The sequence below is a fragment of the Martelella sp. HB161492 genome, from assembly GCF_013184775.1.
Taxonomy (GTDB): Bacteria; Pseudomonadota; Alphaproteobacteria; order Rhizobiales; family Rhizobiaceae; genus Martelella.
The window spans coordinates 114,159-171,829 of record NZ_JAATVV010000011.1 but is presented as its reverse complement, the minus strand read 5'-3'; the positions used below and the strand labels follow the sequence as shown (position 1 = coordinate 171,829).

41 protein-coding genes, 1 tRNA gene, 1 pseudogene and 1 riboswitch (2 of these 44 cut by a window edge) are annotated in these 57,671 nt (G+C 60.8%); of the genes and pseudogenes, 27 read left to right on the top strand and 16 right to left on the bottom strand.

Features of this window, described 5'->3' with window-relative positions:
- The 4 genes in view from HCK86_RS18225 to HCK86_RS18210 are tightly spaced (at most 21 nt apart) and all read left to right on the top strand, a layout consistent with a single transcriptional unit that may run on beyond the window.
- A protein-coding gene (locus tag HCK86_RS18225) for an ABC transporter permease (RefSeq protein ID WP_141147234.1) crosses the window boundary here: on the top strand, window positions 1-836 show its 3' portion. 178 nt of this gene lie to the left of the window's left edge; only the last 836 of its 1,014 coding nucleotides appear in the window; its start codon lies beyond the left edge, outside the window; it ends in the stop codon at window positions 834-836.
- Entirely contained in the window at window positions 833-1,960 is a 1,128-nt protein-coding gene (locus HCK86_RS18220) for an ABC transporter permease (protein ID WP_176085912.1), read from the top strand. The genes HCK86_RS18225 and HCK86_RS18220 overlap by 4 nt, the downstream gene beginning before the upstream one ends.
- A 13-nt stretch (window positions 1,961-1,973) precedes the next feature.
- The gene (locus HCK86_RS18215) at window positions 1,974-3,644 is read left to right on the top strand and encodes an ABC transporter ATP-binding protein (protein WP_176085945.1); all 1,671 of its coding nucleotides are present in this window, start codon (window positions 1,974-1,976) and stop codon (window positions 3,642-3,644) included.
- A 21-nt stretch (window positions 3,645-3,665) separates the two neighbouring features.
- A complete protein-coding gene (locus HCK86_RS18210) occupies window positions 3,666-5,039 on the top strand; it encodes an alpha-glucosidase/alpha-galactosidase (RefSeq protein WP_176085911.1) in 1,374 nt (457 codons plus the stop codon).
- A gap of 64 nt (window positions 5,040-5,103) precedes the next feature.
- On the opposite strand, the gene HCK86_RS18205 is transcribed toward HCK86_RS18210, so the two are convergent.
- Window positions 5,104-5,811 carry a carbonic anhydrase gene (locus HCK86_RS18205; RefSeq protein ID WP_176085910.1) on the bottom strand — a complete coding sequence of 236 codons (708 nt, stop codon included), beginning with the start codon at window positions 5,809-5,811 and terminating at the stop codon, window positions 5,104-5,106.
- Window positions 5,812-6,040: 229 nt separating this feature from the next.
- Entirely contained in the window at window positions 6,041-7,258 is a 1,218-nt protein-coding gene (locus HCK86_RS18200) for an MFS transporter (protein WP_176085909.1), read from the bottom strand.
- Between the two features lie 277 nt (window positions 7,259-7,535).
- On the opposite strand from HCK86_RS18200, the gene HCK86_RS18195 reads away from it, so the two are divergent.
- The 4 genes from HCK86_RS18195 to HCK86_RS18180 all read left to right on the top strand — a co-directional run bounded on the left by HCK86_RS18195 (window position 7,536) and on the right by HCK86_RS18180 (window position 25,233).
- Complete coding sequence (locus HCK86_RS18195) at window positions 7,536-8,441, top strand: LysR family transcriptional regulator (RefSeq protein WP_176085908.1); 906 nt, start codon at window positions 7,536-7,538, stop codon at window positions 8,439-8,441.
- Window positions 8,442-8,505: 64 nt separating this feature from the next.
- Window positions 8,506-8,711, top strand: a riboswitch (cobalamin riboswitch).
- A gap of 192 nt (window positions 8,712-8,903) precedes the next feature.
- Window positions 8,904-10,043, top strand: a complete 1,140-nt coding sequence (locus HCK86_RS18190; RefSeq protein WP_176085907.1) for a cobalamin-independent methionine synthase II family protein — start codon at window positions 8,904-8,906, stop codon at window positions 10,041-10,043.
- A 263-nt stretch (window positions 10,044-10,306) separates the two neighbouring features.
- Window positions 10,307-10,654, top strand: a complete 348-nt coding sequence (locus tag HCK86_RS18185; RefSeq protein ID WP_176085906.1) for a tetratricopeptide repeat protein — start codon at window positions 10,307-10,309, stop codon at window positions 10,652-10,654.
- A 581-nt stretch (window positions 10,655-11,235) separates the two neighbouring features.
- Complete coding sequence (locus HCK86_RS18180; RefSeq protein WP_176085905.1) at window positions 11,236-25,233, top strand: autotransporter outer membrane beta-barrel domain-containing protein; 13,998 nt, start codon at window positions 11,236-11,238, stop codon at window positions 25,231-25,233.
- A gap of 81 nt (window positions 25,234-25,314) precedes the next feature.
- Here the strand turns inward: HCK86_RS18180 and HCK86_RS18175 are convergent, their stop codons facing one another.
- Complete coding sequence (locus HCK86_RS18175; RefSeq protein ID WP_176085904.1) at window positions 25,315-26,196, bottom strand: EamA family transporter; 882 nt, start codon at window positions 26,194-26,196, stop codon at window positions 25,315-25,317.
- 103 nt (window positions 26,197-26,299) lie between these two features.
- On the opposite strand from HCK86_RS18175, the gene HCK86_RS18170 reads away from it, so the two are divergent.
- Entirely contained in the window at window positions 26,300-27,148 is an 849-nt protein-coding gene (locus HCK86_RS18170; RefSeq protein ID WP_176085903.1) for a LysR substrate-binding domain-containing protein, read from the top strand.
- Between the two features lie 33 nt (window positions 27,149-27,181).
- Here the strand turns inward: HCK86_RS18170 and HCK86_RS18165 are convergent, their stop codons facing one another.
- Window positions 27,182-27,658: a cupin domain-containing protein gene (locus HCK86_RS18165; RefSeq protein WP_176085902.1), complete on the bottom strand. Its 477-nt coding sequence runs from the start codon at window positions 27,656-27,658 to the stop codon at window positions 27,182-27,184.
- A gap of 112 nt (window positions 27,659-27,770) precedes the next feature.
- On the opposite strand from HCK86_RS18165, the gene HCK86_RS18160 reads away from it, so the two are divergent.
- The gene (locus HCK86_RS18160) at window positions 27,771-28,640 is read left to right on the top strand and encodes a LysR family transcriptional regulator (RefSeq protein ID WP_176085901.1); all 870 of its coding nucleotides are present in this window, start codon (window positions 27,771-27,773) and stop codon (window positions 28,638-28,640) included.
- Window positions 28,641-28,859: 219 nt separating this feature from the next.
- Here the strand turns inward: HCK86_RS18160 and HCK86_RS18155 are convergent, their stop codons facing one another.
- On the bottom strand, window positions 28,860-29,363 hold the full coding sequence (locus HCK86_RS18155) for an SRPBCC family protein (protein ID WP_176085900.1): 504 nt from the start codon (window positions 29,361-29,363) through the stop codon (window positions 28,860-28,862).
- Complete coding sequence (locus HCK86_RS18150; RefSeq protein WP_176085899.1) at window positions 29,356-29,613, bottom strand: hypothetical protein; 258 nt, start codon at window positions 29,611-29,613, stop codon at window positions 29,356-29,358. The genes HCK86_RS18155 and HCK86_RS18150 overlap by 8 nt, the downstream gene beginning before the upstream one ends.
- A gap of 235 nt (window positions 29,614-29,848) precedes the next feature.
- Here HCK86_RS18150 and HCK86_RS18145 point away from each other — a divergent pair, with 235 nt between their 5' ends.
- The 3 genes from HCK86_RS18145 to HCK86_RS18135 all read left to right on the top strand — a co-directional run bounded on the left by HCK86_RS18145 (window position 29,849) and on the right by HCK86_RS18135 (window position 33,824).
- The gene (locus HCK86_RS18145; protein WP_210259953.1) at window positions 29,849-30,238 is read left to right on the top strand and encodes an MbcA/ParS/Xre antitoxin family protein; all 390 of its coding nucleotides are present in this window, start codon (window positions 29,849-29,851) and stop codon (window positions 30,236-30,238) included.
- Window positions 30,235-30,960, top strand: coding sequence for an RES family NAD+ phosphorylase (locus HCK86_RS18140; protein WP_176085897.1), 726 nt, complete (start codon window positions 30,235-30,237; stop codon window positions 30,958-30,960). Before HCK86_RS18145 ends, HCK86_RS18140 begins: the two co-directional genes overlap by 4 nt.
- Before the next feature lie 212 nt (window positions 30,961-31,172).
- A complete protein-coding gene (locus tag HCK86_RS18135) occupies window positions 31,173-33,824 on the top strand; it encodes a LuxR C-terminal-related transcriptional regulator (RefSeq protein ID WP_176085896.1) in 2,652 nt (883 codons plus the stop codon).
- Here the strand turns inward: HCK86_RS18135 and HCK86_RS18130 are convergent.
- The 8 genes from HCK86_RS18130 to HCK86_RS18095 form a co-directional block, all read right to left on the bottom strand.
- Window positions 33,785-34,870, bottom strand: coding sequence for a DUF917 domain-containing protein (locus HCK86_RS18130; RefSeq protein WP_176085895.1), 1,086 nt, complete (start codon window positions 34,868-34,870; stop codon window positions 33,785-33,787). The two genes, HCK86_RS18135 and HCK86_RS18130, sit on opposite strands and share 40 nt — an antisense overlap.
- Window positions 34,867-35,958, bottom strand: a complete 1,092-nt coding sequence (locus tag HCK86_RS18125; RefSeq protein WP_176085894.1) for a DUF917 domain-containing protein — start codon at window positions 35,956-35,958, stop codon at window positions 34,867-34,869. Before HCK86_RS18125 ends, HCK86_RS18130 begins: the two co-directional genes overlap by 4 nt.
- Window positions 35,955-37,508 (bottom strand): hydantoinase/oxoprolinase family protein, encoded by a 1,554-nt coding sequence (locus HCK86_RS18120; RefSeq protein WP_176085893.1) that lies wholly within the window; start codon window positions 37,506-37,508, stop codon window positions 35,955-35,957. The genes HCK86_RS18125 and HCK86_RS18120 overlap by 4 nt, the downstream gene beginning before the upstream one ends.
- Before the next feature lie 105 nt (window positions 37,509-37,613).
- Window positions 37,614-38,708 (bottom strand): ABC transporter ATP-binding protein, encoded by a 1,095-nt coding sequence (locus HCK86_RS18115; RefSeq protein ID WP_176085892.1) that lies wholly within the window; start codon window positions 38,706-38,708, stop codon window positions 37,614-37,616.
- Between the two features lie 72 nt (window positions 38,709-38,780).
- A complete protein-coding gene (locus tag HCK86_RS18110) occupies window positions 38,781-39,881 on the bottom strand; it encodes an ABC transporter substrate-binding protein (RefSeq protein ID WP_176085891.1) in 1,101 nt (366 codons plus the stop codon).
- Between the two features lie 27 nt (window positions 39,882-39,908).
- On the bottom strand, window positions 39,909-40,715 hold the full coding sequence (locus HCK86_RS18105) for an ABC transporter permease (protein ID WP_176085890.1): 807 nt from the start codon (window positions 40,713-40,715) through the stop codon (window positions 39,909-39,911).
- Window positions 40,715-41,614: an ABC transporter permease gene (locus HCK86_RS18100; RefSeq protein ID WP_176085889.1), complete on the bottom strand. Its 900-nt coding sequence runs from the start codon at window positions 41,612-41,614 to the stop codon at window positions 40,715-40,717. The genes HCK86_RS18105 and HCK86_RS18100 overlap by 1 nt, the downstream gene beginning before the upstream one ends.
- Window positions 41,615-41,618: 4 nt before the next feature.
- The gene (locus tag HCK86_RS18095; RefSeq protein ID WP_348641098.1) at window positions 41,619-42,383 is read right to left on the bottom strand and encodes an aspartate/glutamate racemase family protein; all 765 of its coding nucleotides are present in this window, start codon (window positions 42,381-42,383) and stop codon (window positions 41,619-41,621) included.
- A 358-nt stretch (window positions 42,384-42,741) separates the two neighbouring features.
- Between HCK86_RS18095 and HCK86_RS18090 the strand changes: the two genes are divergently transcribed.
- Entirely contained in the window at window positions 42,742-43,704 is a 963-nt protein-coding gene (locus HCK86_RS18090) for a nitroreductase family protein (RefSeq protein WP_176085887.1), read from the top strand.
- Between the two features lie 293 nt (window positions 43,705-43,997).
- Here HCK86_RS18090 and HCK86_RS18085 read toward each other — a convergent pair whose 3' ends face one another.
- Entirely contained in the window at window positions 43,998-44,669 is a 672-nt protein-coding gene (locus HCK86_RS18085) for a porin family protein (RefSeq protein ID WP_176085886.1), read from the bottom strand.
- A gap of 297 nt (window positions 44,670-44,966) precedes the next feature.
- On the opposite strand from HCK86_RS18085, the pseudogene HCK86_RS18080 reads away from it, so the two are divergent.
- Window positions 44,967-45,608 (top strand): annotated as a pseudogene (locus tag HCK86_RS18080) (TetR/AcrR family transcriptional regulator).
- Window positions 45,609-45,613: 5 nt separating this feature from the next.
- Window positions 45,614-46,159: a VOC family protein gene (locus HCK86_RS18075; RefSeq protein ID WP_176085885.1), complete on the top strand. Its 546-nt coding sequence runs from the start codon at window positions 45,614-45,616 to the stop codon at window positions 46,157-46,159.
- 1 nt (window position 46,160) lies between these two features.
- Here HCK86_RS18075 and HCK86_RS18070 read toward each other — a convergent pair.
- Window positions 46,161-46,250, bottom strand: a tRNA-Ser gene (locus tag HCK86_RS18070).
- Window positions 46,251-46,534: 284 nt separating this feature from the next.
- On the opposite strand from HCK86_RS18070, the gene HCK86_RS18065 reads away from it, so the two are divergent.
- The 11 genes from HCK86_RS18065 to HCK86_RS18015 form a co-directional block, all read left to right on the top strand.
- Window positions 46,535-47,545, top strand: coding sequence for a septal ring lytic transglycosylase RlpA family protein (locus tag HCK86_RS18065; protein WP_176085884.1), 1,011 nt, complete (start codon window positions 46,535-46,537; stop codon window positions 47,543-47,545).
- A gap of 121 nt (window positions 47,546-47,666) precedes the next feature.
- Window positions 47,667-48,311 (top strand): dTMP kinase, encoded by a 645-nt coding sequence (gene tmk, locus HCK86_RS18060; protein ID WP_176085883.1) that lies wholly within the window; start codon window positions 47,667-47,669, stop codon window positions 48,309-48,311.
- Window positions 48,304-49,329: a DNA polymerase III subunit delta' gene (locus HCK86_RS18055; RefSeq protein ID WP_176085882.1), complete on the top strand. Its 1,026-nt coding sequence runs from the start codon at window positions 48,304-48,306 to the stop codon at window positions 49,327-49,329. The genes tmk and HCK86_RS18055 overlap by 8 nt, the downstream gene beginning before the upstream one ends.
- 189 nt (window positions 49,330-49,518) lie before the next feature.
- A complete protein-coding gene (gene metG, locus HCK86_RS18050) occupies window positions 49,519-51,069 on the top strand; it encodes a methionine--tRNA ligase (RefSeq protein WP_176085881.1) in 1,551 nt (516 codons plus the stop codon).
- A gap of 1 nt (window position 51,070) precedes the next feature.
- Window positions 51,071-51,853, top strand: coding sequence for a TatD family hydrolase (locus HCK86_RS18045; protein WP_176085880.1), 783 nt, complete (start codon window positions 51,071-51,073; stop codon window positions 51,851-51,853).
- 3 nt (window positions 51,854-51,856) lie between these two features.
- Window positions 51,857-52,684 carry an MBL fold metallo-hydrolase gene (locus tag HCK86_RS18040; protein ID WP_176085879.1) on the top strand — a complete coding sequence of 276 codons (828 nt, stop codon included), beginning with the start codon at window positions 51,857-51,859 and terminating at the stop codon, window positions 52,682-52,684.
- A complete protein-coding gene (locus HCK86_RS18035) occupies window positions 52,681-53,172 on the top strand; it encodes a YbaK/EbsC family protein (RefSeq protein ID WP_176085878.1) in 492 nt (163 codons plus the stop codon). Before HCK86_RS18040 ends, HCK86_RS18035 begins: the two co-directional genes overlap by 4 nt.
- Window positions 53,173-53,700: 528 nt before the next feature.
- Complete coding sequence (locus HCK86_RS18030) at window positions 53,701-54,795, top strand: ABC transporter ATP-binding protein (RefSeq protein WP_176085877.1); 1,095 nt, start codon at window positions 53,701-53,703, stop codon at window positions 54,793-54,795.
- 76 nt (window positions 54,796-54,871) lie between these two features.
- Window positions 54,872-55,954 (top strand): extracellular solute-binding protein, encoded by a 1,083-nt coding sequence (locus tag HCK86_RS18025; protein ID WP_176085876.1) that lies wholly within the window; start codon window positions 54,872-54,874, stop codon window positions 55,952-55,954.
- Between the two features lie 147 nt (window positions 55,955-56,101).
- Entirely contained in the window at window positions 56,102-57,352 is a 1,251-nt protein-coding gene (locus HCK86_RS18020) for an ABC transporter permease (RefSeq protein ID WP_246739664.1), read from the top strand.
- Window positions 57,353-57,363: 11 nt separating this feature from the next.
- Window positions 57,364-57,671, top strand: partial view of an ABC transporter permease gene (locus HCK86_RS18015; protein ID WP_176085874.1) — the 5' end (the start) only. 544 nt of this gene lie beyond the right edge of the window; only the first 308 of its 852 coding nucleotides appear in the window; it begins with the start codon at window positions 57,364-57,366; its stop codon lies off the right edge, out of view.

Genomic DNA, 57,671 nt, shown 5'->3' with positions numbered 1-57,671 from the left:
ACCGTGTTGCCCACGGGCTGAACGACCCGCTCCCCGTTCAATATTTCAACTGGATCTCCGGCATCGTGCTTCACGGCGATTTCGGCGAGAGCTTCTATTACAACAAGCCGGTGGCGACCGTGGTCGCCGAGCGCCTGCCGCGCACGCTGGCGCTGGCGCTCACCTGTCACATTCTGGCGTCGATCCTCGGCATCGGTTTCGGCATTCTGGCGGCGACGCGGCAATATTCTTGGATCGACAATGTGCTGTCGGGCGTCGCCTTTCTCGGCATGACGGTGCCGCGCTTTCTGATGGCGCTGATCATCGTCTATGTGCTTGTGTTTCATTTCAACGTCGCCGAGGTCGGAAGTTTCTTTTCGCCGCGTTATGGCGGGGCGCCGTGGTCCTGGGATAAATTCGTCAATCTGGTTCAGCACATCTGGCCGGTGGTGGCGATCGCCACCTTTGGCGGGCTTGCCTATAATATGCGGGTGATGCGCGGCAATCTGCTCGATACGCTCAACATGCAATATGTCGAGACCGCGCGTGCCAAGGGGCTTTCGGAAGGTGCGGTGATCATGCGTCACGCCGTTCCCAACGCGCTACATCCGCTGGTCATGTATCAGGGCGTGGTGCTGCCTTACATGCTCACAGGTGAGATCGAGACGGCAATCATCTTCGCGCTTCCCACGGTTGGTCCGGCCATCGTCGGCTCCATGGGCGTCGGCGATGTCTATGTCACGGCTACCTTCATGCTGCTGCTTTCGGCGATGCTGATTGCCGGCAACATCATCGCCGATCTGCTGCTTGCAGCCCTTGATCCGCGCGTCCGGCAGGCAGGGGGGGCTGCGGCATGACCATCGATACGCTTGAAACGGCGGAAACGGACCGCGATGTCATGACCGCAAACCGCAATGAAACCTATCTGGCGCTTGTCTGGCGCCGGCTGAAACGCTCTTGGAGCGGCATGCTGGGTCTGGTTCTGGTGATCTTCCTGCTCGTGGTTGCCATCTTTGCCGATTTTCTGTCACCGGCCGATCCGCGGGTGACGGGGGAGAGCTATCAGCCGCCGCAGGTCGTCACGGTCTTTGGCGAGGACGGACAGTTCGTTTTCCCGCCGCGTGTCTATCCCTATGGTGAGACGGGGGAACTGGATCCCGTCACGTTCCAGCCGCTGGTGGGCATCGACTATGCCAACCCGCAGATTATCGGCCTCTTCGTCAAGGGCGCACCGCACAAGCTTCTCGGCTTCATTCCGATGGACCGGCATTTCATCGGTGCGACCGACGGCTCGGTGATCCATTTTCTCGGAACCGACAAGCTGGGCCGTGATGTGCTCTCGCGCATTCTCTACGGGTCGCGGATATCGCTGCTGATCGCACTCACCGTTGTCTCGGTCATCACCGTTGTCGGCACCTCCGTCGGCATGACGTCGGGCTATCTCGGCGGGCCGATTGATGCCTGGGTACAGCGGCTGGTGGAGCTGGTGCTCGCCTTTCCGCAGCTGCCTTTCTATCTGGCGCTCGCCTCGCTCATTCCGGTGACGGCGCCGACCAAGGTCTTCCTCGGCTTTGTCATCGTCGTCATGTCGGCGCTCGGCTGGGCACAGATGTCACGCGAAGTGCGCGGCAAGACCATGGGGCTGGTACGGATGGATTATGTGCGGGCGGCGATTGCCGTTGGCGCCACGGACAGGCGCATCATCTTCCGCCACATCCTGCCGAATGTGATGAGCCATGTGATTGTCGCGGTAACGCTCGCCATTCCTACCGTCGTGTTGCTCGAAGCCTTCCTCGGTTTCCTGGGCTTTGCCGTCAAGCCGCCGATGATTTCCTGGGGGCTGATGCTGCGCGATACCTCCAATTATTCGGTGATCGGTGCCTATCCCTGGCTGCTGTCGCCCGTCGGTTTCGTGCTTGTGACCGTCTTCGCCTTCAATGCATTTGGCGACGGTCTGCGCGATGCGATCGACCCCTATTGAGAAGGACGAGATGATGGCTGAAACGGAATTCACCAGAAACGCGCCGGCGGAACGGCGGGATCTCGCCGAAAAAGACGGTGCCGCGATCATTGATGCGCGCAATATCGCCGTCGATATCACGGTCGAGGATGGCGTGGTGCAGGCGGTGCGTGATGTCTCCTTCCAGCTCTGGCGCGGTGAAACGATCGCGATTGTCGGGGAAAGCGGTTCCGGCAAATCCGTGACGGCCCGCACGGTGATGGGACTGCTGCCAAAGAAGGCGACGATCGGCAGCGGTGCGCAGATCACCTTTGACGGTGCGGACATGCTGGCCTTCTCCGCCCGCCAGCGCAGGCTGATGCGGGGATCGCGGATCTCGATGATCTTTCAGGAGCCGATGAGTTCGCTGAACCCGATCTATACGATTGGCCGGCAGATCATCGAGGCGATCCAGACCCATCGGCGGATGAGCCGGAAGCAGGCGAAGCAGGAGACGATCGAATTGCTGCGGCAGGTGCGCATTCCCGAGCCCGAGGCGCGGCTGAAGCAATATCCGCATCAGCTCTCGGGCGGGCAGCGCCAGCGGGTGATGATTGCCATGGCGCTGGCCAACAATCCTGATGTGCTGATTGCCGACGAGCCGACAACGGCACTAGACGTGACGGTTCAGGCGCAGATCCTTGGCCTGATCCGCGAGCTGCAGGTCGAGCGCGGCATGGCGGTGATCCTGATCACCCATGACCTGACGGTGGTGCGGCATTTTTCCGATTATGTCTATGTCATGAGCGAAGGCGCGGTACGCGAGCACAATACGACCGAGGCACTGTTTGCCAATCCGGTGCATCCCTACACGCGCAAGCTTTTGGGGTCAGAGCCGACGGGGCGGGCCAATCCCATGCCGGAAGATGCGAAGATCCTGCTTGAGGGCAAGGATGTCCGCGTTGCCTTCACCCTGCGGCATGGCGGCTTTCTCAAGGCGAGCTACAGCGAGCTCGTCGCCTGCGATGATCTGTCTCTGACGCTGCACAAGGGAGAAACGCTGGGGCTGGTCGGCGAAAGCGGTTCGGGCAAGACCACCTTCGGCCATGCGCTGATCCGCCTTTTGCATGCCGATGGCGGCAGCGTCGCCTTTGACGGGCAGAACATCGAGACGATGAGCCGGGCGGAACTCAGACCGTTCCGTTCCCGCATCCAGATCGTGTTTCAGGATCCCTTTGCCTCGCTCAATCCGCGCATGACGGTCGGCCAGATCGTCGAAGAGGGGCTGATCGTCAACAATATCGGCAGGAATGGCCGCGAGCGCGATGAACGGGTGCGCGACGCGCTGGTGTCATCCGGTCTGACCGCCGATATCACCGCGCGGTTTCCGCATGAGTTTTCCGGTGGGCAGCGTCAGCGTATCGCCATTGCGCGAGCAATTGCACTGGAGCCGGAATTCATTCTGCTCGATGAGCCGACCTCAGCGCTTGATCTTTCCGTTCAGGCCCAGATTATCACGCTTCTGCGCAAGCTGCAGAGCGAGCGGGGCCTGAGCTATCTCTTCATATCCCATGACCTCAAGGTTGTCCGCGCACTTTGCCACCGCGTCTGCGTCATGCAGCACGGACGTATCGTCGAGGAGGGAGATGTGAATGCGGTGCTGGAGAATCCCAAGACCGATTACACGCGGCGACTGGTGCGCGCCGCTTTCGAAGTTGCAGCCTGATTCCATGAAAAGGATCATATAATGAACAGAAATCCCAAAATTACCTTCATCGGCGCCGGTTCGACTGTTTTCATGAAGAATATCATCGGCGATGTCTTGCAGCGTCCAGCGCTCAAGGATGCGACGATCGCGCTGATGGATATCGACCAGCAACGGCTTTCTGAAAGCGAGGTCGTGGCCGGCAAGCTTGCCCGCACGCTCGGATCAAAATCGGACATTCTGACCTTCACCAATCAGAAGCGGGCGCTGGAAGGCGCTGACTTTGTCGTCGTCGCGTTTCAGATCGGCGGTTATGAACCCTGCACCGTGACCGATTTCGAGGTGCCGAAGAAATACGGATTGCGGCAGACCATAGCCGACACGCTTGGCATTGGCGGGATCATGCGCGGCCTTCGCACGGTGCCGCATCTCTGGTCGATCTGCGAGGACATGCTCGCCGTCTGCCCGCAGGCAATCATGCTGCAATATGTGAACCCGATGGCGATCAATACCTGGGCGATTGCGGAGAAATATCCGACGATCCGTCAGGTCGGCCTGTGCCATTCTGTGCAGGGAACTGCGGCTGAGCTGGCGCGCGACCTTGAGATCCCGATCGAGGAGATCCGCTATCGCGCCGCCGGCATCAACCATATGGCCTTCTATCTCGCCTTCGAGCACCGCCAGCCGGATGGCTCCTATCGTGATCTCTATCCCGATCTGGTGCGCGGCTACAGGGAAGGGCGTTATCCCAAGCCTTCGGGCTGGAACCCGCGCTGCCCCAACAAGGTGCGGTACGAAATGCTGACCCGGCTCGGCTATTTCGTCACCGAAAGCTCGGAGCATTTCTCTGAATACACGCCCTATTTCATCAAGGAGGGGCGCGAGGATCTGATCGAAAAATTCGGCATTCCGCTCGATGAATATCCCAAGCGCTGTGTCGAGCAGGTCGATCGCTGGAAAGCGCAGGCCGAGGAATTCAAAAAGGCCGACGCGATTCACGTTGAGGAGAGCAAGGAATATGCCTCGGCGATCATGAATTCGGTCTGGACCGGCGAACCATCGGTGATCTACGGCAATGTCCGCAACAATGGCTGCATCAGCTCGCTGCCTGATTATTGCGCGGCGGAGGTGCCGTGCCTGGTCGATGCGTCGGGCATTCAGCCGACGCATGTCGGTGCGCTGCCGCCGCAGCTGACGGCGCTGATCCGTACCAATGTCAATGTTCAGGAACTGACGGTCGCCGCCCTTGTCAACCAGAACCGCGAGCATCTCTATCACGCCGCGATGATGGATCCGCACACGGCGGCCGAACTCGACCTTGATCAGATCTGGAGCATGGTCGACGATCTGCTGATCGCCCATGATGCCTGGATCCCGGAATGGGCACGGATTGCCAAACACGCCAAATCCGCGTGAATAGTAAAGGGCAGCGCTCTGACATCTGTCGGAAGCGCTGCCCGCGTCAATGTTCCGGAGCCTTTCAGCTGAGGATGACCTTGCCGCTGGCGATATCGAAAACGCCGGAGATCACCTTGAGCTTACCGCTTGCAACAGCTTCGGACATGATCGGAGCTGAACCGGCGCATTGTTCGGCTGTCATGCGTGCATTCTCGGTGATTGCCGCTTCGGCAAGGTCCTTCGGATGGTCCTTCATTGCTTCGTAGACTGCTGGCTCAATGGCGCCAACGAGGCCCTGGAGATGCCCGGGCAGGGCCTCGTGACCCTCGATCGATTCGATCGTGGCGGCCACTGCACCGCAGCCGGAATGGCCTAGAACGAGAATCGCCTGAATCCCGAGTTTGGCGACGCCATATTCAAGGCTCGCAAGCCCGTCCTCGGTCAAAAAGTTGCCGGCGACGCGGATGACAAACAGATCACCCGGTCCCTGATCGAAAATCATTTCCGGCACAACACGTGAATCGGCGCAGGCCAGAATGGCGGCGAAGGGTTTCTGGCCATTGGCACGCTCAGCTCTGCCGCTGATGTCATGCTTGTTCACGAGGTCGCCGGAAACACTGCGGGCATTGCCGGCCAGCAGGCGTGCAATGGCTTCATCCGGCGATGCCGGGTAGGGCTCTGCTGTCTGCGCGAATGCAACGGGCGCAAAGCCTGCGGTCGCGGCAATGGCGAAGCCACTTGCCACGAAGCTGCGCCGGTTCAGGCCTCTTCTGCTATGGTTCTGGCACATTCGGGTTTCTGCCTTTCGGTTGAACTGGCTCCGCTTTCGTCTCATGACGCATGTCGTGCGGATTTGCAGATGCAGGTACCTTCAGGTGAAATGAAGTACAAAACGGTTCTGTTTATAGTTGCGGCTGCTGTGGCGAAGCAGGCCAGGCACACCGCCAGGCGTGCCGAAAATGGCCGTCGCCGCTTTCGCCGGAACGCCTGCCGGGGCTGGCAGGGCGTTCCGGCAAGGGTCAGGCTTTGCAGGATGCCTCTTCGAGTGCGGGCTGTTCGCTGCTCCGGCCAAGCCAGACGAGACAAAGCCCGATGATCGCGAGAACGCCGCCGGCCGCAGGCAGTGCTGCATAGCCAAGGCCCGCGCCGATCACGCCGGCACCGACGGCAGCGCCGACAGCATTGCCGAGATTGAAGGCTCCGATATTGATGGACGATGCCAGGGCCGGAGCCTCTTCGGCTGCATGCATGACCCGGGTCTGAACCGGCGGCACAATGGCAAAGGCGGCAATGCCCCATAGAAGCAGGCCGATGGCCGCAGTGATCTGGTTCTGCAGCGCGAAAGGCAGAATGAACATGACGACCGCCAGCATGACGAGGAAGACCATGGTGGCCCCATCGAGCGACCAGGCGGAAAGGCGGCCACCGGCCCAGTTGCCGATGGTGAAGCCGACCCCGACCAGAACGAGGCAGAGCGTGATGAAGCCGCCGGATGCGCCGGCCAGCGTCGCCAGCGCGGCGGAAGCGTAGGTGTAGAGAGTGAACATGGCGGCAGCACCCGTCACCGTCGTCAGAAGCGCCAGAACGACATTGCTGCGGGTGAGCACGGCCAGTTCGCGGCGGATCTCCGGCCGGCTGCCAGCCTTGCTTCTGGGAAGGGCGAAAAACAATGCCGCTATGGCGACAAGGCCGAGAACGGCCGTTCCGGCGAAAGCCATGCGCCAGCCAACCTGCTGTCCGACCCAGGTTGCCGCCGGCACGCCGCCGACATTGGCGATGGTGAGCCCCATGAACATGGTGGCAACCGCGCCGGCGCGTTTCTCACGGCTGACGAGGCTTGCTGCGACGATGGAGCCGAGGCCGAAGAAAGCACCATGATTGAGACTGGTGACCAGGCGGGCCAGGAGCAGGGTGTAGTAGCCGGGCGCCATCGCCGACATGATGTTGCCGACAGTGAAAATTGTCATCAGCAGCATCAGAGCGGTGCGCTTGCCGAAACGGCCAAAGGCCAGCGTCATGACCGGAGCGCCGATCATCACACCAACGGCATAGGCGCTGACCAGCAGACCGGCCGTGGGAATCGAAACGTCGACACCGCTGGCAATCTGCGGCAGCAGTCCCATGGGCGAAAATTCGGTCGTGCCGATGCCGAAGGCGCCGACGGCAAGCGCCAGAAGGGCAAAACGCGCATGCGGCGCGGCGCTGGTCTCAGCCGTTGCGGCTGAAGCGTTGCTCATGATCTTGATCCAAGGTTGGCCACGCGGGATCGTGGCATTTGCGATGAAAAGCGATCGCGGGTGCAATGCGGAAAACGGGAGAGTGTTTTCCAAGGTTGCACCCGCGATGCCGATATGGATTTCGCGAAGACTTATAACAGCTGTTCTGAATGGGACAGGGTGGAAAACCTGTCGTTTCCATTCACGAATACGAAGATAGGATAGGTGAGGCGGCTTGATAATCAGCCAGCCGGGCACATAATCTGTGAAGATAATTCACAAACCGGGTGAGGTTGGCATGGATAATCGAGCGGGTGAGATGGAGGTGTTCCGCCGGGTGGTGGAGGCCGGAAGCTTCTCGGAAGCAGCGCGGCAAATGCTGATGACGCCATCCACGATCAGCAAGCTGATTGCGCGTACCGAGAAACGTATGGGCGTTCGTCTCATTGACCGCTCCACCCGGCGTCTGTCTCTGACTGCGGAGGGCGAGCTGTATTATGAGCGCAGCCGTGCGCTGCTGGATGAGATGGCGGCGCTGGAAACGACGCTGGCGCGCGGCGCCGCCAATACCGGCGGCACGGTGCGGGTCAATGCCTCGGTCGGGCTCGGAACGGTGGCGCTTGAACCGCTGCTGCCGGGCTTCTGGCAGGCCTATCCGAATATTGCGGTCGATCTGTCGCTTTCTGATGAGATCGTCGATCTCTATCTCGACCGCACTGATGTCGCCTTCAGGATCGGGCGGCTGCCCGATTCGGGCATGATGGCGCGCCATATCGGGGCTGCGCGCCGGATGATCGTCGCCGCACCCGCTTATCTGGAGCGTTTCGGCACGCCCCGGACCATCGAGGAACTCTCCCGGCACAATTGCCTTGGCTTCAACTTCCGTCGCTCCAAGCCGGTCTGGCCGATCCGGGAAAACGGCCGGACGATCGAGCTTCCCGCCCATGGCACGCTGCTGGCCAATAATGGCGAGACGGTGCGGCGCCTGGCTGTCGCCGGTGTCGGTCTTGCCCGTATTGCCGACTTTCACATGCGTGACGATCTGAAGAGCGGCCGTCTTGTCGAGGTGCTTGGGGATGTGATCGAAAGCGACAGGGAGGAAATCAATGCCCTCTATCTCGGTGGTGCCCATATGCCGCAACGTGTTCAGGCCTTTCTGGATTTCGTCGTTCCGCGGTTGCGCCAGTTCGTCAATGACTGGTAGTCGCATAATGATATAAAGATATAACGAATTCTTTATGTCTTGTTGACTCACCACTGCTGCTGGGGCAGAGTGCGACCGTCGAGGTTCCCGGCTGCTTTGCTGCGGTCGGGCTAAGAGGGAATTCGGTAGCGGTCGTTTGTCCGTGATCCGGAGCTGCCCCCGCAACTGTGAACGACGAGCCGCTGTCATCCAGCCACTGGAATGTTCCGGGAAGGCGACAGCGGTGTTGACTCGTGAGCCAGGAGACCTGCCCCGGCCAGATAAACTTTGATGGGCGGGGTGTCCCGGAGGGTTGAAGGCGGCGGGTTTCAGGGCCCGGCTCGGCGCATTGGCACCAGCTCAGGAGTTGAGCAGGCGCATCTGCGCTGCGTGCCGGTATACGGCGGCGTTCTTCCATCCTTGGCGCGAAAACGGGGGCTTGCTCTTCCGGCGCACTGCCTGAAACAGGATAAGGGACGGAATATGACCGTTATACGCGCCGAAGTCGTCGGATCTCTACTCAGGCCTGACTGGCTTAAAAAGGCTCGCAGCCAGTGGCAGGCGGGCGAGATCGATCACGCTGAATTCAAGCGGATCGAAGACAGGGCTGTTCGCGAGGCACTCGCCATCCAGGAAGAAGCCGGTGTTGATGTCCTGACGGATGGCGAGCAGCGCCGCACCACCTTTTTCGGCTATCTGACCGATGCTCTGAGCGGTATCGATTTCACCGACAGCCACGATTTCGATGGTATCGAGTGGCAGCCGGCCGATGATTGCTGCGCGTCTCCGCGCAAGCGGGATGACGGAACCTCTGTCCACGCGGTCAAGCTGCCTGTTGTCACCGAAAAACTGGCCAGATCGCGGGCGCTGAGTGTCGAGGAATTTGCCTTCCTGCGCGCTGCAACCGATCGGCCGGTGAAGATCACGCTGCCGAGCCCGCTGATGGCCTGGTCCTTCTATTCGCCGAAACAGTCCGGTGATGCCTATGCGGACATTTTTGAGATGTTTGCGGATGTTGCCCGGCTGATCCGCGAAGAGGTCGCGGAACTGGCGGCGCTTGGCTGCACCTATGTGCAGATCGACGCGCCGGAACTGGCGATCCTGATCGACCCGGATGTGCGCGAACGGGTCCGCAGCCGCAACGGTCTCGATACAACGCGGCTGCTGGCCGACGGGGTGGCGGCTCTGGATGAGGCCGTTGCCGGTGTTTCCGGGATCACCAAATGCCTGCATATCTGCAGAGGCAACAATGCGGGCAGCTTCTTTGCCAAGGGCGGCTACGAAACCATTTCGCGTGCGGTCTTTGCCGGTACCAGGAATTACGATCTCTTCTCGCTGGAATATGATGATCACCGTTCGGGCAGTTTCGAACCGCTCCGCGATATTCCCGACGACAAGGGCGTCATCCTCGGGCTGATCTCGACCAAGCTGCCGGGGCTGGAAAAGCTGGATGAACTGGAAGCGCGGGTGGAAGAGGCGGCGCGCGTCTTCCCCAGGGAACAGCTCCGCGTTTCGCCGCAATGCGGTTTTGCCTCGACCTGGGAGGGAAATCCGCTGACCCCGGCCGATCAGGCTGCCAAGCTGCAGCTAGTGAAGGCGCTTGCGCGCCGGATCTGGGGCTGAGCCCATCGGCAAGATGACATGGATCGGCTGCCATATGCGGCCGGTCCTGCTGCCATTCGCGCATGGTGGTCCTTTCCGGCAGGAGAACGGCGCGTTATGTCGACCGCTCTGTCTGCTCCCGTGGCCGCGAAACCGGCGCTTCTTTTGGCGGTGCGGCGGTCGGGTGGACGCAGAAATTGACCGTATTGTCTTGTCAGGGTATGGCTTGAAATGTTGCAGCGACCACCTTTCTAGAACCGATATTTTCCGGAGCCGAGAGCATATTGACTACTGAACGAACGAGCTGTGTGCCAGCTGGCATCCGTCAGGCCCTCGAAGCGCAGATCGCTTCCGGGCGAGACAATCCGCTTGGACGGCTGACGCTCGGCAGGATCTTGTTTTCCGAAGAGAATTTCGACGGTGCCATTCAGCATCTGCGCCATGCGCTTCAGCTCGATCCGGCCAATGCCGCAGTCTATGTCGCGCTCGGCAAGGCATATGATCGAAAGGGTGAACTGGTTCTGGCGCGGGATGTTTTCCTGAAGGGGCAGGTTGTCGCCGAGCAGGGGGGCGATCTCCAGGCTGCCCGTCAGATCGAAGCTCTCAGACGGCGGCTTCCTGCGAAGGTCTGAGTGATCCTGTTGTGATCCGCGAACAGGATATGGCCGAGCGCCTTGGCTCGCCGCTTCCGCCGTGCAGCTGACGTGCATTGCACACGCCGCCGCATATCTCATCGCAATTGGCAATTCCGCATCGTCTGTCCGGCGACGTGGCTTCGATTCGACCAGTCACGCTTTCCACCTTTCAGCAACTCCTGCGATGAAGCTGTGCATTGGCTCGATGGCCCAACACGGGGCCGTTGTGCTGCTGCGCGTTTATCCCCAGGCGGAGGGATGGTTCAGCATTCAGGTTAAATAACTGACGTAGTTTGCTTTTTTTGCGAATATCGCGCGCTCCTGCAATCCAGAATGCGACCGCTGAATCAATACCTATCTATATTTGTAAAATTTCTGGTTGATTAGTTCGTAATATTGCTTTTTGCTGATAAACGACTTGTCAGTCGTCAACTGGCACGCAGCATTGAGACTGATCGATGCGGCCTGCCGGGATTTTCAGGTGGAGCATCGACGCCGTCCTGTTCCGGAGAGCCGTGTTGACAAACGGATTTTCTAGGGCGGCGCAAGAGATCAACATGATCGGCCGGGGGGCGGATATGACTGCGACAGACAGGTTGCTCAAGGTAATTCTGCGTGCTTTTTTTGCGTCGTTCATCGCATTGGGCACGACAGTGGCGGTCTCGGGCTTTCCGACCGCCGCATTCGCTGTTGATCCGGATCCGTCGGCGACATCTGTGGTTGGCGAAACTGTCAATAATCCTGTCACCGGCCTGTCGACGACCGTAACAGCGCTTTTGGTGGATCCGGCTGGCACGCCGACGGCCGGCGACACCGCTTTTGTCCAGACGGACGACGGCTATACGTTTCTGGTCAAGACGGTCGGCGAGAGCTTTTTTAATTCGGACACGCCCCCCGTTGAATTCACGGTTGTATCGATCTCCGCTGGCACGGCTTCCGTTTCGGCCACGGGCGCGACAGGGCTTGCAGATTTCGCCATAGGCCAGCTGACCGTTGATTTCGAAGCCTCCTTCAGCGGCTCCGATACGCCCGGTTCCGTCACCCCGCCGGATATTGCCAATGGCGCGGACGGCGTGCGCCAGGTCTATACCGGACAGAACGGCAGCAAGGGGCGCAATGGTGCACTGTTCGTACCGCCGCGTTCAGGCGGTAATGGTGATGATGGGCCGGCGGTCACCGAAACGCTCAGCACCGATGTCAACGCGACATCGAACATTGGCTGGGAAATCGGCAGTGTTGGCGGCAATGGCGGCAATGGCGGCAATTCCTTCGCCAGTTTCTTCAGTGGCCGAGACGGCGGAGATGGCGGCGCAGGCGGCGACGTGACCGCGACCCAGGAATCCACCAGCAGAATCGTGACCAGCGGAACCGATAATTACGGCATCTTTGCCTATAGCCGCAGCGGTGAAGCGGGCAATGGCGGCAGCGGTTTTGCCGCGCCTGGCGGCGGCACGGGCGGCCACTCGGCGGATGGCGGCGATGTAACCGTCAACCAATATGGAACGATTGCGACCAGCGGCGAAAGTGCGCATGGCATTTATGCGCTCAGCGTCAGCAATAATGGTGGCAGAGGCGGCGACCAGTTCGGCTTTGTCGGCACGGCTGGCAGCGGTGGTTTTGGCGGGAGCGGCGGGTCGGTTGATGTCAACACGTTTGACGGCGCCTCAATTCTCACGACTGGCGAATTCGCGAATGGCATTTTCGCGCAATCGATCGGCGGTTCCGGCGGATCTGCCGGCGTCAGCGGCAATCTGCTGATTTCCCTGATTGGCAGCGGCGATAATGGCGGCAATGGTGGGGCGGTGTCCGTCGTCAATGGCGGCGCGATCGAGACCACCGGCTATGCCTCGCGCGGCATCTTCGCCCAGTCGATCGGCGGCGGCGGCGGGTCCGGCGGTGCAGCCGGAGGCCTGATCGCACTCTCGCTTGGCGGCGTCGGGTCCAATGGCGGCTCCGGCGGCACAGTCAGCGTGACCAATGGTTCGACTGGCACAATTCTCACGCTCGGCGATCTCTCTGACGGGATCATGGCCCAGTCGATCGGTGGTTCCGGCGGTCAGGGCGCCAATGCGTTCGGCCTGGTCAGCATCGGTGGTACTGGCAGCAAAGGCGGTGACGGCGCTGCCGTTTCGGTCGTCAATCAGGGGCAGATCGTCACGGAAGGCGTTGGCGCCCGCGGCATTGTGGCCCAGTCGATCGGTGGCGGCGGCGGCGATGGCGGGTCAACCGCCGGCATGGTTGCGGTTGGCGGCGATGGCGCTGGCGGCGGCAATGGCGCGACGGTCAGTGTCACCAATGATGGCATCATCACCACAAAGAAGGCCGATGCGATCGGCATTCTTGCCCAGTCGATCGGCGGCGGCGGCGGCAACGGCGGGTCGTCCGGCGCACTCGGCGCCTTTGTCGGGGTTGCCGTTGGCGGCACGGGCGGCGGTGGCGGCGATGGTGGCGCGGTCGATCTTGTGCTGTCGGATACGGATCCGGCCCAGCCTTCAAAGATCACCACCGCCGGTGACCGGGCAACCGGCGTCTTTGTCCAGTCCGTTGGCGGCGGCGGTGGCAATGGCGGCGGCGCGGTCAGCGTTGCCGCAGGCGGATTTGGCGCTGCAGCCATTGCTGTCGGCGGTTCCGGCGGCGATGGTGGCGATGGTGGAGCGGTGACGCTGACAGGGAGCGGCGATGTATCGATCCAGACCGGTGGCGCCGATGCCGATGCCCTGCTGATGCAGTCGATCGGCGGTGGCGGCGGCAATGGCGGCTATGCCGTTTCCGCTGCCGTGTCGGCGGGCCTGGCGTCAGGCTCTCTTTCGGTCAGTGTTGGTGGTTCAGGTGGCTCTGGCGGCGATGGCGGCACGGTTGTCGCCGGTACGCTTGATGGCAGCGGCAATCTGGTTGCGCCTGGATTTTCCGGCAGTGTCCTGACCACGGGCGCGCGTTCCTCAGGCCTGGTGTTTCAGTCGATCGGCGGCGGCGGCGGCAATGGCGGTCTTGCCGTTGCCGCAAGTGGCAGTGCCTCGCTGCTTCTGTCGGGCAATATTTCCGTCGGCATCGGCGGTGCGGGCTCGGGCGGCGGCGACGGTGGAGGCGTAAGTGTCTATACCGATGCCGATATCACCACGCGCGGCGATTCTTCGACGGCGCTGCTGGCGCAATCCATCGGTGGCGGCGGCGGTAACGGCGGCGGCAGCGTTGCTGCGGGAATCGCGCTTGGCGGAGCAGGGGCCGCCAGCATCAATGTCGGTGTCGGCGGCAGTGGCGGCATTGCCGGTGATGGCGGTGCGGTGACGCTGATCGCGGAAGGCACTCTGATCCGGACCACGGGGCAGTTTTCGAGCGGGGTCGTCGCTCAGTCGATTGGCGGCGGCGGCGGCAATGGCGGATACAGCGTGACGGCCGGCGCGGCCGGTGGCGGTGTCGGTGCAGGTGCCGTCAATGTCGGCGTCGGCGGTTCTGCCGCAGGCGGCGGCGATGGCGGCACAGTGGATGCGACGGTCGATGTCGCGGTCCTGACGGAAAATGATGATTCCGAGGCCGTGCTTATTCAGTCTGTCGGCGGTGGCGGTGGTGATGGCGGCTTTTCGGTCACGGCCGGCGGCGCCATTGCCGGAACCGGATCCGGCACGGTTACGGTCGGTCTTGGCGGCACGGGCGGTGCAGGCGGCGATGGCGGCGATGTTTCGGCCGATATTGGCGGCGATGTCCTTACAAAGGGCGATCGTTCGGCAGGCGTGGTCATCCAGTCTCTCGGCGGCGGCGGCGGCAATGGCGGCTTTTCCGTTGCAGGCAGCGTTGCCGGATCAGGTGTTGGGTCCGGTTCTGTCTCGGTCGGCATCGGCGGCGACGGTTCGAGCGGTGGCAATGGTGGAACGGTCGATGCGACGCTTTCCGGCTCGGTCACGACGGAAGGCAAGGATGCAACGGCCATTCTGGCGCAATCGGTCGGCGGCGGCGGCGGCAATGGCGGCTTCGATGTCTCCGCAGCGATCGCTGGCGCTGGCACCGGAAGCGGCGCTGTCAGCATCGGGCTTGGCGGCTCGGGCGGCGTTGGCGCCGATGGTGGCAACGTCACGTTGACAAGCAGTGGCAATGTTCAGACATCGGATGATCGTTCGGCTGGTATCGTGGTGCAATCGCTTGGCGGCGGCGGCGGAAATGGCGGCTTCAATGTTTCCGGCAGCCTGTCCGGCGCCGGTACAGGCGCGGGCTCTGTATCCGTCGGTCTTGGTGGTGACGGTGCTGGCGGCGGCAATGGCGGTACGGTCATCGCCACCTCGAACGGGACCATTCTGACGACCGGTTTTGCTTCCTCCGCCTTCGTCGCCCAGTCGGTCGGCGGCGGCGGCGGCAATGGCGGCTTTGATGTGAGCAGCAGCGTGGCGCTTGCCGGAACGGGGGCCGGTTCGGTTTCCGTCGGGCTCGGCGGTTCCGGTGCGGGCGGCGGCGATGGCGGCGCGGTGACGGCGAAAACGACGGCCAATATCGAGACAAGAGGCGACGGTTCCACCGGCATTCTGGCGCAGTCGGTCGGCGGCGGCGGCGGTAATGGTGGCTTCAATGTCGCACCGACCATTGCCGCAGCCGGGACGGGCTCTGGCGCCGTGTCTGTCGGGCTTGGCGGCTCTGGCGCGGGCGGCGGCGATGGCGGCACGGTCAACCTCACGGTCGAAAATGATGTTCTGACGGGTGGCGATGATTCAGCCGCCGTGGTGGCCCAGTCGATCGGCGGCGGCGGCGGTAACGGCAGCTTCAATGTTTCGGTTGCCGGCGCTGGTGCCGGTACAGGCTCCGGTGCGATCGGCGTCGGCATAGGCGGTACTGGCGGCACCGGCGGTATCGGTGGCGCCGTGATCAGCACCGTAACGGGCAATCTGACGACAACCGGCGTCAACGCGGCCGGCCTGCTGGTTCAGTCGCTCGGCGGCGGCGGCGGCAATGGCGGCATGAATGTTTCCGCGGCAATCGCCGTGGCGGGCACGGGGTCTGCCGGAGCCTCTGTCGGCATTGGCGGCGCTGGTGGTGATGGCGGCAATGCAGGCACTGCGACCTCTGTACTGACAGGCGATGTTACCACCACGGATGACGGCTCAGGCGCGATCGTGGTTCAGTCGCTCGGCGGCGGTGGCGGTAATGGCGGTATCAATGTCTCCGCCACGGTCACCGCGGCGGGCACGGGGTCCGGCGGTGTATCCGTTGGCATTGGCGGCTCGGGCGGCGGCGGCGGCGATGCGGCAGCCGCAGACAGCACGGTTACTGGCGATGTGACGACACTCGGCGACAATGCGGGCGGCGTTCTGGTCCAGTCGGCCGGCGGCGGTGGCGGCAATGGCGGTGTCGATATTGCCGCGGCGCTCAATCTCAGCGGGACCGGCGGAGGGGCGCTTTCGGTCGGCATTGGCGGTTCGGGTGGCGATGGCGGCAATGGCGGCACGGCGACCAGCCGGATGACCGGCGACCTCGTGACGTTGGGCGATGATTCCGTCGCCATGACGGTGCAATCGCTTGGCGGCGGCGGCGGCAATGGCGCGCTCAGCATATCCGGCGCACTGAGCGCTGCCGGAACAGGCTCGGGCGCGGTTTCCGTCGGCATTGGCGGTTCGGGCGGTGCGGGCGGCGATGCCGCGGCTGCCTCCGCCAGTCTTGCCGGTGATATCAACACGACAGGCGATCGCTCCGGCGGCCTGCTGGTGCAGTCGCTCGGCGGCGGCGGTGGCAATGGCGGCATGAATATTTCCGGAACGGTCAGCCTGGCGGGCACCGGATCGGGAGCCGTCAGCGTCGGCATTGGCGGAACGGGCGGTTCCGGCGGCGATGCGGACACGGCAACCGGTATCATGACCGGCGACATCGTCACGCTCGGCACGGACTCTGCTGGCTTTACGGTGCAGTCGCTTGGCGGCGGCGGCGGCAATGGCGGGCTCAATGTTGCAGCCGGCCTCAGTATTGCCAGCAATGGCTCGGGCGCGGCAACGCTCGGCATCGGCGGTTTCGGTGGCGATGGCGGCAATTCGGCTGCGGCGGCTGGTACGCTGACGGGTGACGTGATCACGCTTGGCGATCGCTCCGGCGCGGTTCTGGTTCAGTCTCTGGCTGGCGGCGGCGGCAATGGTGGCATCAGCGTGTCCGGCGCGGTCAGCCTTTCCAGCCAGAACAGCGGTGCTGTCGGGCTTGGCGTTGGCGGCTTCGGCGGCGGTGGCGGCGATGCCGGCACGGCGACCGGCACGGTGACCGGTGATGTCCTGACGGCGGGTGCGGATTCAACCGGCTTTACGGTGCAGTCGATTGGCGGCGGTGGCGGCAATGGCGGGCTCAATGTTGCAGCCGGCCTCAGTATTGCCAGCAATGGCTCGGGCGCGGCAACGCTCGGGATTGGCGGTTTCGGTGGCGATGGCGGCAATTCGGCTGCGGCTGCCGGTACGCTGACGGGTGACGTGATCACGCTTGGCGATCGCTCCGGCGCGGTTCTGGTTCAGTCTCTGGCTGGCGGCGGCGGCAATGGCGGCATCGATGTATCCGGCGCGGTCAGTCTTTCCAGTCAGAACAGCGGCGCTGTCGGGCTTGGCGTCGGCGGCTTCGGCGGCGGTGGCGGCGATGCCGGCACGGCGACCGGCACGGTGACCGGCGACGTGACGACGGATGGTGATGATTCGGCCGGTGTGCTGGTGCAGTCGGTCGGTGGCGGCGGCGGCAATGGCGGGCTGAATGTTTCCGGCGCCGTTGCGATTTCCGGTAATGGTACGGGCACGGCCGCCATCGGAATTGGCGGCTTTGGCGGCGATGGCGGCACGGGCGGTGACGTTGTCAGCAGCTATTCGGGCAGCGCAATGACCAGCGGAAACCGTTCCAGTGCACTGGTCGCCCAGTCGCTCGGCGGCGGCGGCGGTAATGGTGGCGTCAATATTGCCGGAAGTGTTTCGATTGCGCCCGATTTTGCCGGCGCAGTCGGGATCGGCATCGGCGGCTTCGGCGGGGATGGCGGCGCGTCCGGCTCCGTGTTCCAGACGGTCGTCGGCTCGGTTGTGACCTCGGGCGCTGCCTCGACCGGTATTCTGACACAGAGCCTGGCCGGCGGCGGTGGCAATGGCGCGCTCAATGTCTCGGGGGGGCTGTCGATCTCCCGTCAGAGCAGCGGTGCGGTCTCTCTCGGCGTTGGCGGTTTTGGCGGCACGGCCGCCGATGCCGGTCTGCTGACGGCATCCGATGTTAGCGGAACAGTGCTCACGCTTGATGATGACAGTGTCGCGATCCTCACCCAGTCGATCGGCGGCGGTGGCGGCAATGGCGGTGCCAATATCGCGGCGGCGCTGGACCTTTCGCAGAACAATGGCGGCGCGGCGTCGCTCGGCCTCGGCGGTTTCGGCGGCGGCGGCGGTGATGGCGGTGCTGTCACCAGTACGGTGGTCGTGAGTGCTGACGGTTCTGTCACGACTGTTGGCGACAACAGCACCGCTGTGCTGGCACAATCGGTTGGTGGCGGCGGCGGTACCGGTGGTCTCAATGCTGCGGCAGCGGTCAGCCTGACCGGAAAGTCGGGGGCTGCGGTTGCGCTCGGCGTCGGCGGCTTCGGCGGTGATGGCGGCGATGGCGGTGCGGTGACACTGGATGTCACGGGCACGATCAACACGCTCGGCGATGGATCCGATGGCCTGTTTGCCCAGTCGCTCGGCGGCGGCGGCGGTGTCGGCGGAACCAATATTTCCGGATCACTGTCGCTGACCAAACCGTCAGGGTCCGACACGATCTTTTCCGTTGCCGTGGGCGTTGGCGGTTTTGGCGGCGGCGGCGGCGATTCCGGCGCGGTAGATGTTTCCTATAGCGGCAATCTCACGGCACTTCCGCGCACGCTGAACGGCGATGGCAGCACGACGCTGAATGAAAGCGGCAGCGCCAGCGGCATTGTTGCGCAGTCGATCGGCGGCGGCGGCGGCGATGGCGGCCTGAATGTTTCGGGTGGCGTTGCCGTGAGCTCGAAGCCTGGCGCCGGACAGAGTGACAGCAGCAAATCCTATGGTGTCCTGATCGGTGTTGGCGGTTTCGGCGGCACCGGTGGCAACGCCGGAACGGTGAATGTCGATGTTGCCGATGGCAGCACGATCATTGCCCATGGCGCGGATGCCTCGGGCATTCTGGCGCAGTCGATCGGCGGCGGCGGCGGCGATGGGGGCCTGAATGTCTCCGGCGGGCTTGTGTCTGACACCTCGCTGATTGTCGGCGTCGGCGGCATGGGCGGCAACGCCGGGACGGCTGACGACGTGTCGGTCACGGCTCATGCCGATATCGCGGTGACAACGGATCCGGACGACATTGCCGAACCGAGCGAGGCAAGTGTTGAAAGCAAGCTGCGCGACGTCGTCGGCGATACGATTGTCGATACCATCAAGGCGCAGGCCGATACCTTTGGTTTCAAGGATCTGCTTGTCGATCTCGGTCTGTTCGAAAGCGATGAGACCCTGCCCGATACCCAAGGGTCGGCCGGCGTGCTGGCGCAATCGATCGGCGGCGGCGGCGGCAATGGCGGGCTGAATGTCTCTGGCGGCATTGCCATCAACAAGGACGGCAAGGTTCCATCGATCACCTTTGGTGTCGGCGGTTTTGGCGGCGCCGGAAATGTTGCGGGCAATGTTGCCGTCGATCAGCAGGGCACGATTGCGGTCGAAGGCAGCTTCAAGCATGGCATTCTGGCGCAGTCGATCGGCGGCGGCGGCGGCAATGGTGCCCTGAATGTCACCGGTCAGGTCAATTTCGAGAGTTCCAACAATTCCGGCGGCGCGACTGATCTCAGCATCGTCGCGGGTCTCGGTGGCTATGGCGGTGATGGTGCGGATGCGGGCGACGTTTCCGTGATCTCGAGCGGCGATATCTCCACGGATGGCTATAGCGCGCGCGGTATTCTGGCGCAGTCGATCGGCGGCGGCGGCGGAACCGGCGGCATCAATGTGTCCGCCGTCGGTACAAAGGATTCAAGCCCGATCGCGATTGGCATCGGCGGCTCGGGCGGTTCGGGTGGCGATGCAGGGAGTGTCGCCATTGCACGCGGTACGGCTGCGGCGTCTGCCGGTACGATTGTCACGGACGGCATCGGCTCCCACGGGATCGAGGCCAGCAGTATTGGCGGCGGCGGCGGCGATGCCGGCATCAATGCCATTCTCGGTGTCAGCAAGACCACGGGATCGGGCAGCGACAGCGGCTCGGCGGCTGATCGCAAGGAAACGGTCAATGATGGTGTCGACAGCAGCGTCGTTTCTCAGATCACCGAGAAGATCGACACCGCAGATGCCGCCACGGACCCTGCAGACAGCACCAGCGCCAAGACCACCAAGTCGGTCTTGATTGCCGTCGGCGGTTCCGCTGGCAATGCCGGCAATGGCGGCACGGTGAATGTCACCCATTTCGGTGATGTGCTGACGCAGGCTGACAGCAGTATCGGCGTTTTTGCCCAGTCGATCGGCGGCGGCGGCGGTAATGCGGCCTTCAACGGCGGCATGATCTATGAGGCGGGCGACGCTTCGAACCAGCAGGGCTTCGGCCTTGCCATCGGCGGCGGTACGGGCGACGGTGGCACGGGTGGCAATGTCACGATTGACAATACCGGTAATGTCCAGACCGAAGGCGACGGCTCGCACGGTATCTTTGCCCAGTCGATCGGCGGCGGCGGCGGAAATGTCGGCTATGACATGGCGACGGTCAACGGTGACGATGGTCAGATCGGTATCACCATCGGCCGCGTTGGCGGTACCGGCGGGTCGGCAGGCGATGTGGCCTTGAGCAGCAATGGTTCTGTTGTCACGGCAGGCGATAATGCCAACGGGCTTTTCGCCCAGTCGATCGGCAATGGCGGCGGCAATTCCTCATCCTCCTCGTTCTCGGTCACATCTGCCAAGAGTTCAACGACCGACGAAAATGGTGACGCCAGCGAAACGCCGTCCAACAGCGTTTCGGTCAGTGTTGGCCGCGAGGGCGGGCAGGGTGGTTCCGCTGGCGCGGTGACCATCAATGCCGCGGGTCTCGTCGCGACCAGCGGCGATGATTCCAACGCTATCTTTGCCCAATCGGTCGGCGGCGGCGGCGGCACGGCGGGCGGTGTCTCCAGCAGTGAAGGAGAAGGCACGTCACTGGCCATCAATATCGGCGCTGACGGTGGAACCGGTGGTACGTCGGGTATTGTCACCGTGACCAGCGCGGCACAGCTTCTCACGACCGGCGACCGCTCCATTGGCATTCTCGCCCAGTCACTTGGCGGCGCCGGCGGCACGGCGAGCTACCTGAAAGCCGGCAAGTCCACGCTCACCAATCTCACGGACTTCAAAAATGGCACCGATACCGGCACAACCATCACCATCAGTGTCGGCGGCTCGGGCGGCGATGGCATGACATCTGATGATGTTTCCGTTGCAAACAGCGGTTCCATCACCACGCTCGGCGACAGCTCGCATGGCATCTTTGCCCAGTCGGTTGGCGGTGGTGGCGGCGCGGGCAGTGCCGTCGACAACACGATCATCAATGCAGGCGGGGCAATCAGCTCCACGGCGACGGTTTCGCTCGGCGGTGATGGCGGCACGGGCGCGCAATCGGGCGACGTTTCGGTTTCCAACGCCGCTGCCATTGCCACCACGGGTGACAAGGCGGCCGGTATCTTTGCCCAGGCGGTCGGCGGCGGCGGCGGTGATGGCGGTCTGGTGCGCAGCCGCGTTGCCGGTTCGAGCGCCGAGAATGCCACGCGTGATGCGGTTCTGATCGGTGGCTCCGGCGGCACTGGTGGTGTCGGTGGCGCGGTTGATGTGCAGAACCTCGCCGGAAGCAGCATTCTCACGACCGGCGACGAATCCTTCGGTATCTTCGCCCAGTCGGTTGGCGGCGGTGGCGGCTCGGGAAGTTCGGTGGAATCCGCGATCCTTGGTTCCGGCAGCGGCCGCAGCAATGACCTTTACGGTCTGCAGCTCGGAATTGGCGGTTCGGGCGGAACCGGCGGCACGGGCAGTGCGGTCAATGTTGAAAATGACGGCACGATCATCACCGTCGGCGATGGCGCGCATGCCATCATCGCCCAGTCGATCGGCGGCGGCGGCGGCAATGGCGGTTCGTCGATGACAGGTTCAGCCAGCTTCTCAAGCGGCAGTGAGGACAATCCGACATTGGCGCTGAATATTGGCGGCGCCGGCGGCAGCGGCAATGCGTCCGGTCTCGTCACGGTGGAGAACAGCGGCGCGATTGCAGTCTTCGGCGATGATGCCTATGGCATTCTGGCCCAGTCGGTCGGCGGCGGCGGCGGCAATGGCGGCATGGCGGTCGCCCTGTCACTGACGGATCTTCAGGCCCAGGCCAGAAGTGAAAGCTTCGACAAGATCACCGTCGGCGGTGCGGGCGGTGATGGAGCGGACAGCGCTGATGTGACCGTAGACAATTCCGGCACGATCCTCGTCAGTGGCGCCAACAGCTACGGCATCTTCGCCCAGTCGGTCGGCGGCGGTGGCGGCAATGCCGGGCTTTCCATCTCGACACCGGCCAATATGGCGGCCGACTATACCATTTCGACGCTGATCGGCGCCCGCCTGGGCACCGATGGCACGGCCGGGCTTGTCACCATCAACAATACGGGGGCGATCATCGTCACCGGCGAGGGCAGCCAGGCGATGCTGGCGCAGTCGATCAATGGCGGCGGCGGCAATGTCGAGACGTTCCTCGATTTCACAACGTCGGCAGATGGAACATCCAGCGATGCGAGTGCCGATCCGGATGTTTCGGTCGTCAACGAGATCGCCCTTGGCGGCAATGATGTCGATGGCAATTCCGGCGTTGATGTCAGCCAGAATCAGGTTGGCGATCTTTCAACGACGGGCGGCCGCTCATCGGGCATGATCGCCCAGTCGATCGGCGGCGGTGGCGGGACGTCGGTGACCACCGTTGCGACAGGAGCAACAGGCTCCGTCAGCCTGAGCGTGCTGCTCGGAGCCATCGACACCGACAATGCTTCGGGCGGCAATGTGGACGTCGTGCGGAATGGCAACCTCGTGACGCTTGGTGATCTGTCGACAGGCGCGCTCACCCAGTCGATTGGCGGCGGTGGCGGTCTGGCGATCGTCACGGCCGGCACCGGCGCTGCGGGCTCTGGCGAGCGCAGCGCAAGCGTGACCCTGGGGGCTGATCCGTCCTTCAGCAATAATGGCGGCGATATCGCCCTGACTTTGACCGGTTCCGTGACGACGTCGGGCGACTATGCCAGTGCCCAGACCATCCAGTCGATCGGTGCTGGCGGCGGCTCGACCTATCTTACCGGGCTTGATCAAGCCACGATCACGCTTGGCGCCAGCGATGGTTCGACCGGCAATGGCGGCGCGATCACGCTCGTCAACACCGGCGATACCGGCACGACAGGCACACTGTCCAATGGCTTTGTGCTGCAAAGCATTGGCGGCGGTGGCGGTTTTGTCACAACGGATCTGGATGCCGCCGATATCGACCTCGTTCTGTCATCAGACAATGGCGGCGACGGCGGCGATATCAGCTTCACCAATACGGGTGCCATTGTGGTCACCGGCTCCGGATCGGTCGGCGTTCTGGCGCAAAGTCTCGGCGGCGGCGGCGGTGTGGTGGACACATTGTACCGCGGTAGCGCAGGCGGCGATGGCAGCGGCGGCGATGTGACGCTCGATCTTTCCGGCAATATCCTGGCAACGGGTGAGGGCGGTATCGGCGTCTTTGCCCAGTCACAGGGCGGCTCAGGCACCGGCAACATCACCGTTCAGCTTGATGGCGTGATTTCCGGCGGCACCGGGGCGACGGACAGTGTCGCCGCCATTGTGCTGGATGGCGGCAGCAGCAACAGTCTTTCGCTTTCGGCGTCGAGCCTGCTTGTTTCTGGCAATGGTCAGATCATCAACGGCGGCAGCGGTTCCGATCAGGTAACGCTTGCCGGTTCGGCCGTCGGCAATATCGATCTCGGCGGTGGCACCAATGGAATGACGGTTTTACAGGGCGGCTCCTTCTACGCCCAGGATACGGTCAATCTCGGTGCTGATGGCCTGCTGCAGATCGATGGCAATCTCTATCTTGGCGGCACGGCCACGCTTTCCGGCACCACGCTTGGTGCGGCAACGACGGCCTCCGATTTCTCCGTGTCACAGAATGTTGGCCAGACCACTCAGCTCACCGGTTCGCTGCGACTTAGCAGCACCGCCAGCTATACGGCTGACGTGTTCTTCCGTCAGGACGCCGCCGCCGGCGGCGACAGCGATCTGATCAGGGTCAGTGGCGATGCGACCCTTGACGGCACCATTATCCCGGTGCTGAACCAGCTTGATCGCCTTGCCGCGCTGACGCTGATCGATGCCGGCGGCACCGTTGCCGACAATGGTGCGACGGTCGTCGGAACGGCGGTGATGAGCTACACGATCGGCGTGACCAACAGCGCCGATGGCGGGACGCTCACCCTTGTGCCGCATGCAGAATTCCGCATGCCGGAGATGAACCGCAACCAGACGCTGACGGCTGCCCATGTCAACCGGGTTCTGGCTGGTGCCGGATCTGTCGATATGGGACCGGTCTTCGCGCTGATCGCCAATCTTCCGACCGAGGCGGATGTCGTCTCCGCCGTTGATAATCTTGGCTCTGAGGATTACGCAGCGACGCAGGCGGATGCGCTTTATGCAGGCTATCGTTTCGCCCAGTCTCTGACCGATTGCGGCTTCGATAATATGGCCTTCCGGCTTGGTGACAGCCGGGCCTGCTACTGGCTGAGCGGCACCACCAATACGCTGAAGGGGTATGGCTCGGATGAATATCGCAGCTATCGCTCCAAGAGCAACGGTTTCTACACCGGCGTGCGGGTGCCGATCACCGATAACGAGCTCTATCTCGGCTTCGGCGGTGCCTATGAAAGCTTCGACATGACCAGCGGCGATCGCTTCTATGCGGATGGCACGCGCGGAATGGGCGGCGTCTCGTTGACCAAATATCAGGGCCCGTTCGAGGTCTTCGGCGTGCTGAGCGGTGAGACGGCGCTTTACGATACGACCCGTCAGATCAATATCGCCGGAACATTGCCGGGCGGGGCTGCCGTTTATGGCGGCACGGCTCATGCCAGCCAGCGCGTCGGGCAGGCGAACCTGCGGCTCGGCACGGCCTATCGGGTGCAGCCGTTCGGCGATGGGATCTATCTCGAGCCGGGCCTTCACTTCGATGCCAGCTATCTGCATTCGGGCGATGCGTCCGAAACTGGCAGCAGTTTCGGACTTGAGCTGAAGGATACCGACCAGTGGGTTGTCTCAGCCACGCCGAGCTTCGAGATGGGTGTCGATACGATTGTCTCGGAAGGGCTCAGGATGCAGGCCTATCTGCGCGGCGGCGTCAGTTTCGCCAACCGCGACAACCTCGCCATCAACGCCACATTCGCCGGAGCAAATGCGTCTGACGGGGTGTTCCAGAATTATAGCCAGATTGGCCGGGTGACCGGGCAGCTGGATGTCGGGTTGACCTTTGCCAGCGCGGCAAGCGGGGCCAAGCTGACCTTCAGCTATCAGGGGCAATGGAGCGATCAGACGTCCAGCAATGCCGGAATGGTCAATCTCGGCTTCCGCTTCTGAACCAAGGCGACGGGGTGGCGAACCATGCTTCGGTTTTGAAGAGGCTTGCCATCCTCCGGTCCGCACTGACCGCGCGGCACTCTATCCTGGGCGCAGCACTTTCCATCCCATGCGAACACCGAAAGTCCCGACGAGAATCAGGATGATTCCGGTTGCCTGCATCCAGCTGAGATGCTGGTCATAGACGACCCGATCGATGATGAGCGTGACCATGGGATAAACAAACGCAAGCACGCCGATCGCGGATGTCTCGAGGTTCGGATAGGACGAATACATCAGGACATAGGCAATCCCGGTCTGAATGATGCCCATGCCGATCAGCCATCCCCAGGATGCACCGGTCACGGGATCGAAGCTTGCGAAGAATGGCGCGAGCATCACGATGCCAGTTGCGGTCTGACAGAGCGCCGTCGTTTCTGGTCGCAAATCACCCAGACGCTTCGCCAGCAATGTTGCCAGCGCATAAAACATGGCTGATAGCAGGGCCAGCAGGACCCCCATGCTCCCGTTCGTTTCATGACCCTGCGGGTCTGCGTTTCCGAAACCCATCAGTGCGACACCGATGAACGCGCCCACGATCCACAGGCTCTGGTCCCGGTCAATCCGTTCCTTGAAGACGCTTGCGCCCATGAGAATCAGGAAAAATGGATGGACATGAAAGAGAACGGTTGCGGCGCCAATCGACGTCAGCGACATGGCCTGAAAGAAGCTTATCCAACCAAGCACGATGAAAATGCCGGAAAGCACCGCGGTGGCAATGTTCCTGATGGTCACTCCGGACGCTGACAGATATCCGCAGGACAGGCACCACAGGCCGAGAAAGGCGGTGGCAAAGACGCAGCGCCAGAACACAGCTGTCACGGGACCGACGGCAGCCTCCGTCGCAAATGCGCCCACTGTTCCGCTGATCGCCATCGCCAGTGCGAGGCGCCCCGCAGAAAATCCGGTCTTTGTGAATGTCATGATTGTCCCGCCATGCTTCATTTGTTGCAGCAGTCTGAACAAAAAGGAGCGATCAGAAAAACGAATAGATTTTAGACCTTCTACCCGTTATGCTGATAGCATCATGACAGCACCTCTGGACCTCGATCTTGTGAAGACCTTCGTCGCCGTCGTAGAGAGCGGTAATCTCTCAAGCGCGGCCCTGCGTATCGGCCGCAGTCAGTCCGCCGTCAGCATGCAGATGCAGCGCCTTGAACAGCATGTCGGCAAGACCCTGCTGATCAGGCAGGCACGCACGGTTGTGCCCAACAGTACCGGTTCGGAATTTCTCATTTATGCGCGGCGCCTGCTCAAGCTTTCGGACGAGGCACAGGCGAGTGTGATCAAGCCGCAGGAAACGGGGCGCGTGCGCATCGGCGTGCCAGACTGTCTGATCTCGCTGCTTCCACCAATCCTTGAGGAATTTGCCGCAGATCATCCCCTGATCTCGATCGAGCTCGTCTGTGATCCGTCCAGCCGGCTGGTGCCGTCACTGGATGCGGGCGATCTCGATCTCGCGCTCATCTCACGGCTGCCGACGCAATCCGTCGAAATCCTGCGGCGCGAAGCTTTCATCTGGACCACGTCTCCGGATCATGTTGCCTGGGACAGCGAACTGCTTCCCGTAGCGCTGTTCGAACCGGGCAGTGCCGCACGCCTGAATGTTCTGGAAGCGCTCGGGGAGGCTGGCAGGGCCTATCGCTGTGCCTATTCCAGTCCCAGCCTTCTCGGTCTGATCGCGCTGGTGCAGACCGGTCTTGCCGTTGCCGCTCTGGCCGAAAGCAGCATTCCCCCGACGCTCTGCCGCGCCGATGACAGTGCAGGCTTGCCCAAGCTTCGGGATCTCGAAATCGGTCTCATGCGCAACCCGACATCGTCGCTCCCGGCGGTCGACCGGCTGGAACAGGTTCTCCGGCGAAGGCTTGCGCGATAAGCGGCAAGCGGCGTCACGATCCTTGCGGCCCGGTCATTTCCTGGGCCGAAGGCTGACAACCGGACCGACGATCGCCTGATCATAGGCCTGACAGACAGCATCGACTGCTTCTTGCAGATGCGGGACCGGCAGTGCAGACAGCGCCAGAAAGAAGCGTTCATGTTGCGCCGGTGTCGATATGAGCGTCATCCTGGCGGGGCTGGAACCAAGCGCGCTAAAGCTGTGAATAGCACCTTTGGCGACATGGATATGTTCGCCTGGACCTGCTGCAAACCTGTCTTCGCCCACCAGGAACAAGAGCGAGCCGCTGGCCACATGAAAAACCTTGTCCTCGTGGAAGGATATGTGTGCCGGCGCCCCCATGCCCGGTGAAACCACCATGTCCATGACGGTGAACGGGCCGGTATCGTCTCCGAGAAGAATATCCGCCTCAATCCCGGAAAAGCTGGCCCTGCCGAAGGGGGACAGTCGGCCGCTGATGGCTGGCTGGGTGCCGGTGGTCTTTGTCATGAACGTTCTCCCTGTCTTCACGGCGATCTTTGCTGTCTTGCTCTTGTCTAGCGCCGGATGATTGCGCAGATTAGCCATGAATAGGTGACATGATTAGGCAGAATTCTGGACAATGAGCAAGCTCGACCCGTTGCTGACTTTCGTGGAAGTCGTGAATGCTGGCAGCTTCACGGGCGCGGCAGAACGCCTGAACATGCCCCGCTCGACAGTCAGTCTGCATGTGAAAAAACTGGAAACGTCGCTCGAAACCCGCCTGCTGAAACGGTCAACACGGTCTCTTTCACTGACGGAAGACGGACGAAGACTGTTCGAGCAGGCCAGCGAGGGGCTGTCGATCCTGACCAGAACGTTGGATTCGATCCGTGACAGGCCCGGTGCGCTGAACGGTCTGATCCGACTTACCGCGCCTGCTGATTTTCCGAGCGAAACCCTCGCAGCGGCGATGGCCGCGTTTCAGGATCTTCATCCGAACATCCGTTTCGAGATCACTCTGACGAACGCGACACTGGATTTGGTGGCGGATAACGTCGACATCGCGATCCGGATCAGCCGGCGCGGCGGGACTGAACGTGTGGAGCGATGGCTGCAGGATATTGCCTGGCAATTTTGCGCCAGCGCGGAATGGGTGGCGAGAAACGGAGCGCCGCAAACGGTTGCCGACATCAGGGACTTCATTTCGCCAATGCCCGGTCTGAAATCGTTTCTGGAACAGGCTGTGCTCGGTGAGGCGAAATTGCCGGATGGCCGCATCATGGCGGACAATCAAGGTTTGATCCGCGATCTTGTGCTTCAGGGGCGTGGTGTCGGTCTGCTGCCGAAGGGAATGACCGATGATGCGATTGCGGACGGTCGGGTTGTCGTTGTGCTGGATGATGCGGTGCTCGCCACGACCCGTCTGAACCTGACTTTTCCGACGCGCGCTGACATGGTGCCTCGGGTACGCGCCTTTGCCGATTATTATTGCCGCTTGTTTCATGCCTGAGCGCAAGGGATGGGCTTGAGCGGATCGTCCAGCATCGTCGTGTCTGGCGCTGTGGTCATGGTTCAGCGTCGCGGCTCCAGCCTTGCAGTCCGAGATGGCGCTCCGGTCTGTCGTCCGAACAACGGGCAACGCATTCTTGCCGATGGCTGTCCATATGGCTTCTGAGGCGTTCCGGCTGCGGCATGGTCAGGACAATCTGCTTCGCTGCCCTTCTGGCGATCAATCCGGGGACTGTTCTGCAATCCGGGTCCGGTTTTCAGCAATCAAAGTCCGCCATCCTTCCATCATCTTTGCATAGGCGGACGGATTGAAGGTTTCACGAAGCCTTGTGTTTCCAGCCTCACTCAGGGCCGTGAGGCTGTAGGTGACATGGATCGTTGTTCCGCCGCCGTGATCGGAGCCCACGGAAATGTCCACCGTTCCGGTGTCGACTTCCGGCGTTGTGCGGACATAGAGCGCATGCCGTGTTGCGGTGTCGTAGTCGATAACGAGCCAATAGGTTCTGGCACCCTGTTGACCTGTCACAAAGACGGTGCCCTTTTCAAATCCGTTCCCGCTCAAGATCGTCGGGTTCCAGTCAGGCACCCATGATTTTTCGCCCGGCGCCGTGAACAAGGGCAGCGCCTTGTCGGGCGCGACGTCGATCTCAAAGGCGCCGCTTCTATAAATCGTCAATGCCTCGAAGGAACCAGGCTTTTCGCATCTTTGCTGGAGATCATTCATCGCCGCATTTCTCCGAGACTTTATGGCTGTCTGCCGCAGTCAAATCGAGGTCATAGACACTTTTCAGCTGTTCGATCTTCCTGCGGGTCTCCTTTGAAAACGGTGCGGTGCCCTCGAAACTGTGGAGCGCGATGCCTTCGATGAGATCGCCCAGCGACATGTCGAGATGTTCCGCCAGCCCCTTGAGCACTTTGAGCAGGCGCTTCTCGATGCGCACACCGGTTTGGACACGTTGGATCGGTTCTGCCATGTGTGTTATTTTGGTACCAAAGTACCAGACTGTCAATCGCAATGGCATGGAGCCTGTTTGCCGGTCAGAAACCGCCAAGAAAGACTGACCTGCCGCAGGGGCTATCCGGACGAATTCGCACGTCACATTCGGCAGCGGGCAGGTGGCTTTTATCGGAAAGCCGATCGATCTGTTCTGATCATATGGCCTTTACAAAAGGACCATATGGACTACATTGAGGGCAATGGAGAACGATATGCAGGTCGCAGAGCGAATTCGAAAGCCGGAACACGTCAACACCGTTGCGCTGAAGGCCTATGCCCGGATTGCCGAGGCCTGGGGTCTCAGCCTGAAGCAGGCTGCGGGCCTGGCCGATATGTCGGAAAGCACATGGAAGCGGGCGAGGAAGCCCGATTTTGCCGGTGAGCTGACGAAGGACCAGCTCCTCCGGCTCAGTGCCGTCATCGGCATTTACAAGTCGCTCGAACTCTATTTTTCCGAACCGCTTGCCCGCAGCTGGTTCACCCGGCCCAATACCGGCCCGCTCTTCGGTGGCAGCCGGCCGATAGACACGGCGATCGAAGGCGGGTTGCCGCAGATCCTTTCGGTACGGACCTATCTGGATGCATTGCGTGGTGGCGCATGAGACAGACCGAGATTTCCGACCGCGGTCTGGTTCGTCTGCTGCCTTCCACCTATCACAAGCCGCCGGCGCTGCGCGGTCTCGTTGATGGCGACGATGAGATGGACATTCTCGCCGAGATCGAAGGCCTGACAAGCAGCCGTCTTCTGGCCGAGCGTGGCCGCAATCCGCATTTCGATCCGCGGGAACTTGCCTGGCAGCGGCGGCGCCTTGATCTGCGCATTTACGGCGACACCCATGTCAACGCCGCCTTCACCTATACGCGGGCAGGCGGGAACCGCTTCAATTCCGGGGAGCGCGGGGCCTGGTACTGCGCCTGGGATATGTTGGTTTCCATCAGCGAAGTGGCCTGGCACCGGACGCGTGAACTCCGCTTTACCAACTGCTTTGAAGATCGCGCCCGTTACGTGGAGCTTCTGGCGGATTTCATCGGGGTGTTCGATGACATGAGCGACGAGCCGGAACATCCGGCGCTCAATGCGGATCCTGAGATCGGCTATCCCGAAGGGCAAAGCCTCGCTCTCAAGCTCCGCCGGGCAGGGTCACGCGGTCTGATTTACCCCTCGGTCCGCGCCCCGGCCCCTGGGGGGAACTGTCTGGTCTGCTTTGAGCCACGCGCCATCCAGAACGTCCGCCCGGGAGCGTCCTGGGACCTGATCTGGGACGGGACTCCGCATTACACGATCGCGGCCGTCGTTGCGGACGTGAACGCAGGAAGACCTTGAACGCCGTGACCCGAGCTGTCAGCATGAAAGCTCGGGGCGATCTTCGCGCTCTGGTCCATATTGATTGACGGCAGTGCCGGCGTACTGAAATTGCGCGATTTTCTCAGTTGAGCTAGATAGAATTCATCTCTTGGAACTGATCATTCGCCAGCGAAACCGTAGCAGCCGATCCTTTCGTCCAACGCAACTGACATGAAACGCAGCGCCTTAGCATGACCATCAAAACGGGTATCGTGAGCACAGGACAGCCAGACAGCCGGCCAATGCCACCGCGCAACGCCCTGAAGCTTCTGGCCCGTGCCGAACTTGAAAGCCGGCTCGCCGCCGGTCTTGAAGGTCAGGTCGTGCTGATTCAGGCACCGGCAGGCTATGGCAAGACCGAACTGATGGCCAAGCTGTTCCGTACCGCCGAACGGCGCGGGCGGCGGGCGCTGTGGTTCAGTCTCGCGACGGAAGATGCGGCGGACGATGTCGAGCAACGGCTCGCGGCTTCGCTTGGCGCAGACGCTGCAAAGCCCGGATGGCTTGATGCGTTCTGCCGCAGCACAGCAGCGATCATCGAGCTTTACTTTGATGATGCGGGACGGATGCAGGATCCTGCCCATCTGGCGTGGCTTCTTGACCGGCTGCCGGACAATGTCCGCATTGCGATCGCCGGACGCCGCGTGCCGGAGCTTCCGTTGTCGCGGCTGCGCATGCGTGGGCTTCTGGCGGAATTGACCGCACGGCATCTCCAGTTCAGCCGCGGTGAAGTCCGCCAGCTTCTCGGGCCATGGCTGACCCATGAAGAGATCGAGCGTGTGCATGAAACGCTTGGCGGCTGGCCCGCGCTCAATCGTCTTGCCCTGATTGAGCTGGAACGTGGCGTCAAGGGACTGGAGCGGACCGCCCTTATCGCCGGGCAGTCACGGGTCTACCGCGAGTTTCTCCACGAGGAAGTGTTCCCTTATCTCGACGCCATGGAATTGCGTGTGCTGAAGGCAGTTGAAGGGATCGACGAGTTCACCCTGAAAATTGCCGCCGCACTTGCGGACCTTCCTTATGACTATGGCACGCTGCGCAAGATCGAGCGGCTCTCACCGCTGATTGAAACCGAGGAGCAGAATGCCGGCTGGCTTCGCCTTTCACCCGTTGCGGCAAGTGCGCTCGAAGTGCTGCACACTGGCGAAAGCGACAGGGCGCGCAAGGAGAGGCACATCCGTGCAGCCCGGCTCTTTGCTGAGAATGGCAATCTGGCGAAATCGGTGCTGCATGCCTCGATCGCCGGGGAATATGACCTCGCCGTCAGGACCATCGAACAGGCTGGCGGTGTGGAACTGTTTCTGCGGGCCGGCTACACCGTTCTGCGCGGCATCATCCGCGCCGTTCCGCATGCAGTGGTGCTCAAGACCCCGTCGCTGCGGCTCTGCCGGGCTGTCATGCTTGCCAAGACCGGCCGGATTGGTGAAGCGCGTGCCGTTCTTGATGCCCTGCTCGAGGACACGCGCATGGGCCATATTCCCGCGAGCGAACAATGGGTCGGCATGCTGCGTCACATCGACAGCCTCAGCGAGGTCTACGAGGACCGCGCCATGGACCTTGCCGGCATCACCTGGCTTCGCGAGGAGGCGGATGGCGAGCGCAGGGAAAACACCTGGCGGCTTGGCTGGATCTATAATCACCTGACGATCTGCTACACCCGCATGGGCGAGCTGGATGCGGCCTCGGCGACGGCGGAGCGCGGACTTGCCCTCTATCAGGAGGAACGATCCACCTATCCGCAGGCCTTCATGCTCATCCATCTCGGCTTTGTGAACATGCTGGCCAATAACCTGCACACGGCGCTCGACTATCTGGATCAGGCCTTCAAGATCATCCATGCGCAATACTGGAATGATGCCAATCTGCTGGCGATTGCCAATGTGCCGCTTGCGGGCGTCCGCTACCGTCAGGGCCGGGTGAAGGAAGCGGGCGAGTTGATGCAGCGTGACGTGCCGATCATGGAAAATGGCGAGGGCTGGGTCGATTTCTATGTCGAGGCCTATTCGGTGCTGTCGCGTGCGCGCATGGCCGAAAGCGGACTGTTTGCCGCCCAGGAGGTGCTGGAAAGCGGTGTCCAGCTCGCCCATGCCCGCAACCTTCCACGCCTGAGGCAGGTGCTTTCCATTCTCAGACTGGAGCTTCAGACCTTCGCAGGCGCGCTTGATGCTGCAGAAATGACCATCCAGAGCTGGCCGTCAATCTCAAACCCTGCCGACTGGCCGACCCACCGGGAATGGTGGGATGCCACGATCGCGATCAGCCGCCTGCGCTTGCGTCAGGGTGAACACGCTGAAGCCGCTGCGCTGCTGGAAGCGCTTGCGGCGACCGTTCGGGGCGCCGGCCGGGCAGAGCATCTGCTGCGCACCGATCTTCTGCTGGCCGAAGCCTATGCGCAGGCGGGCAAGGATGATGCTGCCGTTGCCGCGCTGAGTGAGGCGGCCGCATTGGCACTGGCCTCGGGCCAGATCCAGTATTATCGCGATGAGGGGCGTGCTTTTGCCGAAACCATGCGCAAGCTTGTGCGGCGCGTCGGGCTTTCCCGCATGGGCAACACGACATCGCAATATCTGGCTGCCGTCGTCGTGCCCGAGGTGAGGCGCATTCCGAATGGTGGCCTGCTGAGCCGACGCGAAGCGGAAGTGCTGTCGCTCCTTGCCGAAGGCCTGCCCAACAAGGCAATTGCCCGCCGGCTCAATATCGGTGAGCCGACGGTGAAGTTTCACCTGAAGAACCTGTTTGCCAAGCTCGGCGTGTCGCGCCGCTCGCTTGCCGTTTCCGTCGCCCGCCAGAGCGGGCTTCTGGCTCAGGATCCGCCAAGCGGTGCGTATGTGGCGTCGATGTGAAACGCGGATGGGCCAAAGACGGCCAGCGCTTCGGGCGTACGCATGATTTCAGGCACGCGAATGCCGAGAATGTTCACCCGCTGGCCGTAGCGCAACCGTTCGGTCGGAATGGCTTCTGCGGTATCGATGTCCAACACGCAGATGAGATCGGGCACCACGGCAATCACGTCGCCGTTGCGTTCCAGTGACAGATTTTCGTTCTGGATGCGAATGGAATAGGGTTCGCTGCCATCAAAGGGGGCAATGGTGACAATGCCGACCGACCAGCCATTTTCAACCTTGCGGGCGATATCGGCCACCTTGCCTGAACCCAGAACCTCGGCATGGCCGTAATGGGTGGTTTTCAGGAATTCGATCAGGGTGGCGAGCGGCGGTTTCTTCGCCCGCTTCGCTTCGCGCAGCACCCGTCCAATATCCTGTGCCAGCGATATCGTCGCCGGAACGGAGACCCGCTTCGCCGTTTCGCCGCTCATCGGGTAATTGATGAGGCTGACATGCCCGCCCATGCGAATGCAGATACCGCGTGCGAGGAACTCGGCCTTTGCCGCATCCTCTGTCTCGACCATGGCAAGGTTGCCGCGTTCGTCGGCCATGGCGACCGGCGCTGCCTTGACGCCATAGACGTTGAAGGTTTCCATTTCGAGCTGCGGAAAGGCGCGGCCCATACCATCAGCATCAACCAGCGGCAGGCCGGTCTGGGCGGCAAGCACGATCGGCAGGCAGGAATTCAGCCCGCCCGCTTCAAACGGCATCAGTGCATCGACCTTCTCACCGGTGACATCTTCATAATGGTGCAATGCCATCAGCATTTCGTCGCCGGACGGGATTTTTTCGATGAGGATCGTCGGTGCGCCCATGGCGCCGCCGGTGACGACCTTCGCATCGTCCGGCAGCTCATCCAGCGAGATCAGCTTGACAGGCCCATGTTCTTCGATGGCGCAGCGCGCGAGCAGCTTGCCGATATAGGGATCGCCGCCGCCGCCGGTGCCAAGAATGGCGGCGCCGACAGCGATATCTTCCAGATCTTCGGGGTGAATCTCTCTCATGCCGATAGCTCCTCGATCCTGGTATAGGGCTCATCGAGCCCGAAGCATTTCGGGCCGAAGACGGCGAGTGCTTCCGGTGTGCGCATGATGTCCGGCACGGAGACCGAGATCACCGTCACGCGCTGGCCATAGCGCAGCCCTTCCGTCGTGATCGGCTCAGCCGTTTCGCTGTCCATGATGCAGATGAGATCCGGCACGATGGCACGGACCTTGCCGCCAACCCGGGCGATCAGGTTCTCGTTCTGGATCTCGATTTCCATCACACCATCATAGGCGCCGAAGCCCTCGATCTTTGCCCGGCCCATCGAAAAGCCGTTGCGGGTCTCGCGCTGAAGATCGGCGATCTTGCCGGAATAGATGATGGTCGCAAAGCTGTAGAGCGTCTTCGGCATGAAGGCGAGCAGTGCTTCGAACGGGCTTTGGTGATTGGCCTTGGCCTCGCGCAGAACCCGGCCGACCTGGATGGCAAGCGACAATGTGCGCGGCACGGCCGTGCGCTTCACCTCGGCGCCGGACATCGCGTATTCGGCGATATAGGCCGCGCCGCCCATGCGGATGGCGACGCCACGCGACAGCCATTCCATCATTTCGTTGGAACGCGCCTCGATCAGCGTGCAGTCGCCCCATTCGTTGGAAACCGCCATCGGGCAGCCGGAAACGCCATAGACCCCGAAGGTTTCCATCTGCAGTTCCGGAAAGGCCCGGCCCATGCCGTCGCCATCGACAATCGGCAGGCCCATGCGCGCGCCGACCAAAAGCGGAATGGTGGAATTGATTCCGCCGACTTCAATCGGCATCGTATGTGTTGCCGTCTTGCCAAGCCGTTTTTCCAGCCGCTTCAAGGACAGGATGGCCTCCTCGCCGGAGGGCAGCTTTTCCACGAGAACGGTGGGCGCTCCCATCATTGCGGTCGGAATGACAAGTGCATCGTCATCGAGCGTATCGGGATCAACGAGCTCGACAGTCAAGCCGTCATCAAGGCATTTCTGCACCATCTGACGACCAATATAGGGATCGCCGCCACCGCCTGTTCCAAGAAAGGCCGCTCCGACGGAGAGGTCCTTGAGATCCTGGGTTCCTAGTTTCACTTCGCGCCCTCCTTGAGTGCAAGGTCGCCGACGGCCTTGACCCGGATGCGGGTTGCCGAGCCGGGCAGATAGGCCAGCGGCACTTCCTCGATATCCATGATCTTCACGGTCTCGGCCACGGCGCCGGCATTCACCGCATTGGCGGAGGCTTCTGCCTTGGCCTCATTGAGGACATCGTCGCGGTTACGGCCTTCCATGGCATAGATCCGGTCGACCTCACCGCCAACCTGGGCGATCGCCGCGCCGATGGCATTGGCAACACCGGCATTTTCCGGGCGGATCACTTCGCTGGCCGAGGGCAGGTCACGGGAAATCAGCACCGAACCGCCGCCGACCAGAATGACCGGCAGCTTGTCGGCTGAGGTCTTCATCCGGTCGACAGCCTCATCGACCATGCGATGCATGGTGTCGATCGCGGTATCGATGGTCGACTGCGGAATATGTTTCACAAGCGAAGCGTCGCCAATATCGGCAAGACCGGCAGCAACGATGATGTCCGTTGTCGTCAGCGTGTCGCCGCCGAACACCAGCGCCTTTGTGGTAATTTCGTAGCCAACCGAATCCGGGCCGATACGGGCACCATCGTCACGCACAAGCGAACCGCCGCCAAGGCCGATGGCGAGCACGTCCGGCATGCGGAAATTGGTGCGCACGCCACCGATATCTACGGCAACAGCGCTCTCGCGCGGAAAACCCTGCATCAGCATGCCGACATCCGAGGTCGTGCCGCCGATATCGACGACCATCGCATCGCCGATGCCGGCAAGTCTTGCCGCACCGCGCATGGAATTGGTGGGGCCGGAAGCAAAGGTCAGCACCGGATAGCGCTCCACGTGCTCCGGCGTCATCAGCGTTCCGTCATTCTGGCTGATGAAGAAGGGCGCCGTGATACCCTTTTCCTTCAGTGCCGAGCGGAACGAGTTGACCACCTTGGTCGAAAGCTCGGCAAGGCAGGCATTCATGATCGCGGCATTCTCGCGCTCGAGAAAGCCGACCCGGCCGATCTCATGGCTGAGCGAAAGCGCAACACCGGGGCATTCCTGCTTCAGCATGTCTGCCGCGCGCAGCTCCATCACCGCTGTGACGGGGGAGAACACCGAGGTGATGGCAGCGGCGCGGATCCCGCGTTCCCGGATTTCCTTGGCAACCTCAAGCAGGCCGGCTTCATCGAGCGGCGCGATTTCGCGACCGTCGAATTCGTGACCGCCGCGCAGCATGAAGGTGTGGCGGCCGAGCGTGTCGGCAAGATCTGCTGGCCAGTCGGTCATCGGCGGCACACCGCGCGTCGCCGGCAGGCCGATGCGGATCGCCGCGACTTCCAGCAGGCGGCGGCGCTCGATGACGGCATTGGTGAAATGGGTCGTGCCGATCATCACCGCTTCGATGGCGTCGGGTTTGACTCCGCTCTCGCCCATGACAATCGAGAGAGCAGCCGAAATACCGGAGCTGACGTCTTCCGTCGTCGGTGACTTGCAGCCGGCAATCACCGTGTCGCCATCCAGAATGACGGCATCGGTGTTTGTGCCGCCCACATCAATGCCTATCCGCATTGTGAAATCCTCTCAGTGAAGAAAATAGTTTCCTGTTCCGGCGCAAGCATCTCGCGTCGGCTCCGTTTTCATCTTGTTTTTGTTCGCTTTTTAAAGCGTCCGAGGCTAACCGCCTGCGCTTACGGATGGATCATCGGGCAAGACACGCGCCCGTTTTTCCGTCCAGCCGATCTGAACCTGATCGCCGCGGCTCCACCGGGCGAGGTGCATCTGGTTCTGTCGCTCGGCGACAATCTCCTGACCCGCGACATCCAGCCGGTAACGCAGCATCGCGCCCTGATAGGTCTCATCGACCACCGTGGCGTTTACCAGCGAGACGCCCTGCGCTTCTGCCTCGGGCCCCATCAGCACGTTTTCCGGGCGGATGATCAGTTTGGCAGGCATGTTCCTGGCGAGGTGGTGTCGCGTTCCGGCCTTCAGCACATGATCGCCGAGGCGGAAGGTTGCGACACTGTCTGATGCCTCGAGCGCGGTCACGTTGACGACGTTCGACTGGCCGATAAAGGTGGTCACGAACAGTGTCGCCGGCTCCTCGTAGATCTCGCGCGGCGTGCCAGAATGCTCGATCTGGCCTGCCCGCATGACGCCGATGCGGTCCGACATGGTCAGCGCCTCGTCCTGGTCATGGGTGACATAGATCGTGGTGATGCCGAGCTTCTGCTGCAGATCCTTGATCCAGAACTTCATTTCCTCGCGCAGCGTCTTGTCGAGCGCCGACAGCGGTTCATCGAGCAGCAGGATCCGCGGTTCGGTCACGAGAACACGGGCAAGTGCCACGCGCTGCTGCTGACCGCCGGAAAGATTGCGCTGAAAGCGATCCTCAAAACCGGCCAGGCCGACCTGTTCAAGGGCGCTTTTTACCGCCTTGTCGATCTCGGCGCGCGGCTTTTTCCGGAGCTTCAGTCCGAAGGCGATATTGTCGGCGACCGACATATGCGGAAAGATTGCATAGTTCTGGAAGACGATACCGATGTCGCGTTTTTCGGGGGGCAGGGGCGTGAGGTTCTGGCCGCCGACGAGGATACGCCCGGTCGTTGGTTTGACGAAACCCGCGACCATGCGCAGCGTTGTCGACTTGCCGCAACCCGAAGGGCCAAGCAGCGCGTAGAACTCGCCTTCCCTGATGTCGAGCGAAAGGGAATCGACAGCGGTCGATTCGCCATATTGCTTTGTGAGTTTTTCCAGCCGGATATCGGACACGGCGTTGCTGCCTCGTTTGTGATGTGACGTTGGCGGAAGCGGGCCGACGCGCGGCCCGCCTTGCGTTTTTGTTTACGAACCGAAGATCTCGTTGCAGGTTTCGACGATATCGATCTCGTTGGCGAGATAGGCCGACCAGTCCGGAATATGCAGACCAGCAGTGGCATCAGCCGTGTTTTCGACACCGCGCTTGGCCATTTTTTCCGGAATGACAGCGTTCTTGTTGGTCGGGCGCATCCAGAATTCATCGGCAAAGCCGCTCTGGAACTCGGGTGTGAGCATCCGGTTCAACAGCGCAAAAGCGAGCTTCTTGGAGGTCGGATCGGCATATTTGCTGATCGTCTGGGTCTGGGTGAGGATGCCCTTATATTCATCCCAGTAATAGAGCTCGACCGGCACGCCCTTTTCCTGCTGCAGCAGGGCTTCGGCATCGGACTGCACGGCGATGTTGACTTCGCCGCGCTCGACCAGCGCTGCCATGTTGCCGGTGAAATCGGAAATCTTCATCGGCATTGCATCCTTCATCGCCTGGTAACCGGCGTCGAAGTCGGTCTCGCTGCTGCCATACTGGGCGCAGGAGGCCATGAAGAACATCATCTGCAAGGTGTTGGAGGTGATGTAGGTGCCGCGCTTGCCGGAATAATCAGGCAGCCAGAAGTCCTTGAAGCTCTTCGGCGTGATACCGGTATCGGTGCGGTAGACATAGCAGTAGCGCGAGAACGCCCAGGTGATGCCAACGCCGGTTTCCAGCGAGAAGTCCCAGAGCTGAGATGTGTTCGGCACGTTGGCCTTGATTTCGTCAACCGGCATGAAGTAATCGCCCGCACCGGCGGTCTTGAACATTTCCGGCATGTTCCAGTTGTTCATGGCGAAGGGCGGGTTCTTGGGGCCGGCCGCGACATATTTCGGGAACCAGGGGAAGGTGCTGTCATAGCGGATCTGGCAGTTGAAGTCCTTCTGGAACTGATCGAGCACCAGCTTGTTCTGGGTTTCCTCCCAGTAACCGCCCCAGCCGGCAATGTTGAGGACGGCGCCGCCAGCATCGAACACACCGCCATCATAGGTGACATCCTGCGAGAAGGCATGGTTGATGTTGAACAGGCTGACGCCTGCGGTTGCCGCACTCGCCTTGAGCAGGGTGCGTCGTGTGAGGCCTTTCTTGGAATCGGTCATGCTTTTCCCTTTCTGGAGTTGGACGGCTTAACGCCGGCTCAGCAGTTTTTTGAGGTTGGAGAGGCGTGTTGAAATCAGTGTCGAAACCGTGACCAGGCAGATTGCGAAAATGCCTGCCGCAGCCGCTGTCGGCTCGAAGGCATAACGCAGCGAGGAATAGATCGCCAAAGGCAGGGTCTGCAGGTTCGGCGTTGACAGAAACAGGGTCAGTTCGAACTGGCCGAAGGAGACGATGAAGGCGAAGATGGAGCCCGCCGAAATGCCGGGTGTGATCAGCGGCAGCGTGACCTTCATGAAGGCCTGTACCGGTGAGGCGCCCAGCGACCGGGCAGCCTCTTCGACCGACAGATCAAGGTCGACCAGCGAAGCGGTGACGGTCGCGATGACGAAGGGCATGGTGACCAGCACATGGCCGATGATCAGGCCCGTGAGACTGCGTGCCAGCCCGACATCGCTCCAGATGTAGAAGACATAAAGCGCAATGCCGAGCACGACGCCGGGCAGGACCACCGGCAGGAAGAAGATTGCACGGAGGAATTCGCGCGACCGGCTGACACTGCGGGTCAGAAAGATCGATGCCAGCGTGCCGAGAACGGTCGAGATGATGCTTGTTGCCAGTGCCAGCGCGAAGGACAGCTTGAAAGCGGGCAGGAAGGTCGGCGACACGAAGAAGTTCTTGATCCAGCGCAGCGAGAAGCCCTGCGGCGGAAATGTCAGATAATCACCGGAATTGAGGCCCGCCAGAACAACGATGGCAACGGGCACCAGCAGGACAAGCAGCGCGATCGCAGCGATGACCCGAAAGGTGAATGGAATGGGATTGACATCTTCCATCAGACGCGGCCTCCGGCATTGCGGCGCAGGGCAAGGATATAAAGCCCCATCGCGAACAGGGATGTGATGAACAGGATCGCGGCAACGGCAGCACCGAACTGCCAGCGCCCGACCTCGGCAATCTGCTGATAGATATGGATCGGCAGGGTGATGACCTTCCAGCCGCCCATCAGTGCCGGCACAACGTAAGAGGAGATGGCCAGCGCGAATACCAGCAGCGTTCCGGCATAGACGCCCGGCAGGGACAGTGGCCAGGTGATGGTGCGCATCACGTGCCAGCGAGACGAACCGAGGCTGCGGGCGGCCTCCTCAAGCGACGGGTTGATCGAGCGGATTGCGCCGATCAGCGACAGCACCATGAAGGGAAGGGTAACCTGCACCAGACCGACGATCACACCAAAGGCGTTGTACATCAGCGGCAGCGGCTCGCTGATGATGCCCAGTGCCATCAGGCCGGAATTGATCAGTCCCTTGTCGCCCATCAGCACCATGAGACCATAGAGCCGGATCACCATGTCGAGCTGCATTGAGCTCAGGACCAGGATCGTCAGCAGCGTCGCCGTGCCGGGCTTCAGGGTCCGCGCGATGATGAAGGCCAGCGGATAGCCTATGAAGAGACAGACCGCCGAGACCACGGCGCCGATCCATACCGAACGCCAGATCGCCATGTAATAAAGCGATTTCGTGAAAATGCGCTCGTAATTGTCGAGTGAGAAGTTGCCCTGAAACGTGATCTGTCCGGGCATGGCCTTGTCAAAGCTCGAGAGAAACAGCGAAATGACAGGGATCAGGAAGAACAGGATGATGAACAGGATCGCGGGCAGCACCAGCCACCAGAGATTGGGCTTCAGCCATGCAGGCCGCGTCCTTTCATAAGTCGCCACGGTCGTATCGGTCATGAAATCACTCCGCTGCCTTCAGACGCAGGTCCGGCATGTCATAGCCGGGCATGGGTTTTTCGGGCGGCAGAGGATAGGTGCGTTCCGAATGGCTGAGATTGGCCCGCACCAGCCCGGCGGCGATGTTGACGGCGGTGGGAATCGGGTCAATCACGGGAACATCGATGCCGCGTTGCAGCAGGCCTTCGCGCACGGCCGCGGCGCAGCCGAAGAGGCCGGTGCAGCCGAAAATGATCGCATGTGCGCCATCGCGTTCGACGGCCTTTTGCGCTTCGTCGATAAGAATGCGGCGGGTCTTGTCCATGTCTGCCTCCAGCTCCAGCACCGGTATTTCAACCGAGCGAGCAGATGCCATGCGCGACGACAGGCCGGCAAGAGCTGCGGCATTTTCGAACTGGGCAATCAGGCGATTGACAATGGTGATGACGGAAAACTTGTGCCCCAGCATGGCCGCGATATGCATGCCGGTATTGCAGGGGCCGAGAACCGGGATCGAGACGGTTTCGCGCGCTGCCTTCAGGCCTGGATCGCCCATGCAGTCAATCACGCAGGCATCAACGCCTTCGCGCTCCGCCTCGATGATCCTGGCAACGGTATCGGGTGCTGCCAAAGCACCTTCATATTCACTTTCGATCGAAGCCGGGCCCTTGGAAATCTGCGTTGCCGAGACAATCAATCCATCCGTCTCAAGCGATTTCACGGCCGCATCGGAGCGGAAGCCGAGCGTGGTGATGGGGGAAATGATACGGACATGTACTGGCTTGGCCACGGCTATGTTCCCTGAGGTTTTTCCGGCGTCTTTTACGACTGTCATAGTGTGAGCCAGAACGCGACGAGAGAAGGGATTTCACGGATGGGTTTTTGATTCATTCGGACGAAATATTGAATGAGGTCTGTGCAGAAAACCATCCAAATGGATAGGTGACGTATAAAATATCTATAAAAATAAATAAGTTAAGTATTGTAAATATACGCCGTCCACATCGCAAAAACCTATCCTAACCGAATGGCAGGGCCTTGCGTTGCCGCGCGATCCGCAACAATCTCATGGCAGATAGCCTGCTGGAGTCATGCTTATGTCCGGATCCCTTCCCGAACCGCGCCCACCCGTTTCAGAGCGAAGAGACTTGTTCTCCAAGCTGATTTTCAACACGTTGCGTGATGCCCGACGCTTCTGGCGCAGTTCCTTCACCGGAGCTGCAAGAAGCCGTGAAAATCTGCGTGCCCGGATCGCCATCGGCCTGCATTTTCTCGAATATGGCTCCGCGCTTGAAGGCGCCAGGCCCGGCCACGGACAGGAAAAGGCCAATCAGCTTGCCGCCGATATCGATACCTTTATCGGCCATTTCGGCCCTGACGCGACAACCGAGATCGCGCTCAGGACTCTGGAGGGCTATCTGGCCTTCAATGCAGGCAGCGACATCGATCTCGATGCGATCAGGCAGGTCGTGGCGCGCCATCGCGACAGTCGCGACACCGGGCTCAGAGGCGGCGTTGAGACCGTTACGGCGGACGACATTCAGAAGCACGGCATGATCGATTTCATGTCCTTTGCCGAGGCTCGCCACTCGATCAGGACCTACAAGAAGGCGGACGTGCCGAAATCGTCGATCGCGCAGGCGGTACGGATCGCGCAGCAATCGCCATCGTCCTGCAACCGGCAGACATGCCGCGCCCGCATCTGGACAGACCCGGCCGATATTGCGCGGATCACTGCGCTGCAAAACGGCAATCGCGGCTTTGGCGACCAGCTCGGCGGCATCGCGATCATCACCTCGGATCTGGCCCATTGGGAACATGCGCATGAGCGCTATCAGGGCTGGATCGACGGAGGCATGTTCGCAATGAGCTTCGCCTACGGTCTGCATGCCGAGGGGCTTGGCGCGGTGATGCTGAACTGGTCCGTCACCCATGATCAGGACGATAAACTCAGGCATCTGATCAATCTGCCGGAAAGCGAACTGGTCATCACCATGGTCGGTTTCGGCGTCTTGCCTGAAAAACTCAAGGTGCCGGTGTCGCAGCGCAAGCCGCTTGACTATGCTCTGGTGCTCAACGCTCCGCTGCCCGACGCCGAACATGAAATGTAGGTATCTGGCGGCGCGCAGGCGACATTGCCAGCAAGGCGAGGGCCGTGAAGCACAGGCTGCAGGACCTTGGTCATCCGAGAGCAATGGACTGCAGGGCCACCGGAGCCGCAAATGCCTGAACGGCAGGGTCCGGCGCCTGCATCCACAAAGATCTGTTCGAAGACTTGCGATCCCGCCAGCAGAGCCAGCCGCCTAGCGCATCGGCTCGAGAACCGGAACGATATTCGAAAAGAACGATGCGGAGATCCAACAAGATTGAGCGTCCTGCTGCGTCCAAAAGGACACACGGCGCTCTAGAAACGGCGGACGAAGCTTACCGAAATCTTGTTCATGCTGGCACTGACGCTGTCATTGCCGGCCGGGAGAATGTCGAATTTTTCGGAGGGAAATTCGACTCGGCGATACTCCAGGCGAAGGCCGTTGGTATTGCTCCAGAGATATTCGACTCCGCCGCCGGCGGTCCAGCCAGACATGAATTTGGCGTCTGAAATGGCCAGCGTATCGTTCTTCACGCTGGTATTGGCAAAGGCGTAGCCGCCCGTCGCATAAAGCAGCGTCCGCTTCCAGATGTAGCCGATTCGACCGCCGACAGAGCCGTCGAGATCCGTGAAAGCCTTGTATCGATAGGGGCCGCCATTGCTGGACGCACTGCCGTCGAAGAAATCGTAGTTCACGTCGACGCGCGGACCAAACAGCAGATGGCCCTTGAGGAAATCATATCCACCGGACACGCCGAGCGTGAAGCCATCGTCATTTTTCAGCAGGGAATTATCGTAGGAGATCTCGCCATAGCCGATATTCGGCTTGATGTAGAAGCCCGTCCACGACGACATGACCGGAGCGTTTTCATAGTTGGGGATCAGAAGATTATAGGGGCCGCTCAGATTGCCGATCGGCTTGAGCGAATCCGGCAGTTCCTGCGCCATTGAAAGGGTTACGGAGGAAAGAAACGCTGCTGTTGCCAAAGCGAATGATGTTTTCCGGGCAGCTTTCAACATGACTTTCCTGAACCTTGTTATGAATTTCGAGCGGCGTGACGATGATCAACTGAAAGCGGGCTTCTTTCAGACTGAGCAGATCTCACCCCGGTGATTTTCTATTTTATGTATCTTGCACCTTACGGCCGGTCAATTGGAAACCACAATATGATGGCCTTTGATCGATGGTTTGAGTGCGCATCGACCGACCATCTCCGTCTGGCCTTGGCAGCCTCGGTTTGCGTTTGAATTAACTCAATACCGACCAGTTGGTATTAATTCTAGATGTCACTCCCAGCGAAACAAGCGCCGGAGCGCGGCGATGCCCGGACCAGGCTGCTTGAAGCGGCACGCGATCTCGTGCGAAAGAAGGGGTTCGCCGCGACAACGGTCGATGATCTCTGCAAGTCTGCAGGGGGCACGAAAGGGGCGTTTTTTCATCACTTCAAATCGAAAGATGCTCTCGGCGTAGCCGTGGCAGATTTCTGGACTGAGACAACAAGCGCCTTCTTCGAAGGTGCGCCCTATCACGCGCCAGGCGATCCGGTTGAGCGCGTCCTGGCCTATATCGCCTTCCGTCGCGCGATCATCACCGACAGAATACCGGAGTTTACCTGTCTGGTTGGCCCCCTTGCCCAGGAAGTCCATTCTTCCGCGCCGGAGATACGCGATGCGGCCGGTGCCAGCATCTTCAGCCATGCCGCAACGCTCGAAGCTGATATTGCCGCCGCCATTGCGGCGCGCGGCATCGACCCGGACGGATAGACGCCAAAGTCACTCGCCCGGCATTTTCAGACCGTCATTCAGGGCGGTTTCATCCTTGCCAAAGCCGGCAATGACCCGGAACTCGCACGAGAGGCTCTGGACCACCTCGACCGTTATGTTCGCTGCCTGTTCAGCGCTCCTGCGCCCGCCCACTCAGGATGACCGAAATGACTGACCGACCGAATTCGCGCCTGTGCATCTTTCTCAAGGACGGGGCTGAAGTCGCCGCGCGCTTTTACGCGGCAACGCTGCCCGACACCACTGTCGATCATGTTCAGAACATACGGCCGAATATGGCGATGGTCTTCTGGACCTGCATGGCTACGCGATACATGCTCATGGATGGCAATGACAGTTTCGCGCCGAAACACGATCATTCGATTTCGATTGCCACACTCGATCAGAGCGAAACCGACCGGCTCTGGGATGCGTTGAGCGCTGGCGGCAGCGAAGGGCGTTGCGGCTGGCTCCGCGATCGCTTCGGTGTGCATTGGCAGATCATCCCGACGGCTCTCGCCCATATGCTGTCCGATCCCGACCGGGTGGCGGCGGGGCGTGCGCAGGCAGTCATGATGGGTATGAAGAAAATCGCCGATGCCGACCTGCCGTTTGCCGGTTCGCTCCGCATGCTGCCAAGAAGACGCGCTCGTGAGCGCCAACTGCCGTTGTGCGGTGATGGCGGTACCGGGGGGGCAAGCAGCAATCGGTGGTGAATGGCGGATGGGGTGGGATTCGAACCCACGGTACAGTCTCCTGCACGCCGGTTTTCAAGACCGGTGCCTTAAACCGCTCGGCCACCCATCCGGCCAAAGTGCCTGAAGCACATTGCTGGCGGCTTTATCATCGGGGGCTCGTTGCGGTCAATGGCTGTCAGCATTGCGGCAGCCAATAAATGATGAAATTCAAAAAAGTTGAGGATGATTGACGATGCACCTATTTCGAGTATTATCCTACGACAAATTAAGTATGCCATAAATCGGTCAACTTCTGGGCTGACATGGCACTATGTTTGCGGCACATTGCGCGTCCGCATCATTTCATGAGGTCAAGCACGCCGGCAAGCGTGTGCGTAGTCGAGAAAGCACTGCATGGACGATTTCCGTTTCTCTGGGGCCCTCAAGGCCCCCGTGGCTCTGATCGCGCTGAGCGTTCTTCTTACCGGCTGTAACAGCATTACCGAGACGGCAAAGTCTCTGGAGATGGGCAGCAAGAAAGAAGTCGCCAAGGCCGATGATGATGCCGACAGTAATGCCGGCATCCGAAGCTATCAGAAGGTCGGAAAGCCCTACATGATCAATGGGCGGTGGTACACGCCTGCCGTAAACCCGAACTACAGCAAGGTTGGGCTCGCCTCATGGTATGGCGGCTCTCTCGACGGTTCTCTGACGGCCAATGGCGAAACCTTTGATGCCGACCATCTTTCCGCTGCCCATACGACCATGCCGTTGCCGAGTTACGCCCGCGTGACCAATCTTTCCAACGGCTATTCCGTTATCGTCCGCGTCAATGATCGCGGACCTTTCGTTGATGACCGGATCATCGATGTCTCGCACAAGACAGCGCAGATCCTCGATATGACCGGGGATGGCGTTGCCAAGGTCCGTGTCGATTATGTCGGCCCGGCCCCTGAAAAACCGAATGACATGAAATTCCTTCTGGCCTCCTTCAAAAAAGGCAAGACGGATCAGCATATTATCGATCCCGAACGCTTTGGCGACAATGCCGCGATCGCCAAGGCCGAGACACCCTCAGAGGTCAGTCAGTCTGTGCCCGCGGATGCTGTCGCCTTTGCCGAGCCGCAGAAGGCTTCCGCCCCCGCGGCCGCTGCCGCTGCCGCCCAGGAAGCACTCAAGCCGACACTGGCTGCGCCTGTGGCCCAGATCACCGTGTCACAGGTTGTCATTCCAAGCGTCGTGCCGCTCCCGACGCGTGATCCCGGCATGCTGGCGCCGGCAGCATCGCCGCCGCAACAGCTCGCCCTTGCTGAGACATCCAGGCCTGTTGGCACCGAGCCGCAGGTTCAGGCTGAAGATGCCTTTGCTGTCATGTCCAAGAACGTCGTGATCCCGGCAACGGTTCCCATTCCGCTGAAAAAATAGCTGAGTTTCGCGCCGCGCTTGAGGGGCCTGGTTCCAATTGCGCGGGTGATTTTGGCTGCTGGCCTTTTGCAAAACCGGTATTTGCTCTAAAGCTCGGACAGGTTTTGGCTGAGAGGTTTCATTGAAGCGCGGATTGTTCATCACATTCGAAGGCGGCGAGGGGGTTGGCAAGTCGACTCAGATCCGTCTTTTGCGGGATCGGCTCGTCACTTTGGGGCACGATGTCGTCGTGACCCGTGAGCCAGGCGGCTCTGATGGCGGTGAGGCGGTGCGCCATGTGCTGCTGTCCGGTGCGGCCGAACCCTTTGGCGTGGCGATGGAGGTGATGCTGTTCGCCGCAGCGCGCAATGATCACGTTGAAGAGGTCATTCGTCCGGGGCTTGAGCGCGGCGCCATGGTTCTCTGCGACCGTTTCATGGATTCGTCCCGCGTCTATCAGGGCGCGACGGGCGGTCTGGAGCCTGCATTCGTTGCCAATATTGAGCGCATCGCCATTGATCATGTTCAGCCGGACTGCACGTTGATTCTGGACCTCGATGCTGCGACGGGCCTTTCGCGAGCCCAGACCCGCGCTGGCGGTGCGGCCGACCGCTTTGAAAAGGAAGATGTGGCGGTGCATGAAGCGCGGCGGCAGGCCTATCTGATGATTGCTGCCACCGAGCCGGAACGCTGCGTCGTCATCGATGCTGCGGGCGGGGCGGATCAGGTGGCGGCGGCCATCTGGCGGGCCGTCGAACCCTTGCTCGGCGAGGTCAGGCATGGCTGAGGGAGACGTGCTCGACGGTGCGGTTGCGCCGGCCGAAAATACCAGGCTTTTCGGACACAAGGCAGCCGAATCCTATCTGGCGGAAGCCTATCGGAGTGGCAAGAACCATCACGCCATCCTGATTGAGGGGCCCGAGGGGATCGGGAAGGCCAGCCTTGCCTTTCGCTTTGCCAACCACATTCTGCATCATCGGGTGGCAGCCGAAGCTCCGCTGACGCTTGCCGACCCTGATCCTGCATCGCCGGTGACACGGCAGATTATCTCTGGCGCGTCGCATGATCTGCTGCATTTACGCCGGCCTGTCGATGCCAAGACCGGCAAGGTGAAATCGGCGATCACCGTGGATGAGGTGCGTCGGGCAGGGCACTTCTTCGCGCAGACTTCCGGCACGGGCAACTGGCGTATCGTCATTGTCGATGCCGCCGATGATCTGAACCGAAATGCCGCCAATGCGATTTTGAAGATACTTGAAGAACCGCCACGTAACGCATTGTTTATGTTGCTGTCTCATGCGCCTGGGCGGCTGCTTCCAACCATCCGGTCCCGCTGTCTTCCGCTACGGCTCCGCCCGCTTGCAACCGATGATCTGATGGCGGCGCTGGCCAATCTCGGGATTAGCGTTCCGGCAGACGAGCGTGACGAGATCGCCATGCTTTCGGCCGGCAGCGTTGGTCAGGCACTGAAGCTGATCAATTATGGCGGACGCGATATCATCGCCGGCTATCACGAGGCACTGACGGGCGGTGATGGCGCAGCGCGGCTGATGACACACCGGCTGGCTGACACGCTTTCCAAGCGCGAGAACGAGGCGATTGCCGATTTTTTCCTCTCCTATCTCGAGGAGGATCTGCAGGCCAAGGCGCGTGAAGCCGCGTTTGAGGGCAAGCTGGAACGGGCCGAGGCGATTGCCCGTTTCTCCGTCGATGCAACGGCAGAGATCCGTCAGGCGCGCGCCTTTAACCTCGATCAGAAGCAGCTGATGATTGATCTCGTCGGCGCGATCCGTGATCTTGGCTGACACCGCCCCTTGAATGCTGTTTTGCGGCATGGTTGGACTTGAAGCCGCCGTGGTCTGGGGTTAAGACCGCTCGAGATAAAACGGCCGTCCGCTCCGGACACCGGCCGGGATGAAACACCAATCGCCCGAAGATCCCGCGCGCTGCATCGCTTGCGGACAACACGGGCTTTGCGCATCGGAACCGCGGGAATGACCGACAAGAAGCCTTATTACATTACGACGCCGATCTTCTACCCCAATGGCACGCCCCATATCGGTCATGCCTATACCATGATCGCAACGGATGCACTGGCACGCTTTAGTCGCCTTGACGGTCTTGATGTACGGCTTCTCTCCGGCACGGACGAGCATGGCCAGAAGATGCAGCAGACGGCGGAAAAGGAAGGGATTGCGCCGATCGAGCTTGCCGATCGCAACTCGGCGGTGTTTCGCAATCTCCTCAAGTTTCTCAACTGCTCCAATGATGACTTTATTCGCACGACCGAGGACCGTCATCGCATTGCCGTTCAGGCGCTGTGGCAAAAGATGCAGGCGAATGGCGATATCTATCTCGGCAAATATGGCGGCTGGTATTCCGTGCGTCAGGAAGCCTATTTCGATGAAGGCGAGACAACGCTCGGCGACGATGGCGTTCGCCGCGAGCCGCTGGGGTCGCCGGTCGAATGGGTCGAGGAAGAGAGCTATTTCTTCCGGCTTTCCGCCTATGGCGACAGGTTGCTGGAATATTACGAGACGCACCCTGATTTCATCGGCCCGGCGGAGCGCCGCAATGAGGTGATCTCCTTCGTAAAGTCAGGGCTCAAGGATCTCTCGATCTCGCGGACGACCTTCGACTGGGGTGTCAAGGTTCCGGGCGACGACAAACATGTGATGTATGTCTGGGTCGATGCGCTGACCAACTACATCACCGCGCTCGGATATCCCGATCAAACCGGTGATCTGTGGGATTACTGGCCGGCCATGCACATCATTGGCAAGGATATCATCCGCTTCCACACGGTCTACTGGCCGGCCTTCCTGATGTCGGCCGGTGTGGCGCTGCCGAAGCGCGTTTACGCCCATGGCTTCCTGCTCAACAAGGGCGAGAAGATGTCGAAGTCGGTCGGCAACGTCGTTGACCCGTTCAATCTCGTCTCGCATTTCGGTCTGGATCCGATCCGCTACTTCTTCCTGCGCGAGGTTTCTTTTGGCCAGGATGGCTCCTATAGCGACGAGGGGATCGGCAATCGCATCAATGCCGATCTCGCCAATGGCATCGGCAATCTTGCCAGCCGCTCGCTGTCGATGATCGTCAAGAACTGCGATGGTCAGGTGCCCGCGCCGGGGCCGTTCACCGATGAGGACAAGGCCATGCTGGCCATGGCCGACGGTGTCATCGAGACGGTGCGTGCGGAAATGAATGCGCAGGCCATTCACAAGGCCACTGCTGCCATCATCGCCGTCGTCTCCGAAGGCGACCGCTATTTCGCCGGTCAGGAGCCCTGGGCGCTGCGCAAGACCGATCCCGATCGTATGGCGACCGTGCTCTATGTCACTGCGGAAGTCGTGCGTCAGGTGGCGATCCTGCTGCAGCCCTATATGCCCGACTCGTCGGCGAAGCTGCTGGATCTCGTTGCCGCACCTGCCGATGCGCGCGACTTTGCCCATCTGGGAGAGGCTGGCCGCCTGAAACCCGGCACGCCGCTGGAAAAGCCCACGCCGGTTTTCCCGCGCTATGTTGCTCCTGAGGATGAAGCCTGAAATGTTGATTGACAGTCATTGCCATCTGGATTTTCCCGATTTTGCCGAGGAGCGTGATGCGCTGGTTGCGCGCGCGCATGCCGCGGGTGTCAGGCAGATGGTGACGATCTCAACACGCGTAAAGAAATTTCCGCAAATAATTGAGATTGCTGAGAAATATGAAAGTGTATTTTGTTCCGTCGGTACGCATCCGAGCAATGCCGATGAGGAACTCGATGTTGATGCGGCAGACCTGATCCGCCTCGCCGGGCATCCCAAAGTGGTTGCCATCGGCGAGGCGGGGCTGGATTATCACTATGATGCCGACAAGGCCGAAGCACAGAAGATCGGCCTTCACCGTCATATCGAGGCTGCCCGCCAGACCGGCCTGCCGCTGGTGATCCATAGCCGCGATGCGGATGCGGATATGGCAGCAATCCTGACGGAAGAGACAGAAACGAACGGGGCCTTTCCCTTCATTCTGCATTGTTTTTCTGCCGGTCGCGCTCTTGCCGAGACCGGTATCGCGCTTGGCGGCTATGTTTCCTTTTCCGGGATCCTGACCTTCCGCAATTCGCAGGACATTCGCGATATTGCCGCTGATATTCCGCTCGACCGGCTACTGGTCGAGACCGATGCGCCCTATCTGGCGCCGACGCCCTATCGCGGCAAGCGCAACGAGCCCTCCTATGTGGTCAACACTGCCCGCGTTCTGGGCGAGGTCAAGGGGCTCGATGCGGCGGCTATCGCCGCCGTCACCACCGAAAATGCCTTCCGCTGCTTTTCGAAGATGACGCGGGTCTGATCCGTGGGATATCGGCGCCGCTTCACCATTCTGGGCTGTTCCTCTTCACCGGGCGTGCCGCGCATTACCGGTGACTGGGGCGATTGCGATCCGCAGAACCCGAAGAACCGGCGCACCCGCGCTGCGCTTCTGATCGAGCAGATCGGCCCGGATGGCGGCACGACAACGGTGGTGGTTGATACCGGACCGGACTTTCGGGAGCAGATGATCCGCGCCGGCGTGGCGGCGATCGATGCGGTGCTCTATACCCATGGGCACGCCGATCATATTCACGGCATTGATGATATTCGCGGCTATTTTCACTCCCAGCATCACCGGATCCCGATCTATGCGGAACCGGTGACGATGGAGCGTATCGTTGCCGGCTTTGGCTATTGTCTGCAGACACCGGAAGGCAGCGAATATCCGCCGATCGCCGATCCTCATATTATCGAGGACATCGACCAGCCGATCGTGATCGACGGCGCTGGCGGCTCGATGCGCTTTTTCGCGCATCGCCAGCAGCATGGCGATATTATTTCGCTCGGCTATCGGCTTGGTGATGTTGCCTATTGCACGGATGTCAGTGATTTTCCCGAAGATGCCATCGATCGGCTTGCGGGACTTGACCTCATCATTATCGATGCGCTGCAATATCGGCGTCATCCCAGCCATTTGTCGCTGGAGCAGGCGCTTGGCTGGATCACCTATTTCGGCGCAAGACGCGCGGTGCTGACTCACATGCATATTCCGCTCGATTATGCGACGGTTCAGGCCGAAACGCCGTCCAATGTCGAGCCTGCCTATGACCAGATGGTGATCGAGTACGCGCTGGGGGAAGGGCAATTATGAGCGAGACTGGCGGAAAGCGCGCGAGCATCGATCGTGTTCGTGACGAGGCGGCGGAGAAGGGGCTTGATATCGCCATTCTCACCATGGAACAGTCCACGCGAACGGCGCAAGACGCAGCCAACGCTGCCGGCTGTGCTGTCAGCCAGATCGTCAAGTCGCTGATTTTTGCTGACAAGAATACCGGTGAACTGGTGCTGATCCTGGTGTCGGGTGCGCATAATGCGGATCTCTCCCATCTTCAGGCTGTTCATGGTCTGTCACTCGATCGCGCGGATGCCAAGCGGGTCAGAGCCGAGACAGGCTTTGCCATCGGCGGGGTTGCACCAATCGGCCATCTCGCGCCATTGCCCGTCTATATCGATGAGCAGCTTTTCGTCCACGATATCGTCTGGTGCGCCGCTGGCCGGCCGGACAGTATTTTTTCGGTCGCGCCGGAGGCGCTGGCCGCAGCAGTCGCCGCCCGCCGTCTGAGTGTCTTTCAGGGCTGAACCTGTTTTCCCTTGAGTGGATGCCGTTTGCCTGGATTCATCCTGCGAGCGAACCAAACGGCGTTTCGCCGAAGCGATTGCAGCGTCCTGTTGGTTGAGGCGATAGGGTCGCATCCCTTGATTGTCGTCAGCTTGCGGCGCATTTCATCATATAAGTCAAACTGCTTAAGCTTTGGCGCAATCAGTGACCGGCGTGTCGCTAATTGGCGCTCAGGCCCGTTTACTTGGCTGCACCATCCGAAAGCTGGCCCTGTCATGGAACTGTGATGTCTATCCAAGGTCGGATAAGAGCTTGAACCGCTGCCTGTAGTGGTATTATGCTCGCTGAATAGTCAATGTGGAAATGTGATTAAATTTCGATCTTTTTTCGAATTGAGCCTTTGAATTTGGAACGAATCCTGATTTGTTGCTCGCAGAACGCACGAAATCGGCGAAATCGGTTGTATTCGAGCAATATCGTCTGAAGGGAAACGACTGAAGAGTTAAGACAGCGACGCGTCGTCACAAACCAAAAATAACGGGGAAGACATGGCTGAAAACCGGGGCGCAGCGGTTAAATATGATAGCGTACAGAAAAGTTATGACGGCGAGACGCTCGTCGTAAAAAAGCTCAATCTGGATATTCCCCCCGGGGAGTTCCTGACCATGCTCGGTCCTTCGGGTTCGGGCAAGACAACCTGCCTGATGATGCTGGCGGGTTTTGAGCCGGCGACATCCGGCGAGATCTATCTGAACAGCAAGCCGATCAATAATGTGCCGCCGCACAAGCGCGGTATTGGCATGGTGTTTCAGAACTATGCCCTTTTTCCGCATATGAGCGTGGCCGAAAATCTGGCCTTTCCGCTGCAATTGCGCAAGGTCGGCAAGGCCGAGCAGGAAGAAAAGGTCAAGCGGGCCCTGGAAATGGTGCAGCTTGATCGCTTTGGCAGCCGTCGTCCGGCACAGCTTTCCGGCGGTCAGCAGCAGCGTGTCGCTGTTGCGCGTGCCCTGGTTTTCGATCCTGAGCTTGTGCTGATGGACGAACCGCTCGGGGCGCTGGACAAGCAGCTGCGCGAGCAGATGCAGTATGAAATCAAGCACATCCACGATAATCTTGGCGTCACCTTCGTCTATGTGACCCATGATCAGACCGAGGCGCTGACCATGTCGGACCGGGTAGCCGTGTTCAATGATGGCGTTATCCAGCAGCTGTCGGCGCCGGATCTGCTTTATGAAGCACCGCGCAATTCCTTCGTTGCCCAGTTCATCGGTGAGAACAACAAGCTGAACGGAACGGTAAAAGAGGTGCGCGGGACGGAATGTTCCGTCGAGCTTGAGGATGGCACAATCCTGATTGCCGATCGCGTCAATGTCGCAAAGGTGGGCGACCGGACGACGATTTCGCTGCGCCCGGAACGCGTGGAGCTGGTGCCGGAAGAAAGCGCCGAAAACAAGATTACCGGCCGGATCGAGGAACTCATCTATCTCGGTGACCATATTCGCGTGCGCATGAATGTGTGCGGCAATGACGAATTTGTCGTCAAGGTCAGAAATCGGGGTGAGCGCCGGACGCTCGCCGTCGGGGATATGCAGATAGTCGGATTTGCCGCGCGCGACTGCAAGGCGCTCGACTACGCCGCATAAATTCCTGGCCCCTCGGGGGCCGGGACAGGCTGCGCCTGTGCAGCCAGAACTTTCCATCAACGAAGGGGAACTTGAAATGACATTCCGCAGGACTATTCTGACCTCGGTTGCGACCATTGCACTGGCTGGTGCCGCGTCGGCCGAGGACCTGACCATCGTTTCGTGGGGCGGGGCCTATTCCGCGTCGCAGGACAAGGCCTATCATCAGCCCTATATGGCCGAACATCCCGATGTGAACATCATCAATGATGAATCCTCCAACGAGGCCGTCGCCAAGCTGCGCGCCATGAGCGAAGCCGGCAACGTCACCTGGGATCTGGTTGACGTTGAAGGTCCCGACAGCCAGCGTCTCTGTGACGAAGGCCTTGCCCAGGAAATCGACCTGAACGATTGGGCCAAGGCTGCTCCGGATGGCACGACCGCGACGGTCGATTTCGGCGATGCCGTCATCAATGACTGCTTCATTCCGCAGATCGTTTTCTCCACCACCTTCGGTTACCGCACCAATGTTCCCGAATGGAATGGCAAGGAGCCGACCAGCCTCTGCGATATCTTCGACACCACGAATTTCCCGGGCAAGCGCGCACTGGAAAAGCGTCCGAAGAAGAACATTGAATGGGCTCTGATCTGCGACGGCGTTGCCAAGGACGATCTTTATGACGTGATGTCGACGCCTGAAGGCATCGATCGGGCGCTGAAGAAGCTCGATACCATCAAGAGTGACGTGATCTGGTGGTCGGCCGGCGCCGAGACGCCGCAGCTTCTGGCCGACGGCGAAATCGTCATGGGATCGACCTATAATGGCCGTCTCTACAGCTTGATTGCCGAAGACAAGCAGCCCGTGAAGATGCTCTGGGACTGGCAGGTGTTCGATTATGACGGCTGGGTCGTCCCCGCCGGCCTTTCAGATGAGAAGCTGGCTGCCGTAAAGCAGTATATCAACTTTGCGACAGACACGCAGCGCCTGGCAGACCAGGCCAAGTACATCGCCTATGGTCCGGCCCGTGCGTCGTCGCAGCCGCTGGTGACGGATGCGATGAAGCCCTACATGCCGACCAACCCGGACAATATGGGCAACTATCTCGTCAACAACATCGAGTGGTGGGCCGACAACCAGGACGACGTGGAACAGAAGTTCCAGGCCTGGCTGACGCAGTAATTTCTGAATGCGCCGCTTCAGGCGGCGCATTTATCTTATTGATTTTAAATAAAAATAGATACCGTTCGATGATGTTGTCTTGCCCGTGGCTGGAATACTGTTTGCGGGCAGGGCGACATGGCGGCGGCGTTGAGGGGAAAAGTCAATTTGGCACAGGAACAGCTTCTGACAACGGATGGCAAGCCGCTGAAGGCGGCTCTGAGACGTGCGCTCCGGCAGGAGAAATTGCGAAACCTGATGTTGATCGCGCCGCTTCTGGCCTTTGTTCTGGTCGGCTTCGTCGCGCCGATCGTCGATATGCTGTTCCGTTCGGTCGAAAACGGAATTGTGGCCGATACGCTGCCAAAGACGGTTGTTGCGCTTTCGTCCTGGGATCCGCAAAAGACCGATCTGCCCGACGAGGCGGTTTACGCGGCCTTTCATGATGACATGGTCGTGGCGGTCGAGGAGAAGACCTATACCCGGCTTGGCTCACGGCTGAACTACGAGCAGTCCGGCATGTCGAGCCTGTTCCGCAAGAGCGGCCGTGCCGTCAAGAAAATGGATGAGGGCGACTACAAGGACCAGTTCATCGCGGCGGACAAGGCCTGGGGTGAGCCTGAGACCTGGAAGATCCTCAAGCTCTATTCACCACGCTATACCGCCGGCTATTTCCTCAACGCCGTTGATGCCGAATTGACGACGGACGGCATCAGGATGAAGCCGGAAAATCAGCGGATCTATCTCTTCCTGTTCGTGCGGACGCTGATCCTCAGCCTGGTCATCACGCTGTCCTGTCTGGTGCTCGGCTATCCTGTCTCGTTCCTGCTGGCGCATCTGCCGCTCAGACGCGCCAATCTGCTGATGATCCTGGTTCTGCTGCCATTCTGGACCTCGCTCTTGGTGCGCACCTCGGCCTGGAAGGTGCTGCTGCAGCAGCAGGGTGTGATCAATGATCTGCTTGTCTGGCTGGGTCTGGTGTCGGACAGCAACCGGCTCGTGATGATGAACAATGCCACCGGCACCATCATCGCCATGACGCATATCCTGCTGCCCTTCATGATCCTGCCGCTCTATTCGGTGATGAAGACAATCTCGCCGACCTATGTGCGCGCGGCCCGCAGCCTTGGCGCCACCAGCTGGACGGCGTTCTGGCGCATCTATTTCCCGCAATCGCTGCCGGGTATCGGCGCCGGCGCGGTGCTCGTCTTCATTCTTGCCATCGGCTACTACATCACGCCGGAACTGGTCGGCGGCACATCGGGTATCTTCATTTCAAACCGCATTGCCTATCACATCTCCAGCTCGCTGAACTGGGGGCTGGCGGCCGCACTCGGCACGCTGCTTCTGGTCGTGGTGCTGTTCATGTTCGTGCTCTATGACCGCGTCGTCGGCATCGATAATGTGAAGCTGGGCTGAGGAGGGAAACTATGCAACTGCCACCCTATGCATCGCCCATCGAACGGATCTGGCATTACAGCTATCTGGTGATTTGCGGGCTGATCTTCTTTTTTCTGGTCTTCCCGATCATCGTGATCATTCCGCTGAGCTTCAATGCGGAGAACTTCTTCACCTTCACGCCGAAAATGCTGGAGCTTGATCCTTCCGGTTATTCGCTGAAGCATTACGTGGATTTCTTCACCAACCGCGACTGGCAGTCGGCGCTGAAGAATTCCGTTCTTATCGCCCCGGCGGCAACCATCATGGCGACCACCTTCGGCACGCTGGCAGCCATCGG

What these genes read in the sequence shown, in the direction of transcription:
- HCK86_RS18220 (WP_176085912.1), top strand. Translation starts at nt 833, where the DNA reads ATGACCATCGATACGCTTGAAACGGCGGAAACGGACCGCGATGTCATG.
- HCK86_RS18215 (WP_176085945.1), top strand. Translation starts at nt 1,974, where the DNA reads ATGGCTGAAACGGAATTCACCAGAAACGCGCCGGCGGAACGGCGGGAT.
- HCK86_RS18210 (WP_176085911.1), top strand. Translation starts at nt 3,666, where the DNA reads ATGAACAGAAATCCCAAAATTACCTTCATCGGCGCCGGTTCGACTGTT.
- HCK86_RS18205 (WP_176085910.1), bottom strand. Translation starts at nt 5,811, where the DNA reads ATGTGCCAGAACCATAGCAGAAGAGGCCTGAACCGGCGCAGCTTCGTG.
- HCK86_RS18200 (WP_176085909.1), bottom strand. Translation starts at nt 7,258, where the DNA reads ATGAGCAACGCTTCAGCCGCAACGGCTGAGACCAGCGCCGCGCCGCAT.
- HCK86_RS18195 (WP_176085908.1), top strand. Translation starts at nt 7,536, where the DNA reads ATGGATAATCGAGCGGGTGAGATGGAGGTGTTCCGCCGGGTGGTGGAG.
- HCK86_RS18190 (WP_176085907.1), top strand. Translation starts at nt 8,904, where the DNA reads ATGACCGTTATACGCGCCGAAGTCGTCGGATCTCTACTCAGGCCTGAC.
- HCK86_RS18180 (WP_176085905.1), top strand. Translation starts at nt 11,236, where the DNA reads ATGACTGCGACAGACAGGTTGCTCAAGGTAATTCTGCGTGCTTTTTTT.
- HCK86_RS18175 (WP_176085904.1), bottom strand. Translation starts at nt 26,196, where the DNA reads ATGACATTCACAAAGACCGGATTTTCTGCGGGGCGCCTCGCACTGGCG.
- HCK86_RS18170 (WP_176085903.1), top strand. Translation starts at nt 26,300, where the DNA reads ATGACAGCACCTCTGGACCTCGATCTTGTGAAGACCTTCGTCGCCGTC.
- HCK86_RS18165 (WP_176085902.1), bottom strand. Translation starts at nt 27,658, where the DNA reads ATGACAAAGACCACCGGCACCCAGCCAGCCATCAGCGGCCGACTGTCC.
- HCK86_RS18160 (WP_176085901.1), top strand. Translation starts at nt 27,771, where the DNA reads ATGAGCAAGCTCGACCCGTTGCTGACTTTCGTGGAAGTCGTGAATGCT.
- HCK86_RS18155 (WP_176085900.1), bottom strand. Translation starts at nt 29,363, where the DNA reads ATGAATGATCTCCAGCAAAGATGCGAAAAGCCTGGTTCCTTCGAGGCA.
- HCK86_RS18150 (WP_176085899.1), bottom strand. Translation starts at nt 29,613, where the DNA reads ATGGCAGAACCGATCCAACGTGTCCAAACCGGTGTGCGCATCGAGAAG.
- HCK86_RS18145 (WP_210259953.1), top strand. Translation starts at nt 29,849, where the DNA reads ATGCAGGTCGCAGAGCGAATTCGAAAGCCGGAACACGTCAACACCGTT.
- HCK86_RS18140 (WP_176085897.1), top strand. Translation starts at nt 30,235, where the DNA reads ATGAGACAGACCGAGATTTCCGACCGCGGTCTGGTTCGTCTGCTGCCT.
- HCK86_RS18135 (WP_176085896.1), top strand. Translation starts at nt 31,173, where the DNA reads ATGACCATCAAAACGGGTATCGTGAGCACAGGACAGCCAGACAGCCGG.
- HCK86_RS18130 (WP_176085895.1), bottom strand. Translation starts at nt 34,870, where the DNA reads ATGAGAGAGATTCACCCCGAAGATCTGGAAGATATCGCTGTCGGCGCC.
- HCK86_RS18120 (WP_176085893.1), bottom strand. Translation starts at nt 37,508, where the DNA reads ATGCGGATAGGCATTGATGTGGGCGGCACAAACACCGATGCCGTCATT.
- HCK86_RS18110 (WP_176085891.1), bottom strand. Translation starts at nt 39,881, where the DNA reads ATGACCGATTCCAAGAAAGGCCTCACACGACGCACCCTGCTCAAGGCG.
- HCK86_RS18105 (WP_176085890.1), bottom strand. Translation starts at nt 40,715, where the DNA reads ATGGAAGATGTCAATCCCATTCCATTCACCTTTCGGGTCATCGCTGCG.
- HCK86_RS18100 (WP_176085889.1), bottom strand. Translation starts at nt 41,614, where the DNA reads ATGACCGATACGACCGTGGCGACTTATGAAAGGACGCGGCCTGCATGG.
- HCK86_RS18075 (WP_176085885.1), top strand. Translation starts at nt 45,614, where the DNA reads ATGACTGACCGACCGAATTCGCGCCTGTGCATCTTTCTCAAGGACGGG.
- HCK86_RS18065 (WP_176085884.1), top strand. Translation starts at nt 46,535, where the DNA reads ATGGACGATTTCCGTTTCTCTGGGGCCCTCAAGGCCCCCGTGGCTCTG.
- HCK86_RS18055 (WP_176085882.1), top strand. Translation starts at nt 48,304, where the DNA reads ATGGCTGAGGGAGACGTGCTCGACGGTGCGGTTGCGCCGGCCGAAAAT.
- metG (WP_176085881.1), top strand. Translation starts at nt 49,519, where the DNA reads ATGACCGACAAGAAGCCTTATTACATTACGACGCCGATCTTCTACCCC.
- HCK86_RS18045 (WP_176085880.1), top strand. Translation starts at nt 51,071, where the DNA reads ATGTTGATTGACAGTCATTGCCATCTGGATTTTCCCGATTTTGCCGAG.
- HCK86_RS18035 (WP_176085878.1), top strand. Translation starts at nt 52,681, where the DNA reads ATGAGCGAGACTGGCGGAAAGCGCGCGAGCATCGATCGTGTTCGTGAC.
- HCK86_RS18030 (WP_176085877.1), top strand. Translation starts at nt 53,701, where the DNA reads ATGGCTGAAAACCGGGGCGCAGCGGTTAAATATGATAGCGTACAGAAA.
- HCK86_RS18025 (WP_176085876.1), top strand. Translation starts at nt 54,872, where the DNA reads ATGACATTCCGCAGGACTATTCTGACCTCGGTTGCGACCATTGCACTG.